The 56,872-nt window shown below is 72.6% G+C and carries 44 protein-coding genes and 1 pseudogene (2 of these 45 cut by a window edge); 29 read left to right on the forward strand and 16 right to left on the reverse strand.

Annotation, left to right across the window (positions count from 1 at the left end; translation table 11 throughout):
* From HJG45_RS18190 to HJG45_RS18200, 3 genes are all read left to right on the forward strand, one after another.
* Positions 1–1,056, forward strand: partial view of a PotD/PotF family extracellular solute-binding protein gene (locus tag HJG45_RS18190; RefSeq protein ID WP_171613599.1) — the 3' portion only. The gene continues 198 nt to the left of window position 1, outside the view; 1,056 of the gene's 1,254 nt are visible here — the last part of the coding sequence; the start codon falls outside the window, past its left edge; the stop codon is at positions 1,054–1,056.
* Positions 1,037–2,065, forward strand: coding sequence for an ABC transporter permease (locus HJG45_RS18195; RefSeq protein WP_254452614.1), 1,029 nt, complete (start codon positions 1,037–1,039; stop codon positions 2,063–2,065). The genes HJG45_RS18190 and HJG45_RS18195 overlap by 20 nt, the downstream gene beginning before the upstream one ends.
* A 104-nt stretch (positions 2,066–2,169) precedes the next feature.
* On the forward strand, positions 2,170–3,048 hold the full coding sequence (locus tag HJG45_RS18200) for an ABC transporter permease (protein ID WP_171613601.1): 879 nt from the start codon (positions 2,170–2,172) through the stop codon (positions 3,046–3,048).
* Positions 3,049–3,174: 126 nt separating this feature from the next.
* Here the strand turns inward: HJG45_RS18200 and HJG45_RS18205 are convergent, their stop codons facing one another.
* From HJG45_RS18205 to HJG45_RS18215, 3 genes are all read right to left on the reverse strand, one after another.
* Complete coding sequence (locus HJG45_RS18205; RefSeq protein WP_171613603.1) at positions 3,175–4,761, reverse strand: ABC transporter substrate-binding protein; 1,587 nt, start codon at positions 4,759–4,761, stop codon at positions 3,175–3,177.
* Positions 4,762–4,827: 66 nt separating this feature from the next.
* Complete coding sequence (locus HJG45_RS18210; RefSeq protein WP_171613605.1) at positions 4,828–5,193, reverse strand: response regulator; 366 nt, start codon at positions 5,191–5,193, stop codon at positions 4,828–4,830.
* A 326-nt stretch (positions 5,194–5,519) separates the two neighbouring features.
* On the reverse strand, positions 5,520–6,413 hold the full coding sequence (locus HJG45_RS18215; protein WP_171613607.1) for a fumarylacetoacetate hydrolase family protein: 894 nt from the start codon (positions 6,411–6,413) through the stop codon (positions 5,520–5,522).
* Between the two features lie 142 nt (positions 6,414–6,555).
* On the opposite strand from HJG45_RS18215, the gene HJG45_RS18220 reads away from it, so the two are divergent.
* The 5 genes and pseudogenes from HJG45_RS18220 (at position 6,556) to HJG45_RS18240 (ending at position 16,001) form a co-directional block, all read left to right on the forward strand.
* The gene (locus HJG45_RS18220; RefSeq protein WP_171613609.1) at positions 6,556–6,978 is read left to right on the forward strand and encodes a hypothetical protein; all 423 of its coding nucleotides are present in this window, start codon (positions 6,556–6,558) and stop codon (positions 6,976–6,978) included.
* Between the two features lie 12 nt (positions 6,979–6,990).
* Complete coding sequence (gene bcsQ / locus HJG45_RS18225) at positions 6,991–7,788, forward strand: cellulose biosynthesis protein BcsQ (protein WP_171613611.1); 798 nt, start codon at positions 6,991–6,993, stop codon at positions 7,786–7,788.
* A 77-nt stretch (positions 7,789–7,865) separates the two neighbouring features.
* Positions 7,866–9,851: pseudogene (bcsA, locus tag HJG45_RS18230) on the forward strand (UDP-forming cellulose synthase catalytic subunit); the annotation flags it as partial.
* Between the two features lie 280 nt (positions 9,852–10,131).
* The gene (locus HJG45_RS18235; RefSeq protein WP_254452615.1) at positions 10,132–12,228 is read left to right on the forward strand and encodes a cellulose biosynthesis cyclic di-GMP-binding regulatory protein BcsB; all 2,097 of its coding nucleotides are present in this window, start codon (positions 10,132–10,134) and stop codon (positions 12,226–12,228) included.
* Complete coding sequence (locus tag HJG45_RS18240) at positions 12,225–16,001, forward strand: cellulose biosynthesis protein BcsC (protein WP_171613615.1); 3,777 nt, start codon at positions 12,225–12,227, stop codon at positions 15,999–16,001. Before HJG45_RS18235 ends, HJG45_RS18240 begins: the two co-directional genes overlap by 4 nt.
* Positions 16,002–16,297: 296 nt before the next feature.
* On the opposite strand, the gene HJG45_RS18245 is transcribed toward HJG45_RS18240, so the two are convergent.
* Together HJG45_RS18245 and HJG45_RS18250 are read right to left on the reverse strand one after the other, a co-directional pair.
* Positions 16,298–18,439: a hydantoinase/oxoprolinase family protein gene (locus HJG45_RS18245; RefSeq protein WP_254452616.1), complete on the reverse strand. Its 2,142-nt coding sequence runs from the start codon at positions 18,437–18,439 to the stop codon at positions 16,298–16,300.
* A complete protein-coding gene (locus HJG45_RS18250) occupies positions 18,436–20,112 on the reverse strand; it encodes a hydantoinase B/oxoprolinase family protein (RefSeq protein ID WP_171613617.1) in 1,677 nt (558 codons plus the stop codon). The genes HJG45_RS18245 and HJG45_RS18250 overlap by 4 nt, the downstream gene beginning before the upstream one ends.
* A gap of 164 nt (positions 20,113–20,276) precedes the next feature.
* On the opposite strand from HJG45_RS18250, the gene HJG45_RS18255 reads away from it, so the two are divergent.
* The 3 genes from HJG45_RS18255 to HJG45_RS18265 are packed head-to-tail and all read left to right on the forward strand — an operon-like array spanning position 20,277 to position 23,690.
* Entirely contained in the window at positions 20,277–21,926 is a 1,650-nt protein-coding gene (locus HJG45_RS18255) for a glycosyltransferase family 39 protein (RefSeq protein ID WP_171613619.1), read from the forward strand.
* Between the two features lie 20 nt (positions 21,927–21,946).
* On the forward strand, positions 21,947–22,891 hold the full coding sequence (locus HJG45_RS18260) for an SMP-30/gluconolactonase/LRE family protein (protein ID WP_171613621.1): 945 nt from the start codon (positions 21,947–21,949) through the stop codon (positions 22,889–22,891).
* Between the two features lie 28 nt (positions 22,892–22,919).
* The gene (locus HJG45_RS18265; RefSeq protein ID WP_171613623.1) at positions 22,920–23,690 is read left to right on the forward strand and encodes a fumarylacetoacetate hydrolase family protein; all 771 of its coding nucleotides are present in this window, start codon (positions 22,920–22,922) and stop codon (positions 23,688–23,690) included.
* Between the two features lie 135 nt (positions 23,691–23,825).
* Here the strand turns inward: HJG45_RS18265 and HJG45_RS18270 are convergent, their stop codons facing one another.
* Complete coding sequence (locus tag HJG45_RS18270; RefSeq protein ID WP_171613624.1) at positions 23,826–24,992, reverse strand: M20 aminoacylase family protein; 1,167 nt, start codon at positions 24,990–24,992, stop codon at positions 23,826–23,828.
* Positions 24,993–25,240: 248 nt separating this feature from the next.
* Between HJG45_RS18270 and thyX the strand changes: the two genes are divergently transcribed.
* From thyX to HJG45_RS18295, 5 genes are all read left to right on the forward strand, one after another.
* Complete coding sequence (gene thyX / locus HJG45_RS18275) at positions 25,241–26,182, forward strand: FAD-dependent thymidylate synthase (RefSeq protein WP_171613626.1); 942 nt, start codon at positions 25,241–25,243, stop codon at positions 26,180–26,182.
* 7 nt (positions 26,183–26,189) lie between these two features.
* Positions 26,190–26,399 (forward strand): hypothetical protein, encoded by a 210-nt coding sequence (locus tag HJG45_RS18280; RefSeq protein WP_171613628.1) that lies wholly within the window; start codon positions 26,190–26,192, stop codon positions 26,397–26,399.
* Positions 26,400–26,405: 6 nt separating this feature from the next.
* Positions 26,406–27,005 carry an HD domain-containing protein gene (locus HJG45_RS18285; protein WP_171613630.1) on the forward strand — a complete coding sequence of 200 codons (600 nt, stop codon included), beginning with the start codon at positions 26,406–26,408 and terminating at the stop codon, positions 27,003–27,005.
* Entirely contained in the window at positions 27,002–27,271 is a 270-nt protein-coding gene (locus HJG45_RS18290) for a hypothetical protein (protein WP_171613632.1), read from the forward strand. Before HJG45_RS18285 ends, HJG45_RS18290 begins: the two co-directional genes overlap by 4 nt.
* A 217-nt stretch (positions 27,272–27,488) precedes the next feature.
* Positions 27,489–28,379, forward strand: a complete 891-nt coding sequence (locus tag HJG45_RS18295) for a ribokinase (protein WP_171613634.1) — start codon at positions 27,489–27,491, stop codon at positions 28,377–28,379.
* A gap of 15 nt (positions 28,380–28,394) precedes the next feature.
* On the opposite strand, the gene HJG45_RS18300 is transcribed toward HJG45_RS18295, so the two are convergent.
* Positions 28,395–29,552 (reverse strand): Mrp/NBP35 family ATP-binding protein, encoded by a 1,158-nt coding sequence (locus tag HJG45_RS18300; protein WP_171613636.1) that lies wholly within the window; start codon positions 29,550–29,552, stop codon positions 28,395–28,397.
* Positions 29,553–29,728: 176 nt separating this feature from the next.
* On the opposite strand from HJG45_RS18300, the gene hflK reads away from it, so the two are divergent.
* The 4 genes from hflK to HJG45_RS18320 all read left to right on the forward strand — a co-directional run bounded on the left by hflK (position 29,729) and on the right by HJG45_RS18320 (position 38,300).
* Positions 29,729–30,934, forward strand: a complete 1,206-nt coding sequence (gene hflK / locus HJG45_RS18305; protein WP_171613638.1) for an FtsH protease activity modulator HflK — start codon at positions 29,729–29,731, stop codon at positions 30,932–30,934.
* Positions 30,931–31,815 (forward strand): protease modulator HflC, encoded by an 885-nt coding sequence (gene hflC / locus HJG45_RS18310; protein ID WP_171613640.1) that lies wholly within the window; start codon positions 30,931–30,933, stop codon positions 31,813–31,815. The genes hflK and hflC overlap by 4 nt, the downstream gene beginning before the upstream one ends.
* Before the next feature lie 113 nt (positions 31,816–31,928).
* Positions 31,929–33,494, forward strand: coding sequence for a DegQ family serine endoprotease (locus tag HJG45_RS18315; RefSeq protein ID WP_171613642.1), 1,566 nt, complete (start codon positions 31,929–31,931; stop codon positions 33,492–33,494).
* 405 nt (positions 33,495–33,899) lie between these two features.
* Complete coding sequence (locus HJG45_RS18320; protein WP_171613644.1) at positions 33,900–38,300, forward strand: PAS domain S-box protein; 4,401 nt, start codon at positions 33,900–33,902, stop codon at positions 38,298–38,300.
* A gap of 12 nt (positions 38,301–38,312) precedes the next feature.
* Here HJG45_RS18320 and serB read toward each other — a convergent pair whose 3' ends face one another.
* Positions 38,313–39,206 carry a phosphoserine phosphatase SerB gene (serB, locus tag HJG45_RS18325; RefSeq protein ID WP_171613646.1) on the reverse strand — a complete coding sequence of 298 codons (894 nt, stop codon included), beginning with the start codon at positions 39,204–39,206 and terminating at the stop codon, positions 38,313–38,315.
* A gap of 104 nt (positions 39,207–39,310) precedes the next feature.
* Between serB and miaA the strand changes: the two genes are divergently transcribed.
* The 6 genes from miaA to HJG45_RS18355 all read left to right on the forward strand — a co-directional run bounded on the left by miaA (position 39,311) and on the right by HJG45_RS18355 (position 45,299).
* Entirely contained in the window at positions 39,311–40,303 is a 993-nt protein-coding gene (gene miaA, locus HJG45_RS18330; protein WP_171613648.1) for a tRNA (adenosine(37)-N6)-dimethylallyltransferase MiaA, read from the forward strand.
* 85 nt (positions 40,304–40,388) lie between these two features.
* Positions 40,389–42,182, forward strand: a complete 1,794-nt coding sequence (locus HJG45_RS18335; RefSeq protein WP_171613650.1) for an acetolactate synthase 3 large subunit — start codon at positions 40,389–40,391, stop codon at positions 42,180–42,182.
* Positions 42,183–42,274: 92 nt separating this feature from the next.
* Positions 42,275–42,799 carry an acetolactate synthase small subunit gene (gene ilvN, locus HJG45_RS18340; RefSeq protein WP_171613652.1) on the forward strand — a complete coding sequence of 175 codons (525 nt, stop codon included), beginning with the start codon at positions 42,275–42,277 and terminating at the stop codon, positions 42,797–42,799.
* A 7-nt stretch (positions 42,800–42,806) separates the two neighbouring features.
* On the forward strand, positions 42,807–43,850 hold the full coding sequence (gene ilvC / locus HJG45_RS18345; protein WP_368040632.1) for a ketol-acid reductoisomerase: 1,044 nt from the start codon (positions 42,807–42,809) through the stop codon (positions 43,848–43,850).
* A 181-nt stretch (positions 43,851–44,031) separates the two neighbouring features.
* Complete coding sequence (puuE, locus tag HJG45_RS18350) at positions 44,032–44,961, forward strand: allantoinase PuuE (RefSeq protein WP_171613656.1); 930 nt, start codon at positions 44,032–44,034, stop codon at positions 44,959–44,961.
* 14 nt (positions 44,962–44,975) lie between these two features.
* A complete protein-coding gene (locus HJG45_RS18355) occupies positions 44,976–45,299 on the forward strand; it encodes a cupin domain-containing protein (protein WP_171613658.1) in 324 nt (107 codons plus the stop codon).
* Here HJG45_RS18355 and phnX read toward each other — a convergent pair.
* From phnX to HJG45_RS18385, 6 genes are all read right to left on the reverse strand, one after another.
* Complete coding sequence (gene phnX / locus HJG45_RS18360) at positions 45,283–46,122, reverse strand: phosphonoacetaldehyde hydrolase (protein ID WP_171613660.1); 840 nt, start codon at positions 46,120–46,122, stop codon at positions 45,283–45,285. The two genes, HJG45_RS18355 and phnX, sit on opposite strands and share 17 nt — an antisense overlap.
* Complete coding sequence (locus HJG45_RS18365; protein ID WP_171613662.1) at positions 46,119–47,234, reverse strand: TIGR03364 family FAD-dependent oxidoreductase; 1,116 nt, start codon at positions 47,232–47,234, stop codon at positions 46,119–46,121. Before HJG45_RS18365 ends, phnX begins: the two co-directional genes overlap by 4 nt.
* 105 nt (positions 47,235–47,339) lie before the next feature.
* Positions 47,340–48,437: an LLM class flavin-dependent oxidoreductase gene (locus HJG45_RS18370; RefSeq protein ID WP_171613664.1), complete on the reverse strand. Its 1,098-nt coding sequence runs from the start codon at positions 48,435–48,437 to the stop codon at positions 47,340–47,342.
* Between the two features lie 61 nt (positions 48,438–48,498).
* Positions 48,499–49,215: a pyridoxine 5'-phosphate synthase gene (locus tag HJG45_RS18375; RefSeq protein ID WP_171613666.1), complete on the reverse strand. Its 717-nt coding sequence runs from the start codon at positions 49,213–49,215 to the stop codon at positions 48,499–48,501.
* 28 nt (positions 49,216–49,243) lie between these two features.
* Positions 49,244–50,224, reverse strand: coding sequence for a 4-hydroxythreonine-4-phosphate dehydrogenase PdxA (gene pdxA, locus HJG45_RS18380; RefSeq protein ID WP_171613668.1), 981 nt, complete (start codon positions 50,222–50,224; stop codon positions 49,244–49,246).
* Between the two features lie 61 nt (positions 50,225–50,285).
* Positions 50,286–50,936: a lectin gene (locus tag HJG45_RS18385; protein ID WP_171613670.1), complete on the reverse strand. Its 651-nt coding sequence runs from the start codon at positions 50,934–50,936 to the stop codon at positions 50,286–50,288.
* Positions 50,937–51,180: 244 nt separating this feature from the next.
* On the opposite strand from HJG45_RS18385, the gene HJG45_RS18390 reads away from it, so the two are divergent.
* The 3 genes from HJG45_RS18390 to HJG45_RS18400 all read left to right on the forward strand — a co-directional run bounded on the left by HJG45_RS18390 (position 51,181) and on the right by HJG45_RS18400 (position 54,570).
* On the forward strand, positions 51,181–51,942 hold the full coding sequence (locus tag HJG45_RS18390) for a sulfite exporter TauE/SafE family protein (protein WP_171613672.1): 762 nt from the start codon (positions 51,181–51,183) through the stop codon (positions 51,940–51,942).
* Between the two features lie 112 nt (positions 51,943–52,054).
* The gene (locus tag HJG45_RS18395; protein ID WP_171613674.1) at positions 52,055–53,335 is read left to right on the forward strand and encodes a hypothetical protein; all 1,281 of its coding nucleotides are present in this window, start codon (positions 52,055–52,057) and stop codon (positions 53,333–53,335) included.
* Positions 53,336–53,544: 209 nt separating this feature from the next.
* Positions 53,545–54,570, forward strand: a complete 1,026-nt coding sequence (locus HJG45_RS18400; protein ID WP_171613676.1) for a glycosyltransferase family 2 protein — start codon at positions 53,545–53,547, stop codon at positions 54,568–54,570.
* A gap of 175 nt (positions 54,571–54,745) precedes the next feature.
* On the opposite strand, the gene HJG45_RS18405 is transcribed toward HJG45_RS18400, so the two are convergent.
* Together HJG45_RS18405 and HJG45_RS18410 are read right to left on the reverse strand one after the other, a co-directional pair.
* On the reverse strand, positions 54,746–56,503 hold the full coding sequence (locus HJG45_RS18405; RefSeq protein ID WP_171613678.1) for a hypothetical protein: 1,758 nt from the start codon (positions 56,501–56,503) through the stop codon (positions 54,746–54,748).
* A 100-nt stretch (positions 56,504–56,603) separates the two neighbouring features.
* Positions 56,604–56,872 carry the final stretch of a DUF2189 domain-containing protein gene (locus HJG45_RS18410; RefSeq protein WP_171613680.1) on the reverse strand. It continues 520 nt past the right edge of the window, so 269 of the gene's 789 nt are visible here — the last part of the coding sequence; its start codon lies beyond the right edge, outside the window; the stop codon is at positions 56,604–56,606.

Consider the following 56,872-nt stretch of genomic DNA (forward strand, 5'->3'; position numbering starts at 1 on the left):
TCGGACGACGTGGTGCGGCGGGCGGTGACGCAGCCGAACAGCTTCGACATCCTCGATTCCGAATATTGGATGCTGAAGAAGATCATCCCCTCGGGGAACCTCGTCGGCATGGACGCAAAGAAGATCAAGCTCGCGGGCGAGATCACCAGCGTCTTCCTCAAGGGCGAGGTCGGCGGGAAGACGATCGGCGGCCAGGGCACGGCGCCCTGGAAGGTGCTCTACCTGCCGGCGGCGAGCGCCAAGACCTTCGCGCCGTCGCAGACCGAGTACCTGACGCTGATCCCGACCACCTACAATGCCGACACGCTCGGCATCCGGCCGGACAAGATCGGCCGGCCTATCAGCTCCTGGGCCGAGCTTCTGAACCCCCAATTCAAGGGCCGCGCCTCGATCCTCAACATCCCCTCGATCGGCATCATGGATGCGGCGATGGTGGTCGAGGCCACCGGGCAGCACAAATACGCCGACAAGGGCAACATGACGAAGGCCGAGATCGACCTCACCATGAAGGTCCTGACCGAGGCCAAGCGCGCCGGCCAGTTCCGCGCCTTCTGGAAGGACTTCAACGAGAGCGTCAACCTGATGGCCTCGGGCGAGACGGTGATTCAGTCCATGTGGTCGCCGGCCGTCACCAAGGTGCGCAGCATGGGTGTGCCCTGCGTCTACCAGCCGCTGAAGGAGGGCTATCGGGCCTGGGCCGCCGGCTTCGGGCTGCCGAAGACCCTCTCCGGCCGCAAGCTCGACGCCGCCTACGAGTTCATCAACTGGTTTCTCTCCGGCTGGGCCGGCGCCTTCCTCAATCGGCAGGGCTACTACTCGGCGGTGCTGTCGACGGCGAAGGCCAATATGCAGCCCTATGAATGGGATTTTTGGATGGAGGGCAAACCGGCGGCGCAGGACATCAAGGCGCCGGACGGCACGGTGATGGAGAAGGCCGGCGCGGTGCGCGACGGCGGCAGCTTCGAGGCGCGCATGGGCGCCGTCGCCTGCTGGAACGCGGTGATGGACGAGAACGACTACATGGTCAGGAAATGGAATGAGTTCATCGCGGCCTGAGCCGGTGCCGATGCCGGAGGGGCGGGGGGCGGCGACGCTCGCCGCGCCCGAGGCGGTGCTGGAGGCGGGGGCGGTGACGGTGCCCAAGGCGGGGCCCGTGGCGCCGCCCGCCCCGGTGCTCGCCGCCGCCCCGCCGCCGCGACGGGCCTGGGCGCCGCTGCTGCAGGCGGCGCCGCTCTGGCTCGTGCTGCTGCTCTTCTTCGTCTTCCCGCTGCTGGCGACCGGCGTCGTCAGCCTGTGGAACTACACGGAATACTCGCTGGTCCCCGATGTCACCCAGCGCAATTACGTCGAGATGTTCGAGGGCTGCGGCACGCTTTCGGACGGGCTCTGCACCACCTTCCGCACCTATCTCTCGACGCTCCGGCTCTGCGGCATGGTCTGGGCCACCACCCTGCTGCTCGGCTTCACCGTCGCCTATTTCCTCTGCTTCCACATCCGCTCGGATGGCATGCGCATGGCGCTGTTCCTGCTCTGCACGGCGCCCTTCCTCACCTCCAACGTCATCCGCATGATCTCCTGGATCCCGCTGCTCGGCCGCGAGGGGGTGGTGAACCACGCGCTGCTGGCGATGCGCCTGGTGGACCAGCCGCAGGACTGGCTGCTCTTCTCGGAATTCTCCGTCGTGCTCGCCTTCGTCCACCTCTACACGCTGTTCGTGGTGGTGCCGGTCTTCAACAGCATGATGCGCATCGACCACCGGCTGCTGGAGGCGGCACGCGATGCCGGGGCCAGCGCCTGGCAGACCATCTGGCACGTGGTGGTTCCATTGGCGAAGCCCGGCCTTGTCATCGGCTCGATCTTCGTCATCGTGCTGGTGATGGGCGATTTCGTGACCATCGGCGTCATGGGCGGGCAGCAGATCGCCTCGGTCGGCAAGGTGATCCAGGTGCAGATGTCCTACCTGCAATTCCCCGCCGCGGCGGCGCAGGCGGTGGTGCTGCTGGCCTTGGTGTTGGTCATCATCGCGGTGATGACGAAGCTGGTCGACATCCGGCGGGAACTCTAGAGCATGATCCGTTCACCTGCTTTCACGGCTCACGCTCCAGCCATCACCGGATCGCGTGATTCACGCTTTTCGGTTTTTTCACCTCAAGCGATCACGCTCTAGCCATGGAAGAACGCCGTGGCCTCGGCTTCTGGCTGCTCGCCCTCTTCTTCGCCCTCTTCGTCCTGTTCCTCTACGGGCCGACGCTGACCATCCTCGCCCTCTCCTTCCAGGGGCCGGATGGCGGGCTGACCTTCCCGATGCAGGGCGTCTCGACGCATTGGTACCAGACGCTCTGGAAGGGCGTCGGCGTGGTCGATATCTGGGCCGCCTTTCGCCGCTCGGTGCGGCTCGGCCTCGTCGTCATGCTGCTGACGACGCTGATCTCGCTCTCGGCCGGCTATGCCTTTCGCCGCCGCTTCCCCGGACAGGGCCTGCTCTTCCATCTGACGGTCGCCAGCCTCATCGTGCCCTCCATCGTCGTCTCGCTCGGCATCGCGCTCGAATTCCGGCTGATTGACGATGCGGTGAAAGCCTATGCCGAGGCGAGCGGCGCGGCTTGGCTTGCCGACTACGCGACCGCCATGGGGCTCTTCACCTCCGGCCTTGGTGCGCACCTCACCTGGACGCTGCCCTTCGGCCTCCTGATCATGTTCGCCGTCTTCAACCGTTTCCCGGCGCAACTCGAGGAGGCGGCGCGGGATCTCGGCGCCTCGCCCTGGCAGGTCTTCCGCCATGTCGTGCTGCCGCTGATCGCGCCGAGCCTGGTCGGCGTCGCGCTCTTCGGCTTCACCCTCTCCTGGGACGAGATCGCCCGCTCGTCGCAGGCGATCGGCGACCTGAACACCCTGCCGCTCGAGCTGCAGGGGCTGACGACGACGGTGACGACGCCCGAGATCTACGCCCTCGGCACGCTGACCACCGGCGTCTCGGTGCTGGTGATCGGCCTTTCCTTCGCCGCCATCGCACTCTGGCGGCGGCTGCGGCTGAGATCGACGGCATGAATGAAAGATTCATGCCGAGCGCCCGAATGGGCGCCGCGCCCGGTGGCGCGAAGCCAAGGTTTGCGGAGCAAGCCGCCCGGCGTCTGAGGAAGGCTGTTGATGTGCCAACATCAACAGCCATCGGCATCAAGCGCGTCTGACGTTCCAGGGATAGGGCGAGGTGCCCTTCAGTACGCCCGTCAGGCCGCGATGGGCGGTGCGGATGAAGAACTGGCCGAGCGGCAGGAAGGGCACCGCCTGCCAGCTCTCCTGCTGGATCGCCTCGGCGATCCGCTGCTGCTCCGCCGGGCTGCCGGCGACGAGCCAGTCGGTGGTGAGCTGCTCGACCTTGTCGTTGCGGTACCAACCGAACCAGCCGCGCTCGCCCTGGCCGCGGATCGGCGCATTGACCGCCGGGTTCATGATGGAGATGCCCGGCCACCAGGTATGGAAGATGCTCCAGCCGCCCTTGTCCACCGGCTCCTTGCTGGTGCGCCGCTGCACCAGGCTGCCCCAGTCCATCTCCTGCAACTCGACAGTCATGCCGCAGCGTTGCAGCAGGTCGGCGGTGATCTGGCCGAAGGGGCCGATGGTCGGGAAATCGGTCGGGTTGATGACCACCACCCGCTCGCCCTTGTAGCCGGCCGCCTGCAGCATCTGCCGCACCTTGCGGAGGTCGCGCGGCCCGTCCAGCGCCTCGCTGCCGGCGGTGGTGCCGTAGGGCGTGCCGCAGGGCCACATGGAATGGCACAGCCGCCAGGCCTCGGCATCGTTCGCCGTCACCGCCTGGACATAGTCGGCCTGGTTCAGCGCATGCAGCAGCGCGCGGCGGATGGCCGGGTTGTCGAAGGGCGGCTGCAGGAAGTTGAAGCGGCAGACCCCGATATAGCCGAGCAGGTTGGTGATCTCGACGGTGATGCGGCGGTCGCGGCGCAGCAGCGGGATGAGGTCGGCATTCACCTGCTCCCACCAGTCGATCTCGCCCGATTGCAGGGCCGCGGCGGCCGTCGCGCTGTCGGGGATGATGGTCCATTCGATGCGCTCGAAATGCGCCTGCTTGCCGCCCGCCGTGCGGCTCGGCGGCTCCTGGCGCGGGACATAGCCCTCGTGCCGGGCATAGACGACACGGCTGCCGGAGACATACTCGCCCGGCAGGAAGCGGTAGGGGCCGGAGCCGATGACCTCCGGCACCTGCTGGAAGGGATCGGTCTTCGCCAGTCGCTCCGGCATGATGAAGGCGCCGTTGGCGAAGGGCTTGGCCAGCGCCTCCAGCAGCAGCGGGAAGGGCGATGCCAGCCGGATGCGGAGCGTGCGGTCGTCCACCGCCTCGAAGGCCTCGACGGCGGCGCCGAGCGACTGCCCGAAGGTGTCGCGCCGCGCCCAGCGGGCGAGGCTCGCGGCGCAGTCCCGCGCCAGCACCGGCGCGCCGTCATGGAAGCGCAGTCCCTCGCGCAGCCGGATGGTCCAGCTTCGGCGATCGTCGGACGCCTCGTGCCCCTCCGCCATCTGCGGCCGGACCTGGAAGTCGTCGGTCAGGCCGAAGAGCGTGTCGAAGACGGTCCAGCCATGATTCTCGGTGACGCCCGCGGTGGTCCAGATCGGATCGAGCGAGGTGAGGTTCGCCTGCGGCACCATGCGCAGGGTCCGGGCCCGCGGATCCTGCGCGAGGGCGGGACCCGCGAGCGGCGCGGCGGGCAGGCATGCCGCCGCCTTCAGGAGGCTGCGTCTGTGCATGGCATCTCTGCCGGGCATGCTGCCATTCTTTCCCGGCCCGGCGGAAGGGTGCGCCGGGCGCGGCGCTCAGCTCGGCGACAGCCGGACCAGCTCCGCCTCGATCCGCGCCAGCGGGATCGGCTTGATCAGCACCTCGTCGAAATCCTTCAGCGTCTCGGGCTCGGTCAGCGGCAGGAGGGCATTGGCGGTCGCCGCCACCACGCGGCCGGCGAATCCCCCCTCCCGCAATTGCCGCGCAAGGTCGCGCCCGTCGGTCATCGGCAGGTGGCAGTCGAGCAGGATCAGGTCGAAGTGCCCCTCCGCGAGAGCCGCCACGGCGCCCTCCGCATCGGTGCAGTCCTCCACCTCGGCGCCGTTGGCCTCGCAGGCAATGCGCAGCAGGCGCCGGGCCGCGTCGTTGTCATCGACGATGAGCACCCGTCGCGCCGTCATGGCCGGCGATCCCCGCCCGGCCCGCGGGCGGCACCCCGCGATCGGGCATCCGGCGTCCTTGCGTCCATGCCTCTCCCGCCTGTTCCCGGCATGCCCGGAGCGGTTCGCCGTTGCGGCGGCGCCCATGGCACCATGGTTGGTCCGGCATGGAACAACTCGGAATGGCGAGCCGGTGGTAGCCAACCATGCTCGCGATACCGGATGAATTCTCACGCCAGGCGCGTCAATGGCTGTGGAAATAAAACTGTTGGCGGTTAAATGCGCCTCACAAAGCCGCTATGCGCTGCGGCGGCCGCCAAGTCGCTGCCGCCTCCGCCGCCATGGCGCTACTCGCCCTTCACCGTGTTGCGCAGGCGGCCGATGCCGTCGATCTCGCATTCGATGACATCGCCTGGCTGCAGCGTGCGCGGCGGCTGCATGGCATAGCCGACGCCCTCCGGCGTGCCGGTGATGATGACGTCGCCCGGCCGCAGGGTGAAGCCGATCGAGAGCTGGTGGATGATCTCCTTCACGTCGAAGATCATCTTCGATGTGTGGCTGTCCTGCCGCTTCTCGCCATTCACCCAGAGCCGGATGCCGGTGTTCAGCGCATCGAGCTCGGCGGCGGGGATGATCCAGGGGCCGAGCGGGCAGGAGCGGTCGAGCGACTTGCCCTTGAACCACTGGCCATAGCGGCGCTGCAGGTCGCGCCCGGTTACGTCGTTGCCGATGGTCCAGCCGAAGACGTGGTCGAGCGCCCGCTCCTTCGGGATGTCGCGGCCCTCGGTGCCGATGATGGCGGCGAGCTCCACCTCGTAGTCGAGCCATTCGGTGACGCCCTTATGGGCTGGGATCCAGTCCTCCGGGGCGATGACGCAATCCGGGGCCTTGGTGAAGAATTGCGGGTATTTTGGCAGTTCCGAACTGGTGATCCCGCGGGTCCGGTCGCCTTCCGCCACATGGTCCATGTAGTTGCGGCCGACGCAGAAGACGTTGCGCCGCGGCCGCGGGATGGGGGCGAGGAGCCGCCAGGACCCGGCCGCCAGCAGCGCGCCGGCGGGCGGGCTCTCGGCCAGGGCCCGGACCGTGGCGAGCGCCGCCGGCCCCGCCTCGATCAGCGCCAGCATGTCGGTCATGCCGGGCGCGCCGGGAACCGCCGAGAGGTCGAGCATGCGTCCGTCCTCGAGCGCCACGCCGATGCGCGGTCCCTTGGCGTCGGTGAAGCTGGCGAGCCGCGTCATGGATGATCCTCCCCCGCACTGTCGTCTGCGCAGGGGAGCCCGCGCGCCGGCCGCTGGCAAGCCCCGCTCTCCAGACCCCCATCCAAGCAGTTTGTTTATCCCTTGGCGCCAGCCTGCCGCCGATAGCGATCGTGAAGGTGGCATGGCCCAGGACGATGACTTCGCTCGGATGGCTGCGGCGCTTGGGGTGCCGGGGCTGCGATACCGGAGCTTCCGCAATGCACCGGTGCGCCCGGGCAGGGCTTTGGCGCCCCCCGAGCCGGCTTCTGACCTGCCCGCCGCGCCGCCGCTGCCGGTCGAGCCGGCTTGGCCGGGCCGGCCAGTGGCCGCGGTGGCGCCGCTGCCCGTGCCCATGCCCATCGTTGCGAGCCCGGCGGCCGCGCCGGCCGCCTGGCCCTTGCTCGAACCGCTCTTCGCGCCGCCTGTGGCCGAGACGGTAGCGGTCGGCACCCTGGCCCGGCTCCGCGCCGCGCCGGCCGCCGGTGAGCGCCGGCCGGCATCCGCCGTCGGCCTGCCCGACCCGCTCTTCGCCCCGCGCCCCGCGCGCGGCGCCGGCTTCCGCTGAAGGGTCCCGCCGATGCCCCTGCTCTGCATCGCCTCGCCCAAGGGCGGCGTGGGCAAGACCACCGTCGCCGCCAACCTTGCCGACGCCCTGCGGCGCGGGGGCCAGCGCGTGCTGGCGATCGATCTCGACCCGCAGAACGCGCTGCGCCTGCATTTCGGCGTGCCGCTCGCCGAGCGCGCCGGCTTCCTGGCCGAGCTGCCGCGCGGCATCGGCTGGCGCAGCGCCCTCCGGCTGACGCCCTCCGGCGTCGCCCTGCTCCCCTTCGGCACCGTTACCACGGCCGAGGCGCTCATGGTGACCGCTGCCCTCGAGGCGGCGCCGGCGCTGCTCACCGGGCCGGTGCGGGAGATGCTGGCCGATCCCGCCCTCCTCGTGGTGGCCGACCTGCCGCCCGGGCCGTCCCGCGCGCTGGAGTTGCTGGCGCCCCTGGCGAGCCTCGTTCTCGTCGTGCTACTGGCCGATGCCCAGGGCGCCGCGCTGATGCCCGAGATCGATAGCGGCCGCTTCCTCGGCCTTGGCGGCCTGGCCGGGCGGGATTCGGACGGGCCGCGCCTGGTGCTGAACCAGGTCGATCACGAGGCCCGGCTCTCGCGCACCGTCGCCGAGGCGATGGCGCAGCATCTCGGCCCCCGCCTGCTCGGCGCCCTGGCGCGCGAGGACGCGGTGGCGGAGGCCCTGGCGGAGCAGCGCCTGCTGCTTGACAGCGCGCCCGCGAGCCGCGCCGCGCAGGACCTGCGCGAGCTCGCCCGGGTCGTTGCCGCGGCGCTGCCACGCGCCGTCGAACCCGTCGCCGCGGGATGGGCGCGATGAACGCGCCGCTTCGCCGCGAGAGCCTGGCGCGGCTGCCACTGGCGCGCAGCCGCATCGGCGGCGCCCTGCTGGCGGCGATGGGCCTCGCCCTCGCCGCCATCATCGTCTTCACCCCGCTGGCGGCCGAGGAACAGGGCGCCTTCGCCCTCGGCGGCCTGCTGGTGGCCTTCCTGATCGGGCGCTTCCGCGGCCGCGCCGCGACGCTCGCCCTGGCGGCCCTCTCCTCCATGGTGTCGGTCCGCTACATCGTCTGGCGGCTGTCCGACACGCTGGACTATTCCGGCCCGCTGCAGACCCTGCTCGGCATCGGCCTGCTGCTGGCCGAGCTCTACGCCGTCATCGTGCTGATCCTCGCCTATGCGCAGACGGCCTGGCCGCTCGACCGCAAGCCGGTGCCGCTGCCGGCGGATGCCGAGGTCTGGCCGACGGTCGATGTCTTCATCCCGACCTACAACGAGGCGCTGGAGGTCGTGAAGCCAACCATCCTCGCCGCCCTCGCGCTCGACTGGCCGGCGGAGAAGATCAACATCGTCGTGCTCGATGACGGGCGGCGCGACGAGTTCCGCCGCTTCTGCGCCGAGGTGGGCGCCGGCTACCTCATCCGTCCGGACAACAAGGGCGCCAAGGCCGGCAACATCAACCACGCCCTCACCAAAACCAGCGGCGAGTATGTGGTGATCTTCGACTGCGACCACGTGCCGACCCGCGCCTTCCTGCAGCTCTCCATGGGCTGGATGCTGCGCGACCGCGGCCTCTGCATGGTGCAGACGCCGCACCACTTCTACTCGCCGGACCCGTTCCAGCGGAACCTCGCCAGCGGCGAAGCGGTACCGAACGAGGGGCTGCTCTTCTACGGCCTGGTGCAGCCGGGCAACGACTTCTGGGGCGCGACCTTCTTCTGCGGCTCCTGCGCCGTCATCCGCCGCACCGCGCTCGAGGCGATCGGCGGCGTGCCCACCACCACCGTCACCGAGGACTGCCACGCCGCGCTGCGCATGCAGAAGGCGGGCTGGCGCACAGCCTATCTACGCGTGCCGATGGCCGCCGGCCTCGCCACCGAGCGCCTGATGCTGCACATCGGCCAGCGCCTGCGCTGGGGCCGCGGGATGATCCAGATCCTGCGCACCGAGAATCCGCTGACCGCGCAGAGCCTGAGTTGGCCGCAGCGGCTTTGCTACTTCATGGCGATGTTCAGCTTCCTCTTCCCGCTGCCGCGCTTCGTCTTCCTGACGGCGCCGCTGGCCTGGCTGCTGCTCGGGGAGACGGTGATCGCCGCCTCGCCGCTGGCGATCCTCGCCTATGCGGGGCCGCACATCCTGCATTCGGTCATGACCAGCAGCCGCGTCAGCGGGCATGTGCGGCACTCCTTCTGGTCGGAAATCCACGAGGCGACGCTCGCGGTCTACCTGCTGCCGGTGACGCTGATGACCCTGCTCGACCCGCGCAAGGGCAAGTTCAACGTCACCGACAAGGGCGGCACCCTGCAGGAAGGCTATTTCGACCTGCGCGCCCTCGGGCCGAACATCGTGCTGGCCGGCGTGCTGCTCTGCGGCGTCGCCTCCGGCCTGCTCGGCATTCTCCGCAACCCGGTCGGCACGCTGGAATTCCAGGCCTACGCCCTGAACCTCTTCTGGTGCGTGCTCTGCCTGCTCACCGTCGCGGCCGGCCTCGCGGTTGGGCGCGAGCGGCGGCAACTGCGCGAGCGCGCCCGCATCGCCGCCGCGCTCAGCGGCAGCATCCGCCTGCCCGACGGGACGCTGGTCGCCGCGGGGATGCGCGACCTCTCGCTCGGCGGCGCGGCGCTCGACGCGCCGCAGCCGGCGGAGGCGCCGGAGGGCCTGGCGGTCATCCTGACGCTGGAGACGAACGGTGAGATGCTGACCATCCCCTCCGAGGTCGTGCAATGGAGCGACGGCCGCGTGCAGCTTCGCTTCGCGCCGCGCAGTGCGGAGGATGAAGGCGCGGTGGTGCGCGCCGTCTTCGGCCGCGCCGATGCCTGGCTCGACTGGGACCGCACCCGGCCCGACCGCCCTCTGCGCGCCTTCATCGAGGTGATCCGCAGCGTCGCCGGCCTGTTCCGCGGCGACTCGCAATTCTCGCTGCGGCGGCGCCGCACGGCCGGATCTGGCGGCGCGGCGGCATCTCGGCCCACCATCCTGCCGCCGCCGCTCGCCGTGCCGGCGCTGCACCGCGCCCGTGGGTCGCGGGCCGCGGGCCTGCTGCTGGGCCTCGCCCTCGGTGCGCCGGGGCTCGCTTTGGCGCAGCCGGCGCGGGGCGGCCGAGGCCGGCCCCGGCATCCGCCACGTCTCCTACAGCCTGCGCCAGCTTGGGCTGCGCAACGCCATGCAGCTGCGCGGCTCCGCCGACCTGCAGGGCGTGCTGTTCGGCACCCGCGGCGACGAGGTGGTGACCGATGCGCGGCTGGTGCTGCAGGGCGCCAACTCGCTGGCGCTGATCCCGGAGCTGAGCCAGGTCTCCGTCGCGCTGAACGAGCAGTTCCTCGGCGCCATCCAGCCGGATCGCTCGCGCCCGGCCTTCGGGCCGATCGAGTTTCCCGTCAACCCGGCCTTCTTCGCCGAGACCAACCGGCTGAACTTCCGCTTCTCCGGCCGCTACGCGGTGGAGTGCAACGACCCGCTTTCCGGCCTGCTGTGGTCGAGCATCTCCGACGGCTCCATGCTGCATCTCACCCTGCAGAAGCTGCCGCCGGTCCGCGATCTCGCGCGCCTGCCGGAGCCCTTTTTCGATGCCCGGCTGCTGCGCGACGCCCTGCGGCTTCCGGTCGTGCTGCCCCAGGGGGGAGACCGGGAGGCTTCGGCGGAGGTGGCGCGCGCGGCCGCCGTCGCCAGCTCCTGGTTCGCGGTGCAGGCGGATTACCGCGGCGCTGAATTCCCGGTCTCATCGAGCCTGCCGCCGGAAGGCCATGTGATGGTGATCGCCATCGGCGCGGATTCGATCCCTGGCCTTGCCCTGCCGCGTTTCGATGGCCCGACCCTCGCCCTGCTCGCGCATCCGACCGATCCCTACGCCTCGCTGCTGGTGGTCGGCGGCCGCACCGCCGCCGAGGCCGCCGTGGCCGCCACCGCGCTTGCCGCCGGCCGCACCGTGCTCTCGGGCGAGGTGGCATCGGTGCAGGCGCCCGAGCTCGCGCCGCGCCGCCCCTATGACGCGCCGCGCTGGCTCCGCACCGATGGCCCGGTACGCCTCGGTGATCTCGTCGATCCCTCCGAGCTGCAGGGCTTCGGCTACACGCCGGGCACGATCTCGGTGCCCTTCCGCACTGCGCCGGATCTCTACACCTGGCGCAACCGGCCGCTGCAGGTCGAGATCCATTACCGGACCCCGCCCGGCCCGGTTCTTGACACCTCCGTCTCGCGGCTCGATGTCTCGGTGAACGACGCCTATCTGCAGAGCTTCCCGCTGCAGGGGGCCGAGCCCCCCTGGCCCTGGTCCTGGCTCGCCGCGCAGATCGGCCGGCCGGAGCGGCGGACGGGCTCGGTCGGCGTGCCGCCCTGGATGGTCTTCGGCCAGAACGAGCTGCAGCTCCGCTTCGACATGAAGCCGCTCGCGCGCGGCGACTGCGCCGCGGTGCCCGGCGATATCCGGACGTCGATCGACCCGGACAGCACCATCGACCTGTCCTCCGCCTATCGCTTCGCGGCGCTGCCCAACCTCGCCGCCTTCGCCGGCGCCGGCTTCCCCTACACGACCATGGCCGATCTCTCGGGCACGGCGGCGGTGCTGCCGGAGCGGCCGGATGCGCGCGAGTTCTCGGCCTTCCTCGGCCTGGTCGGCCGGATGGCGGCCATGGTGGGCCATCCCGCCACGGGCCTGAAGGTGGTGCGGCCGCAGGAGCTGCCGCAGGTCGCGGGGCTCGATCTCATCGTGGTCGGGGCGCTTGACCGGCAGCCGGCGCTCGCCAGCCTTCTGCGCGACGGCCCGGTGCGGATCGAGGACCGGCGCCTGGCCATCCTGCCGCCGGGCCGCCTCGACGATCTCCGCAGCCGGCTCCTCGGCGGCGGCGGGCGGCGCGACGCGGCGGAGCGCGCATCGGCGCAGCTTCGCGCCGGCGGCGAGGGCATGGGCGCGCTGATCGGCTTCGAATCGCCGCTCGCCGCCGGCCGTTCGGTCGTCGTTCTCACCGGCGCCTCACCGGCCGGCGTCGCGGCGATGGCCGAGGCGATGCGCGACCCGGCGCGGCTGCCGAAGGTGCAGGGCGGCCTTACCCTGCTGCGCGACGGCCGGCTGGAGGGCTATGCCATCGGCCGCACCTATACGATCGGCTCGCTGCCCTTCTGGCTCTGGCCGCAATACCTGCTCGGCGACAGCCCGGTCGGGCTGTTGGCGCTGCTCGCCCTCGCGCCCCTGCTGATCGGCGCGCCGGCCTACTGGGCGCTGCGACGCCGCGCGGCGCGCCGCCTGCGGGAGCGCACGGCATGACCCGGCGCACCCATCTCCTGGCCGGCGCCGCGCTCTCCGCGGCTCTGGCGGCGCTGCCGGCGGCGGCCCAGACCGTCGCCATGGCGAGCGTGCCGGCCGGCGCCGAGCGCGCCATCGCGTTGCTGCTCGAGCAGGCGCGCTTCTGGCAGCAGCAGAGCCGCCCGGATCAGGCCGTGCGGGTGTTCGAGCGCGTGCTCGCGGTCGATCCGCGCAATGCCGAGGCGCTGGCCGGTGCGGCCCAGGCCCAGGCGCTGCTCGGTCGCGGCGCGGCCGCGGACCTGCTGACGGCGCGGCTGAAGGCCACGGCCCCGGCGGGCGACGAGCGGGTGCAGCAGACCGATGTCACGGTCCGCGCCATGACGCAGGATCGCGGCACGCTGCAGGAGGCCCGGCGCCTGGCCCGGACCGGCCGCGCGGCGGAGGCGGTGGCGCAGTATCGCGCGCTGTTTCGCGGCGCCTCGCCGCCCGACGCCTATGCCGAGGAGTTCTACACCACCCTCGCCGGCACCGAGGGCGGCTATGACGAGGCGCGCGCCGGGCTCGCCCGGCTCGCCGGGCATGCCGCCGGCGATGCGCGGCTGCAGCGCGTCTATGCCCAGGTCCTGACCTATCGCGATGCCGGCCGCGCCGAGGGCATCGCCCGGCTGCGTCAGCTTGCCAGCGGGCCAACGGGCGGGCCAACGGGTGGGCCGGAGGCTGAGGCGGCGGCGGCCGCCTGGCGGCAGGCGCTGCTCTGGGCCGGCCCGAGCCCGGCGATGATCCCGGAGCTCGAAGCCTATCTCGCCCGCCATCCGGAGGATGCGGCGCTCGCCGAGCGGCTGCAGGCGGCGCGTGCGCCGCAGGCGGGCGGCGCGCCGGACCCGGCCTCGGCCGCCCGGATGCGTGGCTTCGAGCGGCTGAACGGCAACCGCGCCCGCGAGGCCGGGCGCGACTTCGAGGCGGCCCTCGCCGCCGATCCGAACGATGCGGCGGCGACCGGCGGGCTCGGCATCGTGCGGCTGCGCGAGGGGCGCTATGGCGAGGCGCGCAGCCTGCTCGAACGCGCCATCCGCCTCGATCCCGCCGGCCGTGGGCAGTGGCAGAAGGCGCTCGACGGCGCCGCCTATGCCGCCGAGCTCGCCGCGGCGCGCACGGCGCTGCGGGCCGGCGATCTCGACATGGCCGAGCAGGCGCTGCGGCGCGCCCTGGCGCGCGGCGCGCCCGACCAGGCCGATGCCGAGGCGCTGCTGGGCGATCTCGCGCTCCGTCGCGGCGATGCCGCCGGGGCCGAGCGACGCTACCGCGCGGCGCTGGCGCGGCGACCCAATCTCGGCGCCGCGCGCAGCGGCCTCGCCGAGGCGTTGCAGCAGCAGGGCCGCTTCGCCGAGGCGGAAACGCTGCAACGCACGCTCTCCGGCGAGGGCGCCAATGCCGGCCGTGCCGCCCGGCTGCGCGCCGAGGCGCAGCGGGCGAGCGACCCCGAGGACCAGCTTGTCCGCCTGCGCGAGGCGCTCGCCCTCGACCCCGGCAGCCCCTGGATCCGCCTCGACCTGGCGCGGCTGCTGCTGCGGCAGGGCCAACGGGGCGAGGCGCGGGCGCTGATGGATCCGCTCGCCGCCGGCAACGGCGCCGAGGGGCTGCACGCCGCCGCCCTCTTCGCCGAGGAGGACGGCCGGGCAGGGGATGCCGCCGCGATGCTGGATCACATCCCGCCGCGGCTGCGCAACGCCGACATGGCCCGGCTTCTCGCCCGCAGCCGGGTGACGGCCGAGGTCGAGCAGGCCGCCGCCCTGTGGCGGCAGGGCCGGCAGCCGGAGGCGCGGGCGGCGCTGCTCGCCATCGCCATGCGGCCCGATCCGAGCGGCGCCAACGCCGCGCTGGCGCTGCGCAGCCTCGGCATGCTCGGCGATGCCGCCGGCGCGGCGGAGGCCGGCCGCGTCGCGCTCGCCGCCAATCCCGCCGCATCGGCCGCGACGCGGCTCACCGTCGCCTCCGCCCTGCTGGCGGCGGGGGCGGAACGGGAGGCGATGGCGCTCGCCCGCTCGGTGGAGGGCCGGCCCGGCCTCAGCGCCGAGGACCAGCGGCAGGCGGCGGCGCTGCAGGTGGGCTTCGCCATCCGCACCGCCGACCGGCTGAACGAGCAGGGCGACCAGGCCGCGGCCTATGAGGCCCTGGCGCCGGTGCTCGGGCGCAACCCCGCCGACCCGGCCGCCAACCTGGCCTTGGCGCGGCTCTACCAGGGGGCGCGGCAGCCGGAGCAGGCGGCGCAGGTGGTCGAGGCGGTGCTGCGCAGCGACCCGCGCAGCCTCGAGGCGCGGCTGGCGGCGGTCGATGCCGCCATCGCCCGGCGCGACTGGCGCCGCGCCGAGTCCATGCTGGTCGAGACCCGCGCCATGGCGCCCGGCGATGCGCGGGTGGCGCTGATGGAGGCCCGCATCGCCCGCGCCACTGGCGATGGCGGCCGGGCGCTGCGGGCGCTGGAACGGGCGCAGCAACTGGCGGCCCGCGGCGGCGCGATGCCGGTCGCGGCCGGCATCGCACCGGGCAACCCGTTCCGCACGCCCTCGCCGGGCCAGGCGGCCACCCTCCCGGCCGGCCTGAATCCGGTGGCCGACGAGGTGGCGCGGGAGCTCGCGGCGGTGCGGGAGGAGACGGCGGGCCGGTTGCAGGTCGCGCCCGGCATGCGCTTCCGCTCCGGCACGGCGGGCCTCGACCGGCTCAGCGAGGTCTCGGTGGCGAACAGCGTGACCTTGCCGGGACGCGTGCTCGGCGGCCGGGTCAGCGCCTCGGTGACGCCGGTGGCGATCACCTCGGGCCAGCTCGACAGTGGCAACCTCGCCGGCTTGCAGAGCGTCGGCACCAACATTCTCTCGCCCGCGCTGCGCCAGCCGCCGGGCCAGGTGGCGGGGCCGAGCCAGGCGGCGCGGGACCGCGCGGTGCCGCGCGACGACACGGCGGCGGGCGTCGCGCTCGGCCTCGCCTATACCCGCAACGCCTTCGCAGCCGATATCGGCACCACGCCGCTCGGCTTCCTGCAGCAGAACATCCTCGGCGGCGTCGAGGTGGCGCCGGCGCTGAACGACACGCTGCGGCTGCGGGTGACGGCGGAGCGACGGGCGGTGACGGACAGCCTGCTCGCCTGGTCCGGGATGCGCGACCCGCGCAGCGGCCAGTCCTGGGGTGGCGTCGTCCGCAATGGCGGGCGGGTGCAGCTCGAGATCGGCAGCAAGCCGCTCGGCTTCTATGTCGGCGGCGGCTATGCCGAGTTCCGCGGCGACCATGTGGCGAACAACAGCCGCGTGGAGGCCGGGGCCGGCGCCTCCTGGAGCATCCTCGACCGGCCGGAGGAGGAGCTGAAGGCGGGGCTCGACCTCGTCTATTTCGGCTACGACAATAACCAGCGCCTCTTCACCTATGGCAATGGCGGCTATTTCAGCCCGCAGAGCTATGTCGCGGCGAATATGCCGATCGACTGGCGGCGGCGCAGCGGCGACCTCGCCTGGCGGGTGGGCGGCACCATCGGCTACCAGGCCTACAAGGAGGATGCGGCGAAATACTTCCCGCTCGATCCCGGGCTGCAGGCCCAGGCCGAGATCGCCGCGGCCGCCGACCCGACGCTGCGGTCGGCGCAGCCTTCCGCCATCAGGACGGGCCTCACCGGCGGCGTGCGCGGCGATGTCGAATACGCGGTCACCCCACGCTTCCGGCTCGGCGGCCTGTTCCGCTACGACCGGACGGGTGACTGGAACGAGGCGCGCGGCATGCTCTTCGCGCGCTATCGCTTCGGGGAGTGAGAGCGCCCCACAAAACCGCTTCGCGGCTTTGCGGGAGCCCCATGGAGTCCCCTCCTGCCGAGGGGACGTCACAGCCTAGCGCGGCCAAGCCGCGGCAGGGCAACGGGCAGCGACGGTTTTGATACCAAGCGCACGAGGTTCCGCCCTGCGGCCCGCAGCGCCGAGCGTCCGAACGGGCGCCGCCGGTCGCGCCCTTTGGCGCGCCTGTCGACGCGACGCGGCGAAGGCCCAGGCAAACCGGAAATTTTCGCCCGGCGATTAAGGCGCAGGAAGGTGGAACCTTCCTGCGCCTGGTATCACGCGCCGGCCCCGTCCGCCGGCACCGCGATCTCCAGCCAGCCGCGCGCATCCATCCGGGCGGCATCGCCCGGGCGGAGCAGCACGGTGGTGGTGTCGCTCTCGACGATCGCCGGCCCGGCGACGGCCTGGCCGGGGGCGAGCGTCTCGAAGCGATGCACGGGCGCCGTCACCGCCCCCTTGGCCAGGCGGATGCGCCGCGTCGCGGCCGGCGCGGCTTCCGACCCGCCCTCGCGCCCGGCCACGGCCTGGCGCGGCAGCACCCCGGTCGCGGCGAGGCGGGCATTCACCAGCACCACCTCCTCCTCGGGCAGATCGTAGGTGAAGAGGGCGCGGTGCCGGGCATGGAAGGCGGCACGGATCTGCCCGGCGAGGTCGGCGCCCTGCCAGTCGATCTCGTCGAGCGGCACGGCGATCTCGAAGACCTGCTCGCCATAGCGCATGTCGGCGGCGCGGCGGGCCGCGACCTCGCCGCCATGCCAGCCGGCCATGCGGGCGCGGCCCTCCGCCTCCAGCCCGTCGAAGAGCGCCCGCAGCTCGGCATCCGGCGGCAGGCCGCCCGGCGTCACCACGCTGCGGGAGAGCTCGTAGCGCAGGTCGGTGTGCAGCATCCCCCAGGCCGAGAGCCCGGCGGCGAAGAGCGGCACGGCGGCGCGGCGCAGCCCGAGCTCGCGCGCAACGGCCGTCGCATGCAGCCCGGCGGCGCCGCCGAAGGCGAGCAGGGCGAAGTCGCGCGGATCGACGCCGCGGCGCACCGTCGCCAGCCGCACGCCATCCGCCATGCGGGCATTGACCAGGTCGTGGATGCCGCTCGCGCAGGCCTCGGGCGTGATGCCGAGCCGCCCGGCGAGGCCGGCGACCGCGCGCTCGGCCGCGGCGCGGTCGAGCCGCCGCGCGCCGCCCAGGAAATTGCCGGCATCGAGATAGCCGAGGACGAGGTTGGCGTCGGTGACGGTCGGCTCGGTGCCGCCCTGGCCGTAGCAGGCCGGGCCGGGCACCGCGCCGGCCGAGCGTGGCCCGACCTGCAGCGTCCCGCCCGGGCCGAGATGCGCGATGGAGCCGCCGCCGGCGCCGAGCGTCACGATGTCGAGGCTCTCGAGGGCGATGCGCTCGCCGCCGACGCTGCGGCCGCGGCCGAGCGTCGCCTCGCCGCCGGCGACGAGGGCGATGTCGGTCGAGGTGCCGCCCATGTCGAAGGTGACGAGGTCCTGGCCGAGCCCCTGCTCGGCCAGCGCCACCGCCGCGGCGACGCCACCGGCCGGGCCGGAGAGGGCGGTGCCGACCGCGAGCCGCGCCGCCTCGGCCACCGGCGCGACGCCGCCATGCGAGAGGATGACGAAGAGCGGGCCGCGATAGCCCGCCTCCTCCAGCCGCCCGGCCAGCCGGCCGAGATAGCGGGAGACCACCGGGCCGACATAGGCGTTCACCGCGGCGGTCGAGAAGCGCTCGAACTCCTTGATCTGCGGCAGCACATCGGCCGAGCAGGTGACGAAGGCGTCGGGCAGGGCGGCGGCGACCGCCGCGGCCGCGGCATGCTCGTGCTCCGGCGCCGCCCAGCTATGCAGGAAGCCGATCGCCACCCCCTCCACCCCCTCGGCCCGCAGCCGGGCGATCGCCGCGTCGAGGGAGACGGGGTCGAGCGGCAGCTCCTCCCGCCCATCCGGCCGCAGCCGCTCCCGCACGCCGAGCCGCAGCCGGCGCGGCACCAGCGGCTCGGGGGCGGGCAGGCGTAGGTCGTAGCGCTCCGGCTTCAGCCCCTCGCGCATCTCGATGACGTCGCGATGCCCCTCGGTGGTCAGCAACCCGATGCGGGCGCCCTTGCGCTCGAGCAGGGCGTTGGTCGCCACCGTGGTGCCATGGACGATGCGCAGCGTCTGCTGCAGCAGCTCGCCCAGGGTGAGCTGCAGCGCGGCGGCAAGGTTGCGCAGCCCCTGGATCACCCCTTCGGACTGGTCGCCCGGCGTGCTGGCGGCCTTGGCCAGGGTCTGGCTGCCATCCGCGGCGATGCCGACCACATCGGTGAAGGTGCCGCCGACATCAATGCCGATCCGATAGGCGCAGCCGGCCGGGCGGCCTCGACCAGGTATGCGTTCGGGCATGTGGTCGGGCCCGCCGGCGGCGAGGCAATCCGGCGGCGTCATGGCGTGTATCCCTCTGCCGCGTCGCGGGCCCGGGCCGCCGGGTCGCGCCGCCCGGGCGGCCCCCAGCCGCCGCCGCCGCCGGCCTCGACGAGGAGGCGGTCGCCCGGGGCGACGGGGATGCCGACCTCCTTGGTCCGGAGCGCGCGCTCGGTGCCATCGGCGCGCCGCAGGCGGTAGAGATGCGGCCGGCCGTCCTCGCCGCCCAGCATGCCGGCGGCGCCGTGCCGCACCCCGTCGCCGGCAGTGTTGGCGCGGCAGGGGCCGTCGCTCTCCACCCGGAGGGTGAGCTGGCCGCCCAGTCCGCCGCGGTGCTGGCCATCCCCGGCCGAGCCGGGCAGCAGCTCATGCGCCTCGAAGAGCAGGGGAAAGCGCGCCTCGGCCATTTCGACGCTGCCGAATTTCAGCCCGCCGGCGGAATGCCACTCCCCGGCGCTCGACCAGCCATCGCCGCGGGCCGAGCCGCCGCCGCCCGGCCGGGCATGGAAAAGGTGCCAGACGAAGCGCCGCCCCGGCCGGCGGGCATCCTGGCCGGTGATCGCCACCCGGAAGCGCCGCCCCCAGCCGCCCATGGCGCGCTCCGGGCAGCAATGCTGCAGGGCGCGGATGATGGCCTCGACGATCTCGTTCGAGCAGTGGGAGGTGCACATGGTCACCGGCGCGCCCTCCCGCGCCCAGACCACCGTGCCTTCGCGGGCGATGACCTCGAGCGGGCGGAAGGCGCCGTCGTTCTTCGCCACTTCCGGGTCCAGCAGGAAGGCGAAGGCCATCGCGACGGCGCTCCGCATGTTGGGGTAGCTGGAATTGACGAAGCCGGTGGTCTGCTCGTCGCTCTCGGAAAGGTCGACGGTCAGCGTCTCGCCCCGCTTCGTCACCCGGGCGCGGATCGCCACCTCCTGCCGGTCGAAGCCGTCATCGTCGAGGAAGGCCTCGCCCAGCCAGCTCCCATCCGGCCAGGTGGCGAGGATGCGCCGCGCATGCGCCTCCGAGAGGTCGAGGATGGCCGAGACGGCGGCGTCCATGGCCCCGGCGCCGTAGCGCGCGAGCAGGGGGTGCAGCCGCATCTCGCCGAGCCGGGCGGCCCCGATCATCGCCATCAGGTCGCCACGGAAGTCGCGTGGGATGCGGGTGTTGGTGGCGAGCATGCGGAGCAGGTCCTCCCGCAGCCCGCCGCCTTCGCCGAGCCGGATCGGCGGGATGCGCAATCCCTCCTGCCAGATCTCGCTCGCGCCAGGGTTGTAGCCGCCATGGGTGGCGCCGCCGATATCGGATTGATGCGCCCGGACCACCGACCAGAAGCGCAGCGCCGCTTCCGCGAAGACGGGGATGACGATGGTGAGGTCGGGCAGATGGCTGCCGCCGTGATAGGGGTCGTTCAGCAGGAAGGTGTCGCCCTCCCGGATGTCGCCGGCGAAGGCCTCGGCCACCGCCCGCGCCGCCCAGGGCATGGCGCCGACATGCACCGGGATATGGTCCGCCTGCGCCACCAGCCTCCCCTGCGCGCCGCAAAGCGCGATGGAGAAATCGCGCGAGGAGTTCAGGATCTGGCTGTAGGAGGTCCGGAGCATCGCCTCGCCCATCTCCTCCACGATGGCGCGGAGGCGGTTGTCGAGGACGGCGAGGGTGACCGGGTCGGGCGCGGGGCGCCCGCCGGAAGCGTCAGCGGGGAGGGCCATGGCCGAACGCTCGGCCGGGTTCCCCGTGGCCGTCAAGCCACGCTCGCGGAATGGCGAGTCCCCGGCGCCGGCCCCCGTGATATGCAGCCCGGCTTTCGCCAGTCCCAGGGCGCCGGTCCTCCGGCGCGGAGAAGACAGGACGCCGGCCCGCCGGCGCGGAGAATATGAGCACCACCTATCTGCGCAGTCCCCGGTCCGGCCTGCTCGCCGAGCCGGGGACCGCGGCGTCGCCCGCGGCGCGGCTGCGCGGCCTCGTCGAGGCCGCCTTCGTCCCGCTGCTGTTTCTCGGCGCCGCGCTGCTCTTCCGCGGCATCGGCTTCACGGTGACGGTCATCGACACCGATGAGGGCCTGTATCTGGTGCAGGCGCGGGAATGGCTGCGCGGCGCCTGGCCGCTGGTCGCGGTTTGGGACATGCACCCGATCGGCGCCCCGGCGCTCTATGCCGCCGCCATCGCGCTGTTCGGCGAGAGCATCGCCACCATCCGCATGCTCGGCATCACCTGCGTCGCCGCCACCGCCTGGGCGCTCTACGGGCTGGTGCGGGCGGCGAGGGAGCCGCGGCCGGTCGCGCTGGCGGCGGGGCTGCTCTACATCGCGCATACGGTGGTGCTCTTCGGCCTGGCCAGCAACACCGAGGTTCTCTTCGCGCCCCTGGTGGTGGCGAGCGTCGCGCTCGGCCTGCGCGGCGCGGTGCGGGCCGGGACCGTGGGTGAGGGGCCGCGCTGGGGCGAGCTGGCGCTGATGGGCCTCGCCCTGGGCTGCGCCTTCACCATCAAACCGGTGGTGACGCCCGAGGGCTGCCTCGCCTTCGGCCTGCTGACCCTGCCGGCGCTGTGGCGCCGGGCGCTGCCGCCGGGGCGCTTCCTCGCCATGGCGGCGGCCTATGCCGGGCTGGTGCTGCTGCCGACCGCGCTCTTCGGCCTCGCCTATGCGGCGCAGGGGCATCTGGGGATCTTCATCGACGGCTCCTTCCTGGCGCCGATGCGCTATTCCGAGGCCCGGCTCAGCCTCGCCGAGGCGATGCAGCGGGTCCAGGTGGCGGTCATGGTGCTGCTCTGGCCGATGCTGCTGGCCCTGGTCGCGCTGCTTGGCTGGGGGATGCGGCGGGGCGCGGGCGGCCGCCTCACCCGGGTCGCGCTGCTCTGGTTCGGCTGCGCCAGCGTGGCGATCGTCGGGCCGGGCTACTACTTCCCGCATTATTTCCTGATCTGGCTGCCGCCGCTCTCCATCCTCGCCGCGCTCGGCGCCTGGCGGCTCGCCCGGCTGGCGCGGCCGCGCCTGGCGCCGACGATCTTCGCCGCGCTGGTGGCGGTGGTGGCGGTCGAGGCCTGGCGGCAGGAGGCCACGGTCCGCATCGGCCGCGGCACCGGCATCTGGAACCCCGACCCGGTGCAGGAGGTGGTGCGGGCGATCAAGGCGCGGCTGCAGCCGGGCGATGCCATCTTCATCGCCAATTACCACCCGGTGGTCTATGCGCTGACCGATGCCCGCCTGCCGACGCGCTTCGTCTTCCCGGCGCATCTGACCGGCAACTTCACCGAGGTTGCCGATCTCGACAGCGATGCCGAGCTGCGGCGCATCCTGGCGACGCGGCCGCGCATCGTGGTGGTGGATCGCGGCTGGTGGTGGCAGGTGCGCCCGGATGCCGCGGCGGTCCTGACCGAGCTGCTGCAGCGCGACTACGTGCTGGAGACGACGGTCGCCGAGGAGCGCGGGCCGGTCGAGCTCTGGCGGCCGAAGACCGCGGCGGAGCCCGGCGCGGCGCCGGGCCCGGCTTTGCATCCCCCGGCGGCTGACGCATCATCCCCCTGACAGAATTGGGGGGAACGCCGATGAGCGATGCCAAAGACATGCGGATCATGGCCGAGGGGCTGCGCTTCCCGGAGGGGCCGATCGCCCTGCCCGATGGCGGCGTCATCCTGGTCGAGATCGCCGCCGGCCGCATCAGCAAGATCGCGGCGGACGGCACGAAGAGCGTCGTCGCCACGCCGGGCGGCGGGCCGAACGGCATCGCCATGGGGCCGGGCGGCAAGATCTTCTGCTGCAACAATGGCGGCTTCCTCTGGCATGAGGAGCCGGGCGTCCTCCGCCCCGCCGGCGTGCCGGCCGACTATGCCGGCGGCCGCATCGAGGTGATCGACCCGGCGACGGGCACTGTCACCCGCCTCTATGACCGCTGCGGCGAGCACACGCTGAAAGGGCCGAACGACATCATCTTCGCGCCCAAGGGCAGCCCGGGCGAGGGCGGCTTCTGGTTCACCGATCTCGGCAAGGTGCGGGGCCGCGACCGCGACCATGGCGGCGTCTACTGGGCAGCGAGCGACGGCTCCAAGATCGTCGAGGCGGCCTTCCCGATCTTCGGCGGCGCCAACGGCGTCGCCCTCTCGCCCGATGGCCGCACCCTCTACGTGGCGGAGACCGAGACCGGCCGGCTCTGGGCCTGGGACATCGAGGGGCCGGGCGTGGTGAAGAAGGACCCCTGGCCCTCGACCAATGGCGGGCGGATGATCTGCCAGTTCCCCGGCTATCGCCGGCTGGACAGCGTCGCCCCGACGGCGGCGGGCAATATCTGCGTCGCCACGCTGGTCAGCGGCGAGATCACCACCGTCTCGCCCAAGGGCGAGATCCTGCGGGTGGTGAAGATGCCCGAGCGCATGCCGACCAATATCTGCTTCGGCGGCAAGGACATGCGGACGGCCTATGTCACGCTGTCGCTGACCGGCAAGCTGGCGGCGCTGCCCTGGGACGAGCCCGGGCTGGCGCTGCCCTTCGGCTGAGCCGGCAGGCGCGGAAAGGGAGAACGGGATGGCGCTCTGGGTGCGTTTCGCGCATGGCGATGCCGAGGGCTTCGGCACGCTGGAGGACGGGCGCATCGCCCTGCATGCGGGCGATCTCCTCGCCGGCGCGCGGCCGACCGGCGAGAGCCTGGACCTCGCGGCCGTGCGGCTTCTCGCGCCGGTGCGGCCGGGCGCCTTCATCGGGCTGTGGAACAACTTCCACGCCGCGGCGGCGAAGCAGGGCAACGCCATCCCGGAATTCCCCCTCTATTTCCTGAAGAACCCGGGCAGCGTGATCGGTCCGGGCGAGCCGATCCGCCCGCCCGCGGGCTATGCCGGCAAGGTGCTCTACGAGGGCGAACTCGGCCTGGTGATCGGCCGGCAGGTCCGCGATGCCGAGGAGGCGGAGGCCGCGGCGGCGATCTTCGGCCTCACCTGCGTGAACGACGTGACGGCGCTCGACCTGCTCTTCGCCGATGCCTCCTTCCCGCAATGGGCCCGCGCCAAGGGCTGCGACAGCTTCGGGCCGATCGGGCCGGCGATCGCCACCGGCCTCGACTGGCAGGCGCTGAGCGTGAAGGTGGCGCTGAACGGGCGGGTGCGGCAGGACTATCCGCTCTCGGACATGATCCTGCCGCCGGCGCGCATCGTCTCCCTCATCTCGCGCGAGATGACGCTGCGGCCGGGCGACGTCATCGCCTGCGGCACCTCGCTCGGCGCCCTGCCGATGCGGCCGGGCATGCAGGTGGAGGTGTCGATCGAGGGCATCGGCACCCTGGCCAACCCCTTCGCGCCCTGACCCTAGGGCGTGATCGCTTGAGGTGGACTCAGCGGAAAGCGTGACTCACGCGATCAGACAACGGCCTGGACCATGATCCGCTACCCTGTGTGAGCGGATCATGGTCCAGGCCCCCGAGGACCCGGTCCGCCCGCGTCACTCGCGCGGCAGGCCGCGCTCCACCGCCGCGGCGTAGAGCGCAGCGCCATAGGGAATGGCCTCGTCGTTGAAGGCGTAGCGCGGGTTGTGCAGCGAGGCGCCGTCGCCGTTGCCGAGTTGGATATAGGCGCCCGGCACCCGCTCCATCATGAAGGAGAAGTCCTCCGAGCCCATGCCGGGCGGCTTGTCCCGCGCCACCTTCGCCTCGCCGACCAACGAGGCCGCGGCGGCGGCGAGCGCCTCGGTCTGCTCGGCATCATTCACTGTCGGGGCGAAGATCAGCCGCCAGTCGAGCGTCGCCGTGGCGCCGAAGCCGGCGGCCACGCCCTCGGCCATGCGGCCCATCGCCGCCTCGATCTGCGCCGCCACCTCGCGGCTGAAGAAGCGGGCGGTGCCAGAGATGGTCGCCGTTTCCGGGATGACGTTGTAGGCCTCGCCGCCCTGCACCTTGGTGATGCTGACCACGGCCGGGTCGCGCGGGTTGAGGTTGCGCGAGACGATGCTCTGCAGGGCCGTCGCGACGTGGCAGGCGGTGAGCACCGGGTCGATGCTCGCCTCCGGCCGCGCGCCATGCGCGCCGCGGCCGGTGACGGTGATGTCGAAGAAGGCGCCGCCGGCGGCGGTGGGGCCGGAGCGGATGGCGAATTCACCGACCGGCATGCCGGGCCGGTTGTGCATGCCGTAGATCGCATCGCAGGGGAAGCGCTCGAACAGCCCGTCCTCCAGCATGGCCAGCGCGCCGCCGCAGCCTTCCTCGCCGGGCTGGAAGATGAAGTGGACGATGCCGTCGAAGCGCCGCGTCTCGGCCAGGTAGCGGGCGGCGCCGAGCAGCATGGTGGTGTGCCCGTCATGGCCGCAGGCATGCATCACCCCGGCAGTGCGGCTGCGCCAGGGCAGTTCGGTCAGCTCCTGGATCGGCAGCGCATCCATGTCGGCGCGCAGGCCGATGGCGCGGTTGCCGCGGCCGTTGCGCAGCACGCCGACCACGCCGGTGCCGCCGACGCCGCGATGCACCTCGATGCCCAGGGATTCGAGCTGCCGCGCCACCACCTCGGCGGTCCGCCGCTCGGTCATGCCGAGCTCGGGATGGGCATGCAGGTCCTGGCGGATGGCGGCCAGCTCGGCCTGATGGCGGCGGAGGGCGTCGAGGGGGGTGGTCGGCATGAGCAGGCAGGTCCTTCGACAGGATGGCAGGCCGGAATGCTGCGCCCCGGCTCGGCCTGGCGCCAGGGCCAGGGCGAGGGATGGCCCGGGCGACGGCCCGCCTTGTCCGCCCCCGGTCAGTTTCGGGCAAGGGATGACCGGCATCTGCGGCGGGACGCCCGGGCCGCTTGTCGCCATGAGCCGACAAGCTTCGACAAGCCCCGGCGGCCGCACTACAAGGCGCGGCGCAGGCGGTGGGGGATTGCCGGATGGCGCTGACCGAGTCTCAGCAGCAGGAGATCGAGGCGGCCCGCGCCGCGGAGGGCCGCACCCGCCGCCCGGTCGCGCCGGGGCTGGAGGCGATGCTCTTCGAGGCCCTGCCGGTGCTGGACCATGGGTTCGTCCGGGTCATCGACTACATGGGCGACGACGCGGCGGTGGTGCAGGCAGCCCGCGTCTCCTATGGCCGCGGCACCCGCGCCGCCAATGAGGATCGCGGCCTCATCCGCTACCTGATGCGGCACCGGCACAGCACGCCCTTCGAGATGTGCGAGATCAAGTACCACGTGAAGCTGCCGATCTTCGTGGCGCGGCAGTGGATCCGCCACCGCACGGCGAACGTGAACGAGTATTCGGCGCGCTATTCCATCCTCGACCGCGAATTCTACATCCCCGCGCCCGAGCATCTCGCCGCCCAGTCCAGCAGCAACCGCCAGGGCCGCGGCGCCGTGCTCGAGGGCGCCGAGGCATCGCGCGTGCTCGACCTGCTGCGGCAGGACGCCATGGCGACCTACGACCACTATGCCTGGATGCTGAACGAGGACGAGGCGGGCAACCCGGTGGAGGCGGACCGCCAGGGTCTGGCGCGCGAGCTGGCGCGGATGAACCTGACGCTCAACACCTATACGCAGTGGTACTGGAAGACCGACCTGCACAACCTCTTCCACTTCCTCTCGCTGCGCGCCGACAGCCATGCGCAATACGAGATCCGCGCCTATGCCGAGGCGATGCTGCGGACGGTGGAGGCCTGGGTGCCGGAGAGCTTCGCCGCCTTCCGCGACTACCGCATGGGGGCGGTGACCCTCTCGGCCGGCATGCTGGCGGTCGTCCGGCGCATGCTGGCCGGCGAGACGGTGGCGCCGGAGGGCAACGGCCTCTCCAAGCGGGAGTGGCGCGAGCTGATGGCCATGCTCGGCCGCCCGGCGGGCTGAGGCGCGCATGGGCTGGATCCTGCTCGGCCTCGTGCTGGTGCTCGGCCTGCCGGTCATGCTGGTCTTCACGGGCGTCGCGCTGGCGATCTGGGTGACGCTCTTCGTCGCCGGCCTGGTTTGGAGCGTGGTCGTCTTCCTGTTCCATGCCCCGGTGCTGGCCATCGTCCTGGCGCTGCTCGCCGGGCTCGCCTTCGGGCGCGGCGCGGCAGCGCGGTAGGCGCCGATGGATCCCGCCCGGGCCGAGGCGCTGCTCGGCTTCCTCGCCCTCGCCGACCGGCTGAAGACCGTGGAGCGGCGCGGCCGGGTGGTGCTGCCCGGCGGCGGCACGCGGCGCGAGACCAGCGCCGAGCATTCCTGGCACCTGGCCCTGCTCGCCCTGCTGCTGCACCGGGAGGTGGCGGCGGAGATCGATCTCGGCCGGGCGCTGGCGATGATCGCGGTGCATGACCTGGTCGAGATCGAGGCCGGCGACACCTATGCCTACGACCCCGCCGCCTGCGCCACCCAGGCGGAGCGGGAGGCCGCGGCGGCGGCGATCGTCTTCGGCGGCCTGCCGCCCGATCTCGGCACCTGGCTGCGCGGGCTGTGGGAGGAATTCGAGGCCGGGACGAGCCCCGAGGCGCGCTTCGCCATGGGCTGCGACCGGCTGCAGGGCTTCCTGCAGAACACGCTCAGCGACGGGCTGGCCTGGAAAGAGCATGGCGTGCGCCGCGCCGACACCGCCGGCCGCATGGACCCGGCGCGGGCGGTGGACCCGGTGTTGGCGCAGCTCATCGAGCGGCTCTACGACCGGGCGCGGGCGGGCGGGATGCTGCCGGAATGAGCGGCCAGGCGCGCGTCCGGCCGCCGGCCAAGCCACCTTCCAAGCCGCGCGTGCCGCCCCGCCCCGCCCGGGCCGCCGCGCCCCGCGCGGCGGCCGCCATGGCCGGGCCGCTCGCCGGCTGGCGGCGCTGGCGCTGGGTGGCGGTGCTGGTGCTCTCGGCGCTGGTCGGCCTGCCGCTGGCGCATGCCGTCTTCGGCGAGGTGGTGGCGCTGCTCGGCGGCACCTTCCTGCTCGGCCTGCTGGTCGGGCGCTGGACAGCGGGGTGATCCATATCCTCGCGAAGTCGCTGCGCGCCTTCGTGGAGGCCCCGTGACTCCCTCAGGTCGCAGGGTGCGTCACAGCCTGCCGGGGCAAAGCCTCCGGCAGGGCAACGGGAGGCGACGGGGCATGAAGGCGCGGCCACACGCCCTCCATTCGCCTCTGCCGATGCATCCGCGATAGGCTCGGCGGCATGTGCCCTGCCCTTCCCGCCTGAGCCGCGCGATGCCGGTGCTCGTCTTCGGTTCGGTCATCGCCGACCTCGTCTTCGCCCTGCCGCAGCTTCCGGCGCCCGGCCTGACCGTGCTCGGCCCCGGCTATGCGGCGCTGCCGGGCGGCAAGGGGGCCAACCAGGCGGTGGCCGCGGCGCTCGATGGTGCGCCGACCGGCTTCGCCGGGGCGGTCGGCGAGGATGCCATGGCCGAGGTGGCGCTGGCCGGGCTGCGCGGCGCCGGGGTGGATCTCGGCCGCCTTGCCCGGGTGGCGGCGCCGACCGGCTGCGCCGCGGTCTGCGTCGACCCGGCGGGGCGCAACCAGATCGCGGTCGGCAGCGGCGCCAACCTCGCGGCGCGGGCGTCGCAGGTGGAGGGCGGCGCGCTCTCCCCGGCGACCGTGCTGCTGTTGCAGATGGAGGTGCCGCCCGAGGAGAATGCCGCGCTGATCCGCCGCGCCCGCGCCGCCGGGGCGCGGGTGGTGCTGAACCTCGCCCCCGCCGCCGCCATGCCGGTCGAGGCGCTCGGCGCGCTCGACCTGCTGGTGGCCAATGAGCACGAGGCGGCCTGGCTGGCGGCCCGGCTCGGCTGCGGGGCCGATGCCGCCGGGCTGCGGGCGGCGCTCGGCATCGACGTGGCGGTGACGCTGGGCGAGGCGGGGGCTGAGGCGGCGACCGGCTCGAGCCCGCTGCGGGTGCCAGCCTTCCCGGTGGCAGCGGTCGATACCACTGGGGCCGGCGATGCCTGGTGCGGGGTGCTCGCCGCGGCGCTCGACCGCGGATGGCCGCTCGAGGCGGCGATGCGCCGCGCCTCGGCGGCGGCGGCGCTCTCCTGCACCCGCCCGGGCGCCGCGGCCGCCATGCCGCAGGCGGCGGAGACCGAGGCGCTGCTGCGCCGCGGGTGAGCGATGGCCAGACGCCTATTCCACCACGATGCGCGGGCCCTTGGCCGCCGGGGCGCCCTGCAGCTTGTCCCAAAGCCGGGCGGCGATGCGGCGGTAGTCGGCGGCCTCCTCGCTCTCCGGCCGGGCCGCGACGATCGGCGTGCCGGCATCGGCGAGCTCGCGGATCTCGAGCTTCAGCGGCAGCTCGCCGAGGAATTCGACCCCGAGCTTCGCCGCCTCGGCCCGCGCGCCGCCATGGCCGAAGACATCGGCCCGGTGCCCGCAATTCGGGCAGCACCAGCTGCTCATGTTCTCGATGAGCCCGAGGACCGGGACATTCACCTTCTCGAACATCCGCACGCCGCGCCGCGCATCCAGCAGCGCCACGTCCTGCGGCGTCGAGACGATGACCGCGCCGGCGAGCGGCACGCGCTGCGACATGGTGAGCTGCGCATCGCCGGTGCCGGGCGGCATGTCGACGACCATCACATCAAGCGCCCCCCAGGCCACCTGGCCCATGAGCTGCTCGAGCGCGCCCATCACCATCGGCCCGCGCCAGATCATCGGCGTCTCGGCATCCACCAGGAAGCCGATCGACATCGCCTTCAGCCCCCAGCGTTGCAGCGGGAGGATGCGCTGGTTCTCGGTCCGCGGCTTCTCCTGCGTCCCCAGCATCTGCGGCAGGGAGGGGCCGTAGATGTCGGCATCCAGCAGCCCGACCGAGAGGCCCTGGGTCGCCAGCGCGACGGCCAGGTTGACCGCGGTGGTGGACTTGCCGACGCCGCCCTTGCCGGAAGCGACGGCAACGATCCGGCGCACCTCCGGCAGCAGCATCGCCCCCTGTCCTGCCGGGGTATGGGGCGCGCGTGGGGCGTGGCCATGGGCCGGCGGCGGCGCAGCGGGCCCGGCCCGGCCGGCGCCGCCCGGCCGCGGCCCCTGCGGCTCACGGTGCGAGGTCAGCACCGCCGTCACGCTCAGCACGCCCGGCACCGCGGCGGCGGCCTTCTCGGCGGCGAGGCGGAGCGGCTCCATCTCCCGCGCCCGCTCGCGCGGCACGGCGATGGCGAATTGCACCAGCCCGTCGCGGGCGGTGAGGCCCTGGATCAGGCCGGCCTCCACCAGATCGCGCCCCCCCACTGGGTCGCGCACCGACCGCAAGGCCTGCTTCACCGTCTCGACCAGAGACTCGCCCATCGCTTGAAAAGCCTTCCCCATCCAACAATATCGCCGGCACCCGGGATCCGCAGGTCGGGACGCGGTTCCGCGGTCCAGGCGTGGCGTGATATGGCCGGGCTCCATCCCCGCATCCAGCCCCCCTTGGGGGAGGACGGGGCGGACATAACAACGAAAGCTGGAGGCCGGCTCGATTCATGGCGCTGAACAACGGCGGACCTAGCCCCTGGGGCAACCCGCGCCCAGGTGGGCCCTGGGGATCGCCGCCGAACCCGCCGGGAGGCGGCCGTGGGCCGGGCGGTCCCGATTTCGACGAATGGATCCGCCAGGCGCAGGCCATGGTGCGGCGCCTGATCCCATCGGGCGGCGGCAGCGGCGCCGGGGGCAAGGGGCTGGCGGTCCTCGCCCTCATCGTCGTCGCCATCTGGGCCGCCAGCGGCTTCTACCGGGTGAACCCGGACGAGGAAGGCGTGGTGCTGCGCTTCGGCGCCTTCAACCGCACCGCGGCGCCGGGCCTCAACTACCACATCCCCTGGCCGGTCGAATCGGTCGAGACGCCCCGCGTCACCACCGAGAACCTGGTCTTCATCGGCTTCCGCTCCGGCGAGGCCTCGCCGGTGCGCGCGCCGGTCGGGCGCGACGTGGTGGAGGAGTCGCTGATGCTGACCGGCGACGAGAACATCATCGACATCGATTTCGTGGTGCGCTGGCGCATCCGCGATGCGGGCGACTTCCTCTTCAACACCCGCAACCCGGAAAGCACGATCAAATACGCCGCCGAGAGCATGATGCGCGAGGTGATCGGCCGCACCCCGATCCAGCCTGCCCTGACCGAGGCCCGCGGGCAGATCGAGGACCAGGTCCGCGCCGGCACCCAGGCGATCATGGACCAATACAAGGCCGGCGTCGCCATCACCCAGGTGCAGCTACAGAAGGTCGACCCGCCCGCCGCAGTGATCGAGGCCTTCCGCGACGTGCAGCGCGCCGCGGCCGACCGTGAACGGCAGCGCAACGAGGCCGAGGCCTACCGCAACGACATCATCCCGCGCGCCCGCGGCGAGGCGGAGCGGATGGTCCAGGAGGCCCAGGGCTACCGAGACAGCCAGGAGGCACGGGCCCGCGGCGAGGCGCAGCGCTTCACCAGCGTCCTCTCCTCCTACAGCGCCGCGCCTGACATCACCCGGCGCAGGATCTATCTCGAGACCATGGAGGACATCCTGCGGCGCAACCCGAAGATCATCGTCGACGACCACCTGCAGGGATTGGTGCCGCTGCTCAACCTCAACGACCCGGCCCGGGCGGGGAACGGCGCGCGCGCCGTGCCGCCCGCTGCCGCCGCGGCCAGCGGCGCGACCACCCCGCCGGCCTATTCGACGGCGCGCCCGCAGGGGGTGACGCGATGAACCGCCTCCTCATCCTCGGCATCGCGGCGGCGGTCGTCATCCTGGTCGCCGCCTCCTCCCTCTTCGCCGTGCAGCAGACGCAGCAGGTGCTGATCACCCAGTTCGGCCAGCCGATCCGCGTGGTGCGGACGCCGGGGCTCAACTGGAAGCTGCCCTTCATCCAGACGGTGATCGATTTCGACCGGCGGCTGCTCGATTACGACGCGGCCGGGCAGGAGGTGATCCTCGGCGACCAGCGGCGGATCGTGGTCGACACCTTCACCCGCTACCACATCACCGACCCGCTGCGCTTCTATCAGACGGTGGGCGCCACCGAGGCCGGCATCCGGCTGCGGCTCGGCCCCATCGTCTCCTCGACGCTGCGGAACACCCTCGGCAGCGAGACGCTGCTCGCGGTGCTCTCGGCCGACCGGGCGCGGATCATGGGCGAGATCCGCCAGCGGGTGAACAGCGAGGCGCAGAGCTTCGGCATCGAGGTGACGGACGTGCGCATCCGCCGCGCCGACCTGCCGGAGGAGAACACCCAGGCCATCCTCTCGCGCATGCAGTCGGAGCGCGAGCGCGTCGCCCGGGAGCAGCGCGCCGAGGGCGCCGAGCAGGCGCAGCGCATCCGCGCGGCCGCCGAGCGCGACCGCACCGTGCTGCTGGCCGAGGCGCAGTCGCGCGCCGAGGCGCTGCGCGGCGAGGGCGAGCAGGTGGCGATCCGCATCTTCGCCGACGCCTATCGCAGGGACCCGGACTTCTTCCAGTTCTGGCGCACCATGCAGGCCTGGCGGGACGCCTTCGCGGATGGCGAATCGCGGCTGCTGCTCAGCCCGGACAGCGACTTCTTCAAGTATTTCCGCAACCTCGATGCCGGTGCCGCCGCGCCGGCGAGGTAACGGCCGGGGGCGGCGGCCCCGCCCTGCATGATGGCCGGCACCGCCCGGATACCCTAGCGTTGGAGCGGGGTGCGGCCCCGCCGCCGCCCCGCTCCGCAGTCGAGGACCACCCGATGCGCCCATTCTCCGCCCTGGCTGCCCCCTTCGCCGCCCTCCTTCTTGGCCTGCCCCTGGCCGCGGGCGCCCAGCAGGCGCTTCCCGCTCCGGCCCCGCAGGGCGGCGCGGCGCCGCTGAACGCGCCCAGGGCGGTGCCCATGCGCGATGCCCCCGCCTCCTTCGCGCCGCTGGCCCGTCAGCTGCTGCCGGCGGTGGTCAACATCTCCACCACCCAGAACGTGCAGGCGCGAGCCAACCGGCCGGATGCCCCCGACATGCCGCAGGCCCCGCCCGGCAGCCCGTTCGAGGAGTTCTTCCGCGACTTCTTCAACCGCAACCGGCCGGGTGGTCCCCAGGGCGGCCCCGAGCAGCAGCCGCAGCGTCCGCGGCGGGCGCAGTCCCTCGGCTCCGGCTTCATCGTCGATGCCAGCGGCATCGTGGTGACCAACAACCATGTCATCGACGGCGCCGACGAGATCAACGTCATCCTGCAGGACAACACCAGCATCCGCGCCGAGCTGCTGGGTACCGATCCGCGCACCGACATCGCGGTGCTGCGCATCAAGACCGACAAGCCGCTGCACGCGGTGCAATTCGGCGACAGCGACGCCATCTCGGTGGGTGACTGGGTGCTGGCGATCGGCAATCCCTTCGGCCTCGGCGGCACGGTCACCGCCGGCATCGTCTCGGCGCGCGGGCGCGACATCCGTCAGGGCCTCTACGACGACTTCATCCAGACCGACGCCGCCATCAACCGCGGCAATTCCGGCGGCCCGCTCTTCGATCTCGAGGGCAAGGTGGTCGGCATCAACACCGCCATCTACTCGCCGACCGGCGGCTCCATCGGCATCGGCTTCTCCATCCCCTCGAACCTCGCCCGCAACATCGTCGCCCAGCTGCAGGATGGCGGGAAGGTACGGCGCGGCTGGCTCGGCGTGAACATCCAGCAGGTCACCGACGAGATCGCCGAGAGCCTCGGCCTCACCGGCGGCGGCCGCGGCGCGCTGGTGGCGCGGGCGCAGGAAGATGGGCCGGCGGCCAAGGGCGGCATCCGGAACGGCGACGTGGTGCTGAAATTCAACGGCCAGGACGTGAAAGAGATGCGCAACCTGCCGCGCATCGTCGCTGACACGCCGGTCGGCAAGGTCGTGCCGGTGGTGGTCTGGCGCGACGGCAAGGAGCAGACGCTGCAGGTCACGCTCGGCGAGCTGCCCGCCGACACCCAGCAGGCCGCGGCGACGCCGCCCAAGGCGGACAAGCCGACCGAGCTCTCCGGGCTCGGGCTGCAGGTGGCGCCGATCTCGCCCGAGACGCGCGACCGCTTCTCCCTGCGGCCGGAGCAGAAGGGCGTGGTGATCACCGATGTCGGCGCCAACAGCCCCGCTGCCGAGCGCGAGCTGCGGCCCGGCGACGTCATCGTCGAGGTGCAGCAGGAGCGGGTGAACACGCCGCAGGAGGTGCAGCAGCAGCTCGAGAAGCTGCGCCGCCAGAACCGGCCGACGGCGCTGCTGCTGATCGAGACCGCCCAGGGCCAGCGCTTCGTGCCGCTGCGCCTGCGCGGCGAGCGCGGCAGCCCGGGCTGAGGGCAGGTCCGGCCCGGGGTGGTCTCCTGGGCTGGCCCCCTTGGGCCGGGGAGGCTCACGGCACCCGTCGATACCGCGGGCGCGCCAGGCAGGCGCGCCTTGAACCGTGGGCGGATCGGCGCTGCTGCGTAGGGTGTTCACAAGAACTTGAAATTCGACTATTAGGCGAATAAACGGCATCCAACGCCGGCAATGTGACGTCGTGCCGGTTCCGGCATGTCGCCACGAATCCCATGGCCTGCGCGGCTCATCGTCCTTGGACCCGCCGGGGGGGGCATGCCGGACTCGCTGTTCGACCACCACGAGCTGCAGCCCACCCCCACGGCCGCGCCCAAGGTCGCCCCGGAGGCTGTTCCTGGGGGCGCCCCTCGGCCCCGGACCGGCCTGCGCCGACGGCTCATCCTGATGGTGCTGCCGGTGGGGCTCGCGGCCTGCGCGGGCATCGGCATCGCGGCCTGGATCGCCGGCGATGCCGGGCTGCGCGCCTTCGATTCCGGGCTGCGGCAGGAGGCGCGGGCCCTCTCCCTGGCGCTGAGTGCCGAGATCGACGGCCGGATCGCGGCGCTCGATGCCTTCGCCGCCCTGGGGGAGGGGTTGCGCCTCGCCGAGCCCGCGGTGATCCAGGCCCAGGCGGCGCGGATCGGCCGCGCGAGCGGCATGCGCATCGTCATTGGGAATGCCGCCGGCCAGTTGCTGCCGCAGCGGGAGGGTGGAGCCGGCCCCGCCACCGCTGAGGCGCTGCGCAGCGCGATCGCCCAGGACCGGGCCGTCCTCTCCAGCCTTCTCGCGGCCAGGCGACCCGGCCTCCTCCTCGCCGTGCCGGTGCCAGGGGTGGGAGAGGGGAGCGATGGCGCGACGGCGCTTGCCGTCGCCGGCCAGCTCGACCTGGAGGCGCTTGAGGCGGTGCTCCGGTCCGCCCTCGGGGCGGCGATGCCGGGGGCGGGGCTGGCGGCCGGCTTGGCCGATGCCGCCGGCACGCTCTTCCTCCGCACCGATCCCGCCATGCTCGGCCCCGTGCCGGCGCTGCCGGCGCGGCCGGGCTCGCCGCAACGGCGCGGCTCGGCGGTCCGCCTCGTGCCGCGCCGCGATGCCGAGGGCCGGGACCGCATCGCCGCCCTGGCCGAGCTGCCGGCCGCCCCCGGCTGGACTGTGCTGCTCGATGCTTCCGAGCTTGCCCGTCGGGAGGCCTGGTTACGGCCGGCGGCGCAACTCGCCGCCGGTCTCGGCTTGGCGCTGCTGGGGGCTGGCCTGGCCTGCTGGCATCTCGCGGGCGGGCTGGTCAGGCCAGCGGCGCAGCTCGCAGCCGCGGCCCGCGGTCTGACCCCTGCGAGCGATGGCCGCGGCGCATCACGGACCGCGCTGCCGGCCCTGCCGGTCGCCGAGTTCGAAGCGCTGCGCCAGGGCCTCGCCGCCGCCGGAGCGGCGCTCGACCAGCAGGCCGAGGCCGGGCAGCAAGGCCGGGCGGCGCAGGCCGAGGCCATGGCGATGCTCGCCGCGGCGCAGCGCCTCACCGGGGCGGGCGGCTGGACGCTGGAACTGACCGGGACCGGCGACCTCGATTCCGCCCGGCTGCGCTGGACGGAGGAGACGCGCCGCATCTTCGGCCTCGCGCCCGGCCATGCCACGGTCTCGGCGGCGCTCTTTCTCGCCGCGGTGCCGAGCGCCGAGCGGCCGCGCCTCCGCGCCGCCCTGCGCCAGGTGCTGCAGGATGGCGAGCCCTGCCGGCTCGAGCACCGGATCCGCCGGCCGGATGGCAGCCTGCGGCTGGTCGAGCAATGCGGCGTCCCGGAATTCGACGCGGCCGGCCGGGTCCGCCGCATCGCCGGCAGCTGCCTCGATGTCACCGAGGACCGCATGCATGCGGCGGCGCGGGCCGAGAACGCGGCCCGGCTGCAGGACCTGTTCTCGACCCTCGACCTCGCCGCCTTCATGGCGCGCGAGGTCGACGGCACGATCCGCTTCTGGTCGAAGGGCTGCGAGCGCCTCTATGGCTGGACCGCAGCTGAGGCGCTCGGGCAGCCCGCGCATGCGCTGCTCGGCACCGACTTCCCGGTGCCGCAGGCGGAGATCGCGGCGGCGCTGGAGCGCGACGGCACCTGGCAGGGCGAGCTGCGGCAACGGCGGCGCGACGGCAGCATGGCGATCGTCCTTGCCCATAAGGCGCTGCGGCGCGATGCCGGCGGCCGGCCCCTGGCGGTGGTCGAGAGCCTCGCCGACGTCACGGCGCTGCAGGCGGCGCGGCAGGCGCTCGCCGAGAGCGAGGCCCGGCTGCGCCTGGCGCTGGAGGGCGTCGGCCTCGGCCTGTGGGAGGAGGCGTTGGGGCGCAACCGCCTGCGGCTTGATCCGCAGGCCGCCGCGGTGGTGGGCGGGATGCTGCCGGCCGAGGTCTGGTTGTCCTATGACGGGCCGGAATTCGCCGCCTGGGAGGCGGCGGTGCACCCCGAGGACCGGGCCCGGCGCGATGCCTGGCGCACCGCCATCGCCGGCGGCGGCGCCGGGCTGCTGGCGGCCGATTTCCGCATCCGCGTCGGCGAGGCCTGGCGGTGGATGTCCTTCCGCAGCACGGTCGCGGAGCGGGCCGCCGATGGCCGCGCGCTCCGCGTGCTGACCCTGGCCCGCGACGTGACCGCGCCGATGGAAGCCGCCGAGGCGCAGCGCGAGAGCGAGGCGCGGCTGCGCTCGGTGGTGGATTCCGCGCTGGACGCCATCGTCGTGGCCGGCATCGAGGGGGAGATCGTCTCGGTCAACCGGGCCGCCATCCGCATGTTCGGCTATCCCGGGGCGGAGGCGATGCTCGGGCAGGATCTCGGCATGCTGATGCCGCCCGCCGAGGCGGCGCAGCACGGTGCGCGCCTCGCCCGCCGGGCCGCCGCGCCGATGATGCACCCCATGACGCCCGGGCGCACGCTCATGGCGGTGCGAGCGGATGGCAGCGAATTCCCGGTTGAGGCCTCGGTCTGCAGCTTCGAGATGGCGGGCCGCCGCTTCGTCACCGGCATCCTGCGCGACGTGACGGACCGGGTGGCCTCCGAGCGGGCGCTGGCCGCGAGCGAGGCGCGGCTGCGCACCATCGTCGAGACCGTGCCGGTCGGCCTGGTGATGACCGAGCTGCCCTCCGGCCGGATCAGCGGCGGCAACCGCTATGCCGAGCAATTGCTGCGCGTCCCGGCGCTGCGCGGCGCCGAGGACTGGAGCGCCTGCCATGCCGATGGCAGCCCGCTGCAGGAGCACGAATACCCGCTCGCCCGCATGCTGCTCGCGGGGGAGGAGAATCCCAGCATCGAGGCGCAGGTCCGGCGCGGTGACGGCAGTCAGGCCTGGATGCGCATCATGGGCCGGCCGGTCCGCAACGAGGTCGGGGAGCTGGTCGGCGGCGTCACCGCCTTCGTCGATGTCGACAGCGAGCGGCAGGCGCGCGAGGCGCTGGCCGCGAGCGAGGCGCGCTACCGCACCCTGTTCGCCCGCATGGAGGAGGGGTTCGCGCTTTGGGAGGCGGTGCGCGACGGGGCGGGCGCCATCGCCGATTTCCGGCTGCTGGAGTGCAACGAGGCGGTGCACCGGGTCACCGGCCGGATACCGCCCGCCGCGATCGGGCAGGGCATGCGCGCGCTCTTCCCGGAGATGACGGCGCAGTGGTTCGACGTGCATGTCCGCACCGCGGAGACCGGCGAGCCGGCGGCGGTGGAGGGGCAGACCCCGCTCGGCCGGCGCTGGCTGAGCACCCGACTCTACAGGCCCGGGCCGGATCGGGTGGCGGTGCTGGTGCGCGACGTGACCGAGCGGGTCGCGGCCGAGGCGGCGGTGCGCGGCAGCGAGGCGATGCTGCGGCAGGTGCTCGACAACATCTTTGCCTATATCGGGGTGCTGGCGCCGGACGGCACGCTGCTCGACGCCAACCGGGCGCCGCTGGAGGCGGCCGGCCTGTCGCGCGAGGCGGTGCTCGGCCGGCCCTTCTGGGAGACGCCCTGGTGGTCCTTCGATCCGGCCGTCGCCCTGCGGGTGCGCGAGGCTTGCGCCCGGGCGCTGGCGGGCGAGGCGACGCGCTTCGACACCGAGGCGCAGATGGGCGGCGAGGCCCGCGTGGTCCTCGATGCGCAGATCGCGCCGCTGCGCGATACCGAGGGGCGCGTCACCCATCTGATCGCCTCGGCCGTCGACATCACCGAGCGCAAGCGGTCGGAGGAGGCGAAGCTGCTGCTGGCGCGCGAGGTCGATCACCGCGCCAAGAACGCGCTCGCCGTGGTGCAATCCGTGATCACCCTGACCCGCACCGAGGAGCCCACGGCCTTCAAGACGGCGGTGAAGGGCCGCATCGCCGCCATGGCGCTGGCCCATACGCTGCTGGCGCGGGAGCGCTGGAACGGCGCCGACCTGCGGGAGCTGCTGGTCGAGGAACTCGCCGCCTATCGCGGCGCCGGCTCGGAGGCGGCGGTGCAGATCGAGGGGCCGCTGGTCGGCCTCGCCCCCGACGCGGCCCAGCCGGTCGCCATGGCGATCCATGAGCTGGCGACCAACGGGGCGAAATACGGGGCGCTCTCCGTACCGGAGGGGCGCGTCGCCATCCTCTGGGCGAAGGACCCCGGCAGCGGCGGCCTGACGCTGGTCTGGCAGGAGAGCGGCGGCCCGCCCGTCGCGGCGCCGCCGGCCCGGCGCGGCTTCGGCAGCAGCCTGATCCAGAGCACCGTGGTGCGGCAGCTCCAGGGCAGCCTGGAGATGCACTGGGACGCGCCGGGGCTGCGCTGCGTGCTCTCCCTGCCGGCGCGGCAGGTGCTGTGGCGCGGCGCGGCGCGGCAGGGCGAGGCCTGACCGCCCCCGCCGTCAGCCGCCCTGGATCTCGGCCGCCCGGTAGCCCTGGACGAAGAGCAGGGCGCGCAGATCGGCATGCTCCAGCCGGGCGCGGGCGGCGGCGGCCACCACCGGCTTGGCGCGGAAGGCGACGCCGAGCCCGGCCGCCTGGATCATGGCGAGGTCGTTGGCGCCGTCGCCGACCGTCAGCGCCGCCGTCAGCGGCAGGGACAGCTCCGCCGCCAGCCGCTTCAGCGTGGCGAGCTTGGCGTCGCGGTCGAGGATCGGCTCGCCCACCTTGCCGGTCAGCCGGCCATCGGCGATCTCGAGCGTGTTGGAGTAATGCGCATGGAAGCCGACCAGCGCCGCCACGCGGCCGGTGAAGAAGGTGAAGCCGCCCGAGACCAGCGCGCAATGGGCGCCGTTCGCCCGCATCGTCGCCACCAGCTCGCGCGCCCCGGGGGTCAGCGCCGTCGCCTCCCAGGTGCGCTCCAGCGCCGCCACGGGCAGGCCCTTCAGCATGCCGACCCGCTCGATCAGGGCTTGGCGGAAATCCAGCTCGCCATTCATCGAGCGCCGGGTGATGGCGGCGATCTCCTCCTTCAGCCCGGCATAGGCGGCGATCTCGTCCAGCGTCTCGCTGGTGACGATGGTGCTGTCCATGTCGGCCAGCAGCAGCCGCTTGCGGCGGCCCTCCGCCGGCACGGCGATGGCGTCTACCGGGGCGCCGTCGAGCGCCCTTCCGGCGGCAGCGACGGCCTGCTCGGCGGCGAGGCCGTCGAAGGGCAGGTCGGCCGCCTCCTCCGGCGCCAGCCAGTCCACCGCCCCGATGCCGGCGCCGAGCCCTTGCAGGGCATCGCGGAGGCGCGGCAGCAACGCCGGGTCCAGGCCGCCCTTGGGCGCGACGAGGGTGAGGATCTGGGACATGCGGCGCCCTATGGCTGGTGGTGGGGCTGGTGGCGGGGCTGGTGGGGGATGCGGGCCGTTGGGACGGCCTCCGCGGCGGCCCGCTCTATCGCAAGGCCCGGTGCATGACGCAATCGCCGGAGGATGCGGCTCTGCCGCGCGCACTGATCGTCGCCGGCCCGACCGCGAGCGGCAAATCGGCCCTCGCCCTCGGCTTGGCGGAGCGGCTGGGCGGCGTCGTGATCAATGCCGATTCCATGCAGCTTTACCGGGAATTGCGGGTACTGACGGCGCGGCCGACGCCGGCCGAGGAGGCGCGGGCGCCGCACCGGCTCTATGGCGTGCGGCCGGCGGCCGAGGCGGCGAGCGTCGCCTGGTGGCGCGGGGCGGCGCTGGCCGAGATGGCGGCGGCGCGGGCGGCGGGGCGGCTGCCGATCCTCTGCGGCGGCACCGGTCTCTATTTCCTCTCGCTCACCGAGGGACTGTCCGACATCCCGCCGGTGCCCGCCCCGGCGCGGGCGGAGGCGCGCGACCTGCTGGCCGCGCTTGGCGCGCCGGCCCTGCATGCCCGCCTCGCCACGGTCGATCCTGAAACGGCGGCGGTGCTGCGCCCGGGCGACAGCCAGCGCATCGCCCGCGCCTATGAGGTGTGGCGCGGCACCGGGCGCGGCCTGCTCGCCTGGCAAAGGCAGGGGGCGCATAGCGGCAAGGCGCCCTGGCGCTTCGCCGCGCTGCTGCTCGACCCGCCGCGGGAGGCGTTGCGGGCGGCGATCGAGACGCGGTTCGACGCCATGCTGGCGGCCGGGGCGCTCGAGGAGGTGCGGGCGCTCGGCGCCCAGGGCCTCGACCCGGCGCTGCCGGCGATGCGGGCGCATGGCGTGCCGGAGCTGCTGGCAATGCTGGCCGGGCGGCTGCCGCTGGCCGAAGCGCGCCGGCGGGCGATCCTGAACACGGCGCGCTACACCAAGCGGCAGGCCACCTGGTTTCGGCATCATCGCCTCTCCGAGCCGGCCGATCCGCCGCTGACGCATAGCATCCATGCGCGGATCCAGGATCCGACGCAATTTCAGGAAAGTGACGCGCCCCAAATCTTCGCGTTTGTTCAAGCTGTGCGTTGACGCAGCGCGGCAGGGGGCGTAGGGAACCGGCCCTCGCCTTGGCCGGGCACGTCCCGGCGGGCGAAGCATTGTCAAGGAAGACCCCATGTCCGCCACCCTCCAGACCCAGACCGAGGCCCGCACCATGACCGGTGCGGAGATCGTCCTGCAGGCGCTGAAGGAGAACGGCGTAGAGGTCATCTTCGGCTATCCGGGCGGCGCCGTCCTGCCGCTCTACGACGCGCTGTTCCAGCAGAACGCCATCCGCCACATCCTGGTGCGGCACGAGCAGGCGGCGGTGCATGCCGCCGAGGGCTATGCCCGCTCCACCGGCAAGGTGGGCTGCGTGCTGGTCACCTCCGGCCCCGGCGCCACCAATGCGGTGACCGGGCTGGTGGATGCGCTGCTGGATTCCGTGCCGGTGGTCTGCCTGACCGGCCAGGTGCCGACGCATCTGATCGGCAACGACGCCTTCCAGGAGGCCGACACCACCGGCATCACCCGGCCCGCGACCAAGCACAACTACCTGGTCAAGGACATCGGCAAGCTCGCCGCGACGGTGCACGAGGCCTTCTACGTGGCAAGGGCCGGGCGGCCCGGCCCGGTGGTGATCGACCTGCCGAAGGACATCCTGATCGGCAAGGGCACCTACCAGGAGGCGCCGCAGGCGCCGCATCGCAGCTACCGGCCGCAGACCGAGCCGGAGGCCGGGGCGATCCGCGAGGCGGTGGCGCTGCTGAAGGGCGCGAAGCGGCCGATCCTCTATTCCGGCGGCGGCGTCATCAATGCCGGGCCGGAGGCCTCGCGCCTGCTGACCGAGTTCGTGCGCATGACCGGCATGCCCTGCACGAACACGCTGATGGGCCTCGGCGCCTGCCCGGCGAGCGACCCGCAATTCCTCGGCATGCTGGGGATGCACGGCACCTACGAGGCGAATCTCGCCATGCATGGCTGCGACGTCATGCTGAACATCGGCGCCCGCTTCGACGACCGGGTGACCGGGCGGCTGAACGCCTTCTCCCCGGCCTCGAAGAAGATCCACGCCGATATCGATCCTTCCTCCATCAACAAGAACGTCCCGGTGGACGTCGCCATCGTCGGCGATGCCGGGCGCGTGCTGCAGGCGCTGATCGAGGCCTGGAAGGAGGATGACGCGGCGCAGGACAAGGCGGCGCTGGCCGCCTGGTGGCGGCAGATCGATGCCTGGCGCGCCAAGCAGTGCCTCGGCTATGTCCAGCAGGGCAGCATCATCAAGCCGCAGCACGCCGTGCGCCGCCTCTACGAGATGACGCGCGAGCTCGGCCGCGACACCTACATCACCACGGAAGTGGGCCAGCACCAGATGTGGGCGGCGCAGTATTTCGGCTTCGAGAAGCCGAACCGCTGGATGACCTCGGGCGGGCTCGGCACCATGGGCTACGGCCTGCCCTCGGCCATGGGCGTGCAGATCGCGCATCCGGATGCTCTGGTCATCGACATCGCCGGCGAGGCCAGCATCCTGATGAACATTCAGGAGATGGGGACGCTGGCGCAGTACCGGCTGCCGGTGAAGATCTTCATCCTGAACAACGAATACATGGGCATGGTGCGGCAGTGGCAGGAGCTGCTGCACGGCTCCCGCTACTCGGAGAGCTACTCGGCGGCGCTGCCGGATTTCGTCAAGCTGGCCGAGAGCTTCCACGCGCATGGCATCCGGGTGACCCGCGCCGAGGATCTCGACGCCGGCATCCGCGAGATGCTGGCGCATCCGGGGCCGGTCATCGCCGATATCGCGGTGGCCAAGGACGAGAACTGCTTCCCGATGATTCCCTCGGGCGCGGCGCATAACGAGATGATCCTCGGCGCCGGGCAGAGCGGCGGCGTCGCCGGGGTAACGGATGAGGGCAAGGTCCTGGTCTGAGGCCAGGCCGATCTTTCCACTCTCCCGCGGGGCGGCTATGGCGGCCCTGCGTATCTCTCCCTGCGCCCATCCCCCCTGCGCGTGATGCCCCGATGCCCGATCCCAGCGACACCACCTTCCGCAACGCGACCATCGCCGTGCTCGTCGAGAACGAGGCCGGCATCCTGGCGCGCGTCGTCGGCCTGTTCTCCGGCCGCGGCTACAACATCGAGAGCCTGACCGTGGCGCCGGTCGATGAGGGGCGCCGGCTGTCGCGCATCACCATCGTCACCTCCGGCACCGACATGGTGATCGAGCAGATCAAGGCGCAGCTCGACCGGCTGGTGCCGGTGCACAAGGTGGCCGACCTGACGCTGGAGGGGCCGCATCTCGCGCGCGAGATGATGCTGATCAAGGTGGTGGGGAAGGGCGAGCACCGCTCGGAGGCGCTCCGCCTCGCCGACGCCTTCCGCGCCCGCGTCGTGGATGCGACGACGGAGAGCCTGGTCTTCGAGATGACGGGCGCGGGCGACAAGCTCGACGCCTTCATCGCGCTGATGCGGCCGATCGGGCTGAAGGAGATTTCCCGGACCGGCGTGGTGGGCATCGCCCGCGGCGCCGGTGGTTTGCTGGCCTGACCGAAGAATCCAGAGAGAGAGGAGAAGCGCAGCCATGCGCGTGTACTACGACCGCGACGCGGATGTGAACCTGATCAAGGCGAAGAAGGTCGCCATCATCGGCTTCGGCAGCCAGGGGCACGCGCATGCGATGAACCTGCGCGACAGCGGCGCGAAGGACGTGGCGATCGGCCTGCGCCAGGGCGGCTCCTGGAAGAAGGCCGAGGCGGCCGGCTTCAAGGTGATGACGCCTGCCGAGGCGGCGAAATGGGCCGATGTCGTCATGGTGCTGACGCCGGACGAGCTGCAGGGCGACCTCTACCGCGAGCAGCTGCACGGCAACATGAAGGAAGGCGCGGCGCTCGCCTTCGCGCATGGGCTGAACGTCCACTTCAACCTGCTCGACCCGCGCCCCGACCTCGATGTCTTCATGATCGCGCCGAAGGGCCCGGGCCACACCGTGCGCAGCGAGTACCAGCGCGGCGGCGGCGTGCCCTGCCTGGTCGCGGTGGCGCAGAACCCCTCGGGCAACGCGCTTGAGATCGCCCTCTCCTATGCCAGCGCCATCGGCGGCGGCCGCGCCGGCGTCATCGAGACCACCTTCAAGGAGGAGTGCGAGACCGACCTCTTCGGCGAGCAGACCGTGCTCTGCGGCGGGTTGGTCGAGCTCATCAAGGCCGGCTTCGAGACGCTGGTCGAGGCTGGCTATGCCCCGGAGATGGCCTATTTCGAGTGCCTGCACGAGGTGAAGCTGATCGTCGACCTCATCTACGAGGGCGGCATCGCTAACATGAACTACTCGATCTCCAACACCGCCGAGTACGGCGAGTATGTGACGGGCCCGAAGATCGTCACCGCCGAGACCAAGAAGGCGATGAAGGAAGCGCTGGAGACCATCCAGTCCGGCAAGTTCGCCCGCGACTGGATGCTGGAGAACCGGGTGAACCAGGCGAGCTTCAAGGCGACCCGCCGCCGCCTGGCCGAACACCCGATCGAGGAGGTGGGCGAGAAGCTCCGGGCGATGATGCCCTGGATCAAGCAGAACGCCCTGGTCGACAAGGCGAAGAACTGATGCCAGCGGACCGGTCGCCTGACCGGTCCGAGGCTCCGGACGGGGCCCGCGGCTTGTGCCGCGGAGCCAAGCAAACCGGAGGTTTGCGCCCGGCGTTTGAGGGCCGTTGATATGAACCGGCTGGCCGGCGGCGCCTCGCTGCCGGCTTGACCGTGGATGGTTGGGGGCGACAGGCTGCGGCATGTCCGCCCCCATCCTCGCCGCCGAGACCGAGCACCCCCGCGACTTCCTTGGCTACGGCGCCAACCCGCCAGACCCGCAATGGCCCGACGGCGCCCGCCTCGCCCTCTCCTTCGTGCTGAACTACGAGGAGGGCGGCGAGAACACCGTCCTCAATGGCGATCCCCACAGCGAGATCTACCTGCACGAGGTGCTGGGCGGCACGCCGCGGGCGGAGCGCGACCTCTCGACCGAGACGCAATTCGACTACGGCGCCCGCGCCGGGGTCTGGCGCATCCTCCGCCTCTTCGCCGAGCGCAGCCTGCCGCTGACGATCTACGGCGTTGGCCGGGCGCTGGAGCTCAACCCGACCGTGGCCCGCGCCTTCACCGAGCAGGGGCACGAGGTCGCCTCGCATGGCTGGCGCTGGATCGACTACCGCAGCGTGCCGGAGGCGGTGGAACGCGAGGAGATCGCCCGCTGCCACGACACCATCGCCCGGCTCTGCGGCCAGCCGCCGGTCGGCTGGTATACCGGCCGGATCAGCCTGCGCACCCGTCGCCTGGTCGCCGAGCATGGCGGCTTCCTCTATGACAGCGACAGCTATGCCGACGACCTGCCCTATTACGTGCAGGCGGCGGGGAAGCCGCTGCTGGTCATCCCCTACACCCTCGACAACAACGACATGAAATTCACGGTGCCGCCCGGCTTCACCGCGAATGACGGCTTCACCCGGCACCTGACCGATGCCTTCGACTTCCTCCGCCGCGAGGGCGCGCGGACGCCGAAGATGATGTCGGTCGGGCTGCATTGCCGCATCACCGGCCGCCCGGCCCGCGCCGCGGCGCTGGAACGCTTCCTCGACCATGTGGCGCGCCACCCGGATGTCTGGGTCTGCCGCCGCGCCGATATCGCGCGCCACTGGCAGAGGCTGCATCCACCTGGGCCATGAGGGAGGCAAGAGGGATGGCGAAGGCCGGAACCTATCCGCTGGAACGGCGCGAGCTCATCGCCGAGGCGCCGGGGCTGCGCATGCAGATCCTCACCCTCGCCGCCGGGCAGGAGGTGCCCTGGCACTGGCACAGCGAGGTGACAGACACCTTCTGGTGCATGGACGGGCCAATGGTGATCGAGACCCGCGCCCCGACGGCGAGGATCGAGCTGCAGCCCGGCCAGATGCATGCGGTGCCGGCGCGCATGGCACATCGCGTGACCGGCAAGGAGGGCGGCCGCTGCCGCTTCGCCATCCTGCAGGGCGTCGGCAGCTACGACTTCATGCCGGTGGGCTGAGCGGCGTCTCGCCCTCCGCCAGCCGCGCCTCGATTGCCTCGATGGCCCGCGGCAGCTCGGCGGCGCTGTCGATGACGCAATGCGCCCCGGCCGCCTGCAATTCCTCCGTCGCGCCCGCCCGCAGCGCCGCCCGCTCCGCCTCCGGCAGGGCCGCCAGCGCCCCGGCCGAGAGCCCGGCGATGTTGCCCGTCAGCGCCACGCCCACCGTCCAGCAGCCGGCGGCGCGGCCCTCGCCGATGCCGGGCGGGGTGTCGTCCACCTTCACCACCGCGGCGGCAGGCCAGACGCCGAGTTGCGCCATGGCCAGCCACATCTGCAAGGGCGCCGGCCGGCCGGCGGCGAGGTCGCCGGCGCAGACCGTCACCTCCGGCACGAAGCCCTGCGCCGCGGCGAGCGGCGCCAGCTCGGCCATGATCGGCCTCGTATAGCCGGTGGTCGAGCCGATGCGGATGCCGCGCGCGGCGAGCGCCGCGAGGGCTGACGCCACGCCGGGGATCAGCGCCGCATGGTCGCGCACCGCGGCGATGTTCATCGGCTCGAACACCTCGAAGATCGTCTGCACATCCGCCTCGCCGAAGTCGCGGCCATGCCGGGCGCGCCAGGCGGCGTTCACCGCGCGGCCGACGGCGCGGATATGGTCGGCCTTGGCCATGCCCATCGGGCCGCGCGCATCGGTGATGGAGATCTCGATGCCGAACTTGGCGAAGGCGCGGACGAAGGCGCCCATCGGCGCCTGGCTGCCATGGTCGAGCACGGTGCCGGCCCAGTCCAGCACCACCGCCTTCACCGGGCCCCGATAGGGGCGGCGCCAATCGTCGTTCATGCCATGGACTCCCAACCGGTGAAGACCTCCTCGGCCAAGCCGAAGGCGGTGCTCGCGCCGGTGCCGCTGGTGACGGAGACGAGCATGACGCCCGGCATCGGGCTCTCGAAGAAGGCGGTGTCGGGGCCGGAGGGGTAGAGGCCGATCCAGCGCTCCACCACCTCCGGCCGGGGGAGGTCGAGCACCGCCGAGAGCTCGCCGAGGATGAGGTCGTCCACCGCGCGCGGCTGGAAGGGATCGTGGCTGTCCGCGTAGTGATGGCTGTCGCCGACCACCAGCGAGCCATCCGCGCCCTGCACCGCGATCAGGTGGATGCCATGGCCAAGCTCGGCGCCCTGCTCGGCGCGCAGCCGCGCCGCGAGGCGGGGCAGGGAGGGGCAGTCGCGGTAGCCGAGATAGCGCAGCAGGCCGAGATCGCTCATCACCGGCGCCGGCAGCGCGAAACCCGGCGCGGCGACGCGCAGCATGTGCAGCTTGCACAGCGTCACGCCGCGGCGGGCGAAGATCTCAGGGCAGAGGCTGCGGAGGTCGGGGCCGGGACAAAGGATGATGCGGTCGGCCGCGACAGGGCCGGCGGTGGTCAGCAGCCGTCCGGGCTCGATGCCCGTCGCCGCGGTGCGGCGCCGGAAGACGACGCCCCGCGCCTCCAGCCAGGCGGCGAGGCGCGGGATGGCCTCGCGGCTTTCCACGCGCAGCTCATGCGGGCTCCACAGCGCGCCGGCGAGGTCGGGGCGCAGCGCGCCGCCGCGCGCAGCCTCGGCGGCGCGCAGCATCCGGCAGCCCTCGCCCATCGGGCCGGCGGCGAATTCCTCGAGGCAGGCCAGCGCCTCCGTCCGGAGGGCGGCGAAGAGCAGGCCGCGCTGCAGGATGGGGATGCCCGCCGCCGGCGCCACCTCGGCCCAGACCTCGCGGCTGCGGCGGGCGCGGCGCCAGCACTCCCCCGCCTCCTGGCCGGTGACGGTGATGAAGCCGAAATTGCGGATGGAGGCGCCGACCGCCGCCGCCTCGCGCTCGATGACGATGGTGCGGAAGCCGGCGCGATGCGCGGCCAGCGCATGCGCGAGGCCGAGAATTCCGGCGCCGAGGATGGCGCAGTCGTAGCGCGCGTCCATGCAAGCCCCCGCTGCCCGCCGGCAGCGCTACGCCGCGCCGGCCGGGACGGCAAGCGGATGACCGGCAAATGCCATCCAATCGTCACGGAGCATGCGGCGCCAGTATCACGCGGCGCGCATCCGCCCGGCATTGCGCTCCAGCAGGATCGGCTTCACCCAGCGCCCGAAGCGCGTCGCCTCCTCGTCATGCAGGTAGCCGGAGAGGCAGAAGCTGTGGCAGCCGATATCGATGAAGCGCTGCAGCACGGCGGCGCATTGCGCCGGATCGCCGACCACCGCGACGCCCGCCCCCTGCCGCGCCCGCGCCAGCCCGGCCCAGAGATTGGGCGCGATCAGCCCCGCGCGTTCCTCGTCCCGCGTCTCGCGCAGCAGCGCCTGCACCCGCTGGTTGGCGACCGAATTCGCCACATTGGCCCGCACCGCGGCGCTGCGGTCCTCATCGACGCCGCGCACCAGCTCCGCCGCCGCCGCCCAGGCCTCGGCCTCCGTCTCGCGGCAGATGATCTGCAGCCGCATGCCGAAGCCGAGCGCCGCCTCCCGCCCGGCAGCGCGGGCCAGGGCGCGGATCTCGGCCATCTGCGCGGTGATCGCCTCCGGCCGGTCGCCCCAGAAGAGATGCACATCGGCATGCGCGGCCGAGATCTCCCAGGCCTGGCGCGAGCCGCCGCCGAGATAGAAGCGCGGATGCGGCCGCTGGAAAGGGGGAGGCTGCACTCGGGCGCCCCGGAGCGTGTGAAAGCGTCCCTCCCAGTCGAGCGGGCCGCCCGCGGTCCAGAGCGCCTTCAGGATGGCGACCTCCTCCGCCATCAGGGCGTAGCGCTCCTCCTTGCCGTAGCGGATGCCGTCGGCGGCGTTCTCCGCCTCGGACTGACCGGCGATGAGGTTCACCGCGATGCGGCCGCCGGTGAGCTGGTCGAAGGTGGTGACCATCTTCGCCAGCATCACCGGGTTGATGTAGCCCGGCCGCGCCGCGACCAGCATGCGGATGCTGGAGGAGCGGCCGGCCATGAAGGCGGTGGTGACCCAGGCCTCCCAGCAGGGGCCGGCGACCGGCACCAGCATGTATTCGAAGCCCGCTGCCTCGGCGGCGGCGACCACGCGGTCGAACATCGGCGTGCCGGGCGGCACGGTGGCGGCGCCCTCGCCGTAGCAGGTGGTGTCGCCGTTGCTCGGCAGGTACCAACCGAATTCGAGCGGGCGCATGCTTTCTCCCTCGGGCCTGTCGGGCGGCATCATGCCCGATGCCGCGGCGTGCCGGCAGCCGCTACCGCTCGGCCGCGATCAACGCCTTGAAGCGCCGCACCACCGCCGGCAAGCCCTCGAAGACGCTCTGGCCGATCAGGAAATGCCCAATGCTGACCTCGGAGACCTGCGGCATGCGGGCGATGGCACCCACCGTCTCATAGGTGAGGCCGTGCCCGGCATGGCAGTGCAGCCCGGCCGCCGCCGCCGCCGCCGCGCCGGCCTGCAGCCGCGCCAGGATCGGGCCGCGCGCCGCCGCGGGTGCATCGGCATAGGCGCCGGTATGCAGCTCGATCGCCTGGGCGCCGAGCCGCGCCGCCGCCTCGATCTGCCGCGGATCGGGCTCGATGAAGATCGAGACCTCGATCCCCGCGCCGGCCAGCCGCCGCACCGCCTCGGCCAGGGCCGGCCCGGCGCCGAGCACGTCGAGCCCGCCCTCGGTGGTCAGCTCCTGCCGCTTCTCCGGCACCAGGCAGCAGGCGGGCGGGCACAGCCGCGTGGCGATGCCGACCATCTCCCCGGTCGCCGCCATCTCGAGGTTCAGCCGCGTCTCGACCTCGGCGGCGACGCGTTCGAGGTCGCGGTCGCGGATATGCCGCCGGTCCTCGCGCAGATGCATGGTGATGCCGTCGGCGCCGGCCTCCATGGCGGTCCGCGCCGCCGCGACCGGGCAGGGGAACCCCCCGCCGCGCGCATTGCGCAGCGTGGCCACGTGGTCGATGTTGACGGAAAGGCGCATCGGCTGGCGTCCCGGATATGGCGGCGGCTCAGGTGGCGGCGCGGCGGTTGGCGGCGATCGCGGCGGCGAGGCGGATGGCGGCGATCAGGCTGCCCGGATCGGCGCGGCCGGTGCCGGCGATGTCGAGGGCGGTGCCATGGTCCGGGCTGGTGCGGACGATGGACAGGCCGAGCGTGACATTCACCCCGCCCGCCATATCGAGCGTCTTGATCGGGATCAGCGCCTGGTCGTGATAAAGGCCGAGCGCCACGTCGTAGCCCGGCCGCGCCTTGGCGGTGAACATGGTGTCGGGCGGGATGGGGCCGCGCGCATCGATGCCCTCGGCGCGCAGCGCGGCGACGGCCGGGGCGACGATGTCGCGGTCCTCGGTGCCGAGCGCGCCATCCTCCCCGGCATGCGGGTTGAGCCCGGCGATGGCGAGCCGCGGCGCGGCGATGCCGAAATCCTGCCGCAACCCGGCGGCCGTCAGCCGCGCCGTCTCGATGATGAGCTCGGGCGTGAGGCGGGCGATCGCCTGGCGCAGCGGCTCATGGATCGTCACCGGCACGACGCGCAGCTCCGGGCAGGCGAGCAGCATCACGGGCGGGATGCCGGTGCCGGCGATCTCGGCGAGGTATTCGGTATGGCCGGGATGCGCGAAGCCGGCGGCGTAGAGGGCGGATTTCTGGATCGGGTTGGTGACGATGCCGCCCGCCCGGCCGGCCCTGGCCAGCGCCACCGCCTCGTCGATGGCGGCGATCACGGCGGGCGCATTGGCGGGATCGATCCGGCCGGGCACCGCCGGCCGGGGCAGGGGCCGGTGCAGGACGGGCAGCGCCGCCTGGAAGGCGGCCAGGGCCTGCTCGGGCGCCTGGATGCGATGGATCGGCGCGCCCCGCAGCCGCGTCGCGTCGTCGATGAGGAAGAAGGCAGGCCCGCTTTCGCGCAGGGCCTGCCAGGCGGCGACGGCGATCTCGCCGCCGATGCCGGCGGGCTCGCCCATGGTGACTGCGAGGGGAAGCTGGCGCATCCCCGGGATGTAGGCCCGCTGGCGCCGAAGGCCAACGGCGCCGGCGTTGCCAGGGCGGTCGTCAGTTGGCCGCGAAGCAGTAGAGCAGCCCGGCGCCGCCGGTCGCCTTCAGCGCCTCCATGTTGCAGCCGCGCGAGGGATGCGAGGAATTCCAGGATTTCATCGGCGGCGAGTCGTTCAGCCCGATGCGGTCGCTATGGCCGAGCATGGCCGAGCCGGCATCGCCGCTGGTCCAGTTGCGGCAGGTGCGGTCCTCGCCGGCGGCGAAGGCGGCGCCGTCGGGCTGCGAGCCGGTGAGGATGTCGTGCATGTTGGGCGTGTCGCCGCGGCCGTTCACCACCGCGCCGCGCTCGGTCAGGGCGGTCTGCTTGGTCAGCTTCGGCGCCCCGTCGTGCAATTCCTGCAGGCTGTCCGCCACCACCTCGCCCTTGGCATTGCGCCAGGGGCCGCGGCCGATGCGGTCGCGGGCATTCACCGCCCCATCGCCCTGGGTGCTGAGATAGGCGTGCCAGCGATGGTTGCCGGCGCCGGCGGCCTGGGCGAGGGCCTGGCAATGCGCATCCGCGCCGGCCAGGCCGCCAAGGTCGCCGCCCTTGCCGGGATTGGCGCTGGTGATGAAGAAGCTCATCTGCGGGCTCGGCTGCTGCGCCAGAGCCGGAGCGGCCGGCATGGCGAGGGCAAGCGCCGCGGCGGCGAGCGTCAGGCGGGTCATGCGGTTCCTCCGATGGTGGTTCTTGTCCACGGAGCCTAGAGCAGATCCTGTTCGAGTGGAAACATTCGAACGGGAGAAGATGCTCTGAAAACAACAGGATAGAGCGTTTGCCGTGAACGCGGGTGAACGGAAAATGCTCTGGCGCGGATCGGGTCCCGGCCGGCCAGGGATTTGCGCCGGCGCAATCCGCCGCCGGCCGGCCCGGGCTAAGCAGGCTTGGCCACCGATCCGCCGAGGAGGCCCGATGCTTGCCGATTGCTTGCACGACCTGACCGCGCTCGGGCCCGGCGGCGTGCCGGCGCTGGTCGCGGCGCTGTTCCTCGCCGGCCTCGCGGGCGGGCTGACACATTGCGCGACCATGTGTGCGCCCTTCGTGCTGGCGCAGGCGGCGACCGGTCATGGCGCCGGGGGCGGCCGGCTGCGGCGGCTCGCCGGGGCGGCGCTGCTGCCTTACCAGGCGGGACGGATGCTCGGCTACGGCGCGCTCGGCGCGCTGGCGGGCGGCGCGGCCGGGCTGGCGACGCTGGCGAGCGGGATGCGCTGGCTCCTCGCCCTGCCGCTGGCCCTGGCGGCGCTGCTGATGCTGGCCCAGGCCCTGCCACGGCTGGGGCTGGCCCTGCCGCGGCTGGCCCTGCCGCGGCCGGGCTGGAGCGGGCCGGGTTGGAGCGTGCCGGGCTTGGCGTCATCCTGGCAGCGCCCGATCGGCTGGCTGCTGGCGGCGCCGCAGGGCTGGCGGGGCGTGCTGCTCGGCCTGCTGCTCTCGGCCCTGCCCTGCGGGATGCTCTATGGGGCGCTGGCGGCGGCGGCGGCGGCCGGCAGCGCCCTCGGCGGTGCCCTGGCGATGCTCGGCTTCGTGCTCGGCACCGTGCCGGCGCTTGCCGGCGTGGCGCTGCTCGGCCAGTTCTTCGGCCGGCGATGGGGCGCCGGCCTGCGACGCCTCGGCGGCGCGCTGTTCGCGCTCAATGGCTTGGTGCTGCTGGCGATGGCCGCACGCGCCCTCGCCTAAGGCGCGGTCAGGCCGTCCCGACCATCCCCTGCCCTGGGACGCTGTCTCTCGATTAACCGGAATTTAATAGAATGTCTCGTTTCGTGGGATCGTCTCATGGAGAGATCATTCTATGGCACGTTCGCTGCTCGTCTCGGGCACCCTGCCGGCAAGCCTGGTCGAGGGTAGCGGTCCGCTGGACTGGGCGGCCACCCTCTCGCTCGCCGGCGACCTCCAGGGACTGGTGGCGGTCGAGGTTACCGGGCCGGATGCGCTCGCCTTCAGCGCCAACCTGCTGCCGGGCTTCGATGCCGTGGCGATCGCGCCGGCCGCAGCGGTGGATTTCGAAGCGCTGCTCGCCGCCGGGCGCGACCCGGTCCTCAGCCTCGGCCTGCGCTTCACCTATGCCGACGGATCGGTCTTCGACGACCCGACATGGCGCAGCGTCGCCGTCCTCGATGCCGATGACGCGGCACCGACCGCGCTCGCCTTTGTCAGCGGCGGCCGGGTGACGGTCGGGGCCATCGGCGCCACGATCGGCACCCTGGCGGTCACCGATCCCGACAGCGCCGGGCCCTTCCACTTCTCCTTCCCCGAGGACGAGGCTTGGCGCTTCGAGGTGGTCGGCAACGAGCTGCGGCTGAAATCCGGCATCAGCCTCGGCCTCGACGACATGCCCAGGCGGCCGCTCATCATCGAGGTCTCGGACGGGCATCAATCCGCCGCCTTCATACTCGAGATCCGGGTGACCGATCCGGCGGCGCAGGGCACCGAGCTGCAATCGGGCGAGGTGCGCGCCGGCTTCGCCCATGCCACGGCGGAAACGGTGGTCGCCCTGCGGGAGAGCCGGGTGGTCATCGCGCTGGAGCAGCCGGTGGCCCATGAGCCGCACCTCACCTTGGAGACCGGCACCGAGGTCCGCCTGCCCGAGGTGAGCCGGGTGCGGTTCGTCGACGGCTTCCAGGATATCGGCACGGCCTCGCACGGTGTGCAGGCGGCCGCCCTCGTGCAGGCGGTTACCGGCCATGCCGCCGATGCGGCGTTGCTGGCGAGACTGGTGGCGCAGGCGGAGGCAGGGCAGCCCTGGGTGGAGATCGTGGCTGGGCTGGCGGGGTTCGCGACCCTGCCGACCGGGGATGCGGCGGCCCTGTCCACCCTCTATCAGAATGCCCTCGGCCGCGCGCCGGCGACGGCGGAACTCAGCGAGGAGCTGGCACGTCTCGGGGCCGGGGAAAACCGCGCCCAGCTCGTCGTCGATCTCGCCCTCGGCAGCGAGTCCCTGGCGCATCAGCCGGTGGGCGGCGTCTGGGTCGCCGATGGCCTCGGGGAGGATGCCGGCTGGCGGGCCGGAGGCGGCTTCGCCGGCGGCGCCTCGCCCGTGGTCGCGACCGGTGATTCGCCCTGGCTGCTGTAGCAGGCGTCAGCAGCGCAATGGAGCACCGGCGCACTAATTCATCGAAATTTCGGAATGAAATAAGTTTAAGAATAGGTAATGTGATTCTTCAGCATAACCGACAGGGAAACAAGCATGTTGCCTGTTCAATATTGACAATGGACTAACCGGATTACAAGGAAGGCCGGCAGCCTTGCTGTCTGAGGTCCTGGGGTCACGGGGAACTAGCGATGGATCTGTCGCTTCGCACAGACGAAATTCAACCATCGCTCCAAAGATTTGCCTCCGACACGCCACCCTCCCTCTCGGTCGTTGTCCCGCTCTACAACGAGGAGGAGGTGATCGAGGTTTTCCACCACCGGCTTGCCGCGGTGATGGATGCGGCCGGCTGGACCTGGGAAGTGGTCTATGTCGATGACGGTTCGCGCGACGGCAGCGCCGCAGCTCTCCGCGCGCTGCAGCAGCGCGCCCCGAATGCCGCCGTGGTCCGCCTGTCCCGCAATTTCGGCAAGGAGGCCGCGATGACGGCCGGGCTGGACCATGCGCAGGCCACCGAGGCGGTCATCGTCATCGATATCGACCTGCAGGACCCGCCGGAGGTGATCCCGGATCTCCTCGCCGGATGGCAGCGCGGCTTCGACGTCGTCTATGCCCAGCGCCGGTCCCGGGCGGGCGAAGGCTGGCTGAAGAAGGCCACCGCGCACGCCTTCTACCGCGTCATGGCCCGGATCGGCGGCCCCGTGCAGCTGCCGGCCGATGTCGGCGATTTCCGGCTGATGAGCCGCCGCGCCGTCGACGCGCTGCTGCGGCTGCGGGAGCGGCACCGCTTCATGAAAGGGCTCTTCGCCTGGGTCGGCTTCCCCTCGCTCGCCGTGCCCTACGACCGCGCGGCGCGGGCGGCCGGCCGGACCAAGTGGAATTACGCCCGGCTGCTCGATCTCTCCATCGAGGGCATCACCTCCTTCACCACCGTGCCGCTGCGCATCGCCACCTGGCTCGGCCTCGGCACGGCGCTCGTCGCCCTGATCTATGGCGTGCGGGTGGTGCTCATGGCCCTGCTCTATGGCGACCCGGTGCCGGGCTATCCGAGCCTGATGACGGTGGTGCTGCTTCTCGGCAGCGTGCAGCTCATGACGCTCGGCGTCATCGGCGAGTATCTCGGCCGCATCTTTAACGAGACCAAGCAGCGGCCGCTCTACGTCGTCAGCGAGCATGCGCCGAGCGCCCAGGCGGAACTGCCGGACGCGCTGCTGTAATTTATCTCCACACAACCGCGCCGCGGCTTTGCAGAGGGCCCAGGGAGGCCCGTTCGCCCAAGATCCGTCACAGCCCGCCGCGGCGAAGCCGCGATAGGGCAATGGGGCACGCCGGTTACGCTAGGCGCTGTAATGCCAACGGACCGGCCAGGGATCTGGTCCGGCCGTATCGCCTTCAACCAAGCGCCTGCCGCGACGGTCGCGGCCTCGCGCCGAGGGCCAGGGCGGCGCCGGCGGTGATGCCGAAGCCGACCAGCAGGCGGATCCAGAACAAGGTGGTGATCCACCCCTCATCGATCTCGAACCGCCCGGCCTGGTCGAAGGGGCCGAAGACGAGCGCCTCGCCGCAATGCCCGGCCGGCAGCACCGGTTTGCCGTCGAAGCGGTACTGGACGAAGCGCAGCGGTCCGCGCGGCATGGCGAGGAAAGGCTGCCCGGTCGCGACGCCGCCGCGCGCCGCGGCATAGCCGACAGGCTGCGCCGCTGCCTCGCCCTCGGGCCGGCAGGCCTCGGGCAGCGAGGCGTAGTTCGGATAGAATTCGGAGAAGCCGAAGCCCAGGTGGTAGGCCGGGGTGTTGTATTTCGGATATTCGGTGCGATAGGCGCTGTCCGGCGCGAAGGCCAGAACGAGCGCCATCTTGTGGCCGCCGAGCACGGCGACCATCACCACGAGATTCGCCGCCGTCGCGCAGCAAAGAAGCCGAAAGGGCCAGCGTGGCGCGTCGCGCGCGCCGAGCAGCAGCACCCCGAAGCCGAGCAGCGCCGCGAGCGACATCATCCGCCAGATGAACTGCCCACGCTCGAGGAAGGGCAGGCGCATCGTCAGCGGGCGCAGGATCTCGAGCTGCATCGCCACGGAGACGAGGAAGGCGATGGCCAGCAGCACCCCGCGCCAGCCGATCGCGCGCCGGTGCCGCACCGCCTGCACCAGGAGGCAGAGCAGGGCGAGGAAGATCCACGGGCCGAGATTGTGGTGATCGACGGGGCTGAGCATCCCGCGCCAGGAGAAGAAGGAGTCGCGGAACTGGAAGGGCGTGGCCGCGGCGCCGCCGATTGCCCTCTCCCACAGCGCCTGCGGCGCCCAGAAGGGGGAGGAGAGCGCCAGCGCGCCGAGGGTGGGCAGGATGCCGCGCCGGATCAGCGCCAGCGGCGGCCTCTCCGACAGGCAGAGGCCGAGCAGGATGGTGGCGAGGAAGGCCTGCGGGAAGACGATCGGATGGCTCGCCATCTGGGCGGCCAGGACGAAAGCGAGGCGCCAGCCGGCACCCTCGCGCAGCACGAGCCGCACCGCCCAGGGCACCAGGCAGAGCACCGCGATCTCGGCGAAGGCCGAGCGCACGGCCCAGATCCCGGCGATATAGGCGCAGCCGAGGAACAGGCCGGCGGCGAGGAAGGCCGGCTCGAGCGGCGCCTGCCCGTCCGCGGCGCGGACCCGGTCCATGGTCAACCGGTGGATGCCGAGGGCGAAGAGGCAGAAATAGGCCGCCAGGGCGAGACGATAGGCGAAGACCGCCGGCAGCCCCGCCAGGTCGAGCAGGATCGGCAGGATGTAGGGCAGCGGGCTGTAGAAGACGAAGACCGGCAGCGCCTCGCCCGAGACCGGATCGACGAGCATCAGGCTCGGCATGCCCTCGCGCAGCTGCGCGGCGAAGGAGGCGACGCGATGGATATGGATCTGCGTGTCCTCCAGCCCGCCGAGCAGCAGGCAGAAGGCGAGGACGATCCCGGCGATGCAGGCGAAGGCGGCGACCGCGCGCCCGCGCAGGCTGCGCTCGCAGGCCAGCAGCACGAGCAGGCCCATGACGCCGAGCAGGATCGCCAGGGAGGCGATGCGGCTCGCATCGGAGGCGTGCTCGAGCCAGCCGTCGCGAGGGCCGAAGACATTCGCGTAAACGCGTTGAAGGGTGCCGAAGGGATCTCCCAGCGCGTGCATCATCCTCGTCCTTGCGGGAGCCGTCCCGACCACCGTCTCGGGCTGTGCCATACACCGATCCGTGGCAGGCCGCATCCCGGGCCAGGGAATGCCATGGCGCTCAGGCGGTGATGCCGGGCCTCGACGCCACGTCGCGATAGGCGTGCCAGCTGGCATGGCCGATCAGCGGGAAGACCAGCACCAGGCCGAGATAGAACGGCACCAGGGCGAGGCCGGTGAAGACCACGATCAGCGCGGCCCAGAGCAGCATCGCCCGCCAGTTCGCCAGCACTGCCCGGAGGCTGAGCGCGACCGCCTCCAGCGCCGAGATCTCGCGGTCCACCAGCATCGGCACGGAGACTGCCGCCGCCGCGAAACTTGCCGCGGCGA

This window comes from Roseicella sp. DB1501, assembly GCF_013112485.1.
Lineage (GTDB): Bacteria > Pseudomonadota > Alphaproteobacteria > Acetobacterales > Acetobacteraceae > Paracraurococcus.

What these genes read in the sequence shown, in the direction of transcription:
- HJG45_RS18195 (WP_254452614.1), top strand. Translation starts at nt 1,037, where the DNA reads ATGAGTTCATCGCGGCCTGAGCCGGTGCCGATGCCGGAGGGGCGGGGG.
- HJG45_RS18200 (WP_171613601.1), top strand. Translation starts at nt 2,170, where the DNA reads ATGGAAGAACGCCGTGGCCTCGGCTTCTGGCTGCTCGCCCTCTTCTTC.
- HJG45_RS18205 (WP_171613603.1), bottom strand. Translation starts at nt 4,761, where the DNA reads ATGCACAGACGCAGCCTCCTGAAGGCGGCGGCATGCCTGCCCGCCGCG.
- HJG45_RS18210 (WP_171613605.1), bottom strand. Translation starts at nt 5,193, where the DNA reads ATGACGGCGCGACGGGTGCTCATCGTCGATGACAACGACGCGGCCCGG.
- HJG45_RS18215 (WP_171613607.1), bottom strand. Translation starts at nt 6,413, where the DNA reads ATGACGCGGCTCGCCAGCTTCACCGACGCCAAGGGACCGCGCATCGGC.
- HJG45_RS18220 (WP_171613609.1), top strand. Translation starts at nt 6,556, where the DNA reads ATGGCCCAGGACGATGACTTCGCTCGGATGGCTGCGGCGCTTGGGGTG.
- bcsQ (WP_171613611.1), top strand. Translation starts at nt 6,991, where the DNA reads ATGCCCCTGCTCTGCATCGCCTCGCCCAAGGGCGGCGTGGGCAAGACC.
- HJG45_RS18235 (WP_254452615.1), top strand. Translation starts at nt 10,132, where the DNA reads ATGCAGCTGCGCGGCTCCGCCGACCTGCAGGGCGTGCTGTTCGGCACC.
- HJG45_RS18240 (WP_171613615.1), top strand. Translation starts at nt 12,225, where the DNA reads ATGACCCGGCGCACCCATCTCCTGGCCGGCGCCGCGCTCTCCGCGGCT.
- HJG45_RS18245 (WP_254452616.1), bottom strand. Translation starts at nt 18,439, where the DNA reads ATGACGCCGCCGGATTGCCTCGCCGCCGGCGGGCCCGACCACATGCCC.
- HJG45_RS18250 (WP_171613617.1), bottom strand. Translation starts at nt 20,112, where the DNA reads ATGGCCCTCCCCGCTGACGCTTCCGGCGGGCGCCCCGCGCCCGACCCG.
- HJG45_RS18255 (WP_171613619.1), top strand. Translation starts at nt 20,277, where the DNA reads ATGAGCACCACCTATCTGCGCAGTCCCCGGTCCGGCCTGCTCGCCGAG.
- HJG45_RS18260 (WP_171613621.1), top strand. Translation starts at nt 21,947, where the DNA reads ATGAGCGATGCCAAAGACATGCGGATCATGGCCGAGGGGCTGCGCTTC.
- HJG45_RS18265 (WP_171613623.1), top strand. Translation starts at nt 22,920, where the DNA reads ATGGCGCTCTGGGTGCGTTTCGCGCATGGCGATGCCGAGGGCTTCGGC.
- HJG45_RS18270 (WP_171613624.1), bottom strand. Translation starts at nt 24,992, where the DNA reads ATGCCGACCACCCCCCTCGACGCCCTCCGCCGCCATCAGGCCGAGCTG.
- thyX (WP_171613626.1), top strand. Translation starts at nt 25,241, where the DNA reads ATGGCGCTGACCGAGTCTCAGCAGCAGGAGATCGAGGCGGCCCGCGCC.
- HJG45_RS18280 (WP_171613628.1), top strand. Translation starts at nt 26,190, where the DNA reads ATGGGCTGGATCCTGCTCGGCCTCGTGCTGGTGCTCGGCCTGCCGGTC.
- HJG45_RS18285 (WP_171613630.1), top strand. Translation starts at nt 26,406, where the DNA reads ATGGATCCCGCCCGGGCCGAGGCGCTGCTCGGCTTCCTCGCCCTCGCC.
- HJG45_RS18290 (WP_171613632.1), top strand. Translation starts at nt 27,002, where the DNA reads ATGAGCGGCCAGGCGCGCGTCCGGCCGCCGGCCAAGCCACCTTCCAAG.
- HJG45_RS18295 (WP_171613634.1), top strand. Translation starts at nt 27,489, where the DNA reads ATGCCGGTGCTCGTCTTCGGTTCGGTCATCGCCGACCTCGTCTTCGCC.
- HJG45_RS18300 (WP_171613636.1), bottom strand. Translation starts at nt 29,552, where the DNA reads ATGGGCGAGTCTCTGGTCGAGACGGTGAAGCAGGCCTTGCGGTCGGTG.
- hflK (WP_171613638.1), top strand. Translation starts at nt 29,729, where the DNA reads ATGGCGCTGAACAACGGCGGACCTAGCCCCTGGGGCAACCCGCGCCCA.
- hflC (WP_171613640.1), top strand. Translation starts at nt 30,931, where the DNA reads ATGAACCGCCTCCTCATCCTCGGCATCGCGGCGGCGGTCGTCATCCTG.
- HJG45_RS18315 (WP_171613642.1), top strand. Translation starts at nt 31,929, where the DNA reads ATGCGCCCATTCTCCGCCCTGGCTGCCCCCTTCGCCGCCCTCCTTCTT.
- HJG45_RS18320 (WP_171613644.1), top strand. Translation starts at nt 33,900, where the DNA reads ATGGTGCTGCCGGTGGGGCTCGCGGCCTGCGCGGGCATCGGCATCGCG.
- serB (WP_171613646.1), bottom strand. Translation starts at nt 39,206, where the DNA reads ATGTCCCAGATCCTCACCCTCGTCGCGCCCAAGGGCGGCCTGGACCCG.
- miaA (WP_171613648.1), top strand. Translation starts at nt 39,311, where the DNA reads ATGACGCAATCGCCGGAGGATGCGGCTCTGCCGCGCGCACTGATCGTC.
- HJG45_RS18335 (WP_171613650.1), top strand. Translation starts at nt 40,389, where the DNA reads ATGTCCGCCACCCTCCAGACCCAGACCGAGGCCCGCACCATGACCGGT.
- ilvN (WP_171613652.1), top strand. Translation starts at nt 42,275, where the DNA reads ATGCCCGATCCCAGCGACACCACCTTCCGCAACGCGACCATCGCCGTG.
- puuE (WP_171613656.1), top strand. Translation starts at nt 44,032, where the DNA reads ATGTCCGCCCCCATCCTCGCCGCCGAGACCGAGCACCCCCGCGACTTC.
- HJG45_RS18355 (WP_171613658.1), top strand. Translation starts at nt 44,976, where the DNA reads ATGGCGAAGGCCGGAACCTATCCGCTGGAACGGCGCGAGCTCATCGCC.
- phnX (WP_171613660.1), bottom strand. Translation starts at nt 46,122, where the DNA reads ATGAACGACGATTGGCGCCGCCCCTATCGGGGCCCGGTGAAGGCGGTG.
- HJG45_RS18365 (WP_171613662.1), bottom strand. Translation starts at nt 47,234, where the DNA reads ATGGACGCGCGCTACGACTGCGCCATCCTCGGCGCCGGAATTCTCGGC.
- HJG45_RS18370 (WP_171613664.1), bottom strand. Translation starts at nt 48,437, where the DNA reads ATGCGCCCGCTCGAATTCGGTTGGTACCTGCCGAGCAACGGCGACACC.
- HJG45_RS18375 (WP_171613666.1), bottom strand. Translation starts at nt 49,215, where the DNA reads ATGCGCCTTTCCGTCAACATCGACCACGTGGCCACGCTGCGCAATGCG.
- pdxA (WP_171613668.1), bottom strand. Translation starts at nt 50,224, where the DNA reads ATGCGCCAGCTTCCCCTCGCAGTCACCATGGGCGAGCCCGCCGGCATC.
- HJG45_RS18385 (WP_171613670.1), bottom strand. Translation starts at nt 50,936, where the DNA reads ATGACCCGCCTGACGCTCGCCGCCGCGGCGCTTGCCCTCGCCATGCCG.
- HJG45_RS18390 (WP_171613672.1), top strand. Translation starts at nt 51,181, where the DNA reads ATGCTTGCCGATTGCTTGCACGACCTGACCGCGCTCGGGCCCGGCGGC.
- HJG45_RS18395 (WP_171613674.1), top strand. Translation starts at nt 52,055, where the DNA reads ATGGCACGTTCGCTGCTCGTCTCGGGCACCCTGCCGGCAAGCCTGGTC.
- HJG45_RS18400 (WP_171613676.1), top strand. Translation starts at nt 53,545, where the DNA reads ATGGATCTGTCGCTTCGCACAGACGAAATTCAACCATCGCTCCAAAGA.
- HJG45_RS18405 (WP_171613678.1), bottom strand. Translation starts at nt 56,503, where the DNA reads ATGCACGCGCTGGGAGATCCCTTCGGCACCCTTCAACGCGTTTACGCG.